This is a genomic window from Nocardioides ungokensis (assembly GCF_013466985.1).
GTDB classification, from domain to species: domain Bacteria; phylum Actinomycetota; class Actinomycetes; order Propionibacteriales; family Nocardioidaceae; genus Nocardioides; species Nocardioides ungokensis.
This window is the reverse complement of record NZ_CP059164.1, coordinates 3340567-3394971: the sequence shown is the minus strand read 5'-3', so window position 1 is coordinate 3394971 and position 54405 is coordinate 3340567. Positions and strand designations below refer to the sequence as shown.

The 54405-nt window shown below is 71.8% G+C and carries 56 protein-coding genes, 2 tRNA genes and 4 pseudogenes (2 of these 62 cut by a window edge); 39 read left to right on the top strand and 23 right to left on the bottom strand.

What is annotated here, in order from left to right; translation table 11 throughout:
• The 4 genes in view from H0S67_RS16715 to H0S67_RS16700 are tightly spaced (each overlapping or abutting the next) and all read right to left on the bottom strand, a layout consistent with a single transcriptional unit that may run on beyond the window.
• A protein-coding gene (locus H0S67_RS16715) for a glycosyltransferase family 2 protein (protein WP_180933948.1) crosses the window boundary here: on the bottom strand, nt 1-604 show its 5' portion. 119 nt of this gene lie to the left of the window's left edge; only the first 604 of its 723 coding nucleotides appear in the window; the start codon lies at nt 602-604; its stop codon lies beyond the left edge, outside the window.
• Nucleotides 601-1560, bottom strand: coding sequence for an SAM-dependent methyltransferase (locus H0S67_RS16710; RefSeq protein WP_180933947.1), 960 nt, complete (start codon nt 1558-1560; stop codon nt 601-603). The genes H0S67_RS16715 and H0S67_RS16710 overlap by 4 nt, the downstream gene beginning before the upstream one ends.
• Nucleotides 1557-1946 carry a PIG-L family deacetylase gene (locus H0S67_RS16705; RefSeq protein ID WP_180933946.1) on the bottom strand — a complete coding sequence of 130 codons (390 nt, stop codon included), beginning with the start codon at nt 1944-1946 and terminating at the stop codon, nt 1557-1559. The genes H0S67_RS16710 and H0S67_RS16705 overlap by 4 nt, the downstream gene beginning before the upstream one ends.
• Nucleotides 1943-3004: an acyl-CoA dehydrogenase family protein gene (locus H0S67_RS16700; RefSeq protein WP_246354821.1), complete on the bottom strand. Its 1062-nt coding sequence runs from the start codon at nt 3002-3004 to the stop codon at nt 1943-1945. Before H0S67_RS16700 ends, H0S67_RS16705 begins: the two co-directional genes overlap by 4 nt.
• A gap of 107 nt (nt 3005-3111) precedes the next feature.
• Between H0S67_RS16700 and H0S67_RS16695 the strand changes: the two genes are divergently transcribed.
• Nucleotides 3112-3771 (top strand): response regulator transcription factor, encoded by a 660-nt coding sequence (locus H0S67_RS16695; protein ID WP_180933945.1) that lies wholly within the window; start codon nt 3112-3114, stop codon nt 3769-3771.
• Between the two features lie 347 nt (nt 3772-4118).
• Nucleotides 4119-4613, top strand: a complete 495-nt coding sequence (locus H0S67_RS16690) for a DUF4234 domain-containing protein (protein ID WP_180933944.1) — start codon at nt 4119-4121, stop codon at nt 4611-4613.
• Between the two features lie 12 nt (nt 4614-4625).
• On the opposite strand, the gene H0S67_RS16685 is transcribed toward H0S67_RS16690, so the two are convergent.
• A complete protein-coding gene (locus H0S67_RS16685) occupies nt 4626-5015 on the bottom strand; it encodes a hypothetical protein (protein WP_180933943.1) in 390 nt (129 codons plus the stop codon).
• A gap of 366 nt (nt 5016-5381) precedes the next feature.
• Between H0S67_RS16685 and H0S67_RS16680 the strand changes: the two genes are divergently transcribed.
• From H0S67_RS16680 to H0S67_RS16675, 3 genes and pseudogenes are all read left to right on the top strand, one after another.
• A complete protein-coding gene (locus tag H0S67_RS16680) occupies nt 5382-6338 on the top strand; it encodes an ATP-binding cassette domain-containing protein (protein WP_180933942.1) in 957 nt (318 codons plus the stop codon).
• A pseudogene (locus H0S67_RS28355) lies at nt 6335-6826 on the top strand (ABC transporter permease); the annotation flags it as partial. The gene H0S67_RS16680 and the pseudogene H0S67_RS28355, both read left to right, overlap by 4 nt.
• 175 nt (nt 6827-7001) lie before the next feature.
• The gene (locus tag H0S67_RS16675) at nt 7002-7172 is read left to right on the top strand and encodes a hypothetical protein (protein WP_180937066.1); all 171 of its coding nucleotides are present in this window, start codon (nt 7002-7004) and stop codon (nt 7170-7172) included.
• Nucleotides 7173-7268: 96 nt separating this feature from the next.
• Here the strand turns inward: H0S67_RS16675 and H0S67_RS27530 are convergent, their stop codons facing one another.
• Together H0S67_RS27530 and H0S67_RS27525 are read right to left on the bottom strand one after the other, a co-directional pair.
• Nucleotides 7269-8306: a SulP family inorganic anion transporter gene (locus H0S67_RS27530; protein WP_343050149.1), complete on the bottom strand. Its 1038-nt coding sequence runs from the start codon at nt 8304-8306 to the stop codon at nt 7269-7271.
• On the bottom strand, nt 8303-9019 hold the full coding sequence (locus H0S67_RS27525; RefSeq protein ID WP_343050148.1) for a SulP family inorganic anion transporter: 717 nt from the start codon (nt 9017-9019) through the stop codon (nt 8303-8305). The genes H0S67_RS27530 and H0S67_RS27525 overlap by 4 nt, the downstream gene beginning before the upstream one ends.
• A gap of 153 nt (nt 9020-9172) precedes the next feature.
• On the opposite strand from H0S67_RS27525, the gene H0S67_RS16665 reads away from it, so the two are divergent.
• The 5 genes from H0S67_RS16665 to H0S67_RS16645 are packed head-to-tail and all read left to right on the top strand — an operon-like array spanning nt 9173 to nt 17241.
• Complete coding sequence (locus tag H0S67_RS16665) at nt 9173-10564, top strand: MFS transporter (RefSeq protein ID WP_180933941.1); 1392 nt, start codon at nt 9173-9175, stop codon at nt 10562-10564.
• 55 nt (nt 10565-10619) lie between these two features.
• The gene (locus H0S67_RS16660; RefSeq protein ID WP_180933940.1) at nt 10620-12407 is read left to right on the top strand and encodes a SpoIIE family protein phosphatase; all 1788 of its coding nucleotides are present in this window, start codon (nt 10620-10622) and stop codon (nt 12405-12407) included.
• A gap of 12 nt (nt 12408-12419) precedes the next feature.
• Nucleotides 12420-14558 carry a SpoIIE family protein phosphatase gene (locus H0S67_RS16655; RefSeq protein ID WP_281368877.1) on the top strand — a complete coding sequence of 713 codons (2139 nt, stop codon included), beginning with the start codon at nt 12420-12422 and terminating at the stop codon, nt 14556-14558.
• A gap of 11 nt (nt 14559-14569) precedes the next feature.
• Nucleotides 14570-16504 carry a PAS domain S-box protein gene (locus tag H0S67_RS16650; RefSeq protein ID WP_246354820.1) on the top strand — a complete coding sequence of 645 codons (1935 nt, stop codon included), beginning with the start codon at nt 14570-14572 and terminating at the stop codon, nt 16502-16504.
• The gene (locus tag H0S67_RS16645; RefSeq protein WP_246354819.1) at nt 16501-17241 is read left to right on the top strand and encodes a response regulator; all 741 of its coding nucleotides are present in this window, start codon (nt 16501-16503) and stop codon (nt 17239-17241) included. The genes H0S67_RS16650 and H0S67_RS16645 overlap by 4 nt, the downstream gene beginning before the upstream one ends.
• Nucleotides 17242-17280: 39 nt before the next feature.
• On the opposite strand, the gene H0S67_RS16640 is transcribed toward H0S67_RS16645, so the two are convergent.
• Nucleotides 17281-18498, bottom strand: coding sequence for a glycoside hydrolase family 3 protein (locus H0S67_RS16640; protein WP_180933938.1), 1218 nt, complete (start codon nt 18496-18498; stop codon nt 17281-17283).
• Between the two features lie 126 nt (nt 18499-18624).
• Nucleotides 18625-20073: an aminopeptidase P family protein gene (locus tag H0S67_RS16635; RefSeq protein WP_180933937.1), complete on the bottom strand. Its 1449-nt coding sequence runs from the start codon at nt 20071-20073 to the stop codon at nt 18625-18627.
• Nucleotides 20074-20122: 49 nt separating this feature from the next.
• Between H0S67_RS16635 and H0S67_RS16630 the strand changes: the two genes are divergently transcribed.
• The 5 genes from H0S67_RS16630 to ettA all read left to right on the top strand — a co-directional run bounded on the left by H0S67_RS16630 (nt 20123) and on the right by ettA (nt 27088).
• Nucleotides 20123-21244, top strand: coding sequence for a PrsW family intramembrane metalloprotease (locus H0S67_RS16630; protein ID WP_180933936.1), 1122 nt, complete (start codon nt 20123-20125; stop codon nt 21242-21244).
• Nucleotides 21241-23079: a dynamin family protein gene (locus H0S67_RS16625; protein WP_246354817.1), complete on the top strand. Its 1839-nt coding sequence runs from the start codon at nt 21241-21243 to the stop codon at nt 23077-23079. The genes H0S67_RS16630 and H0S67_RS16625 overlap by 4 nt, the downstream gene beginning before the upstream one ends.
• Complete coding sequence (locus H0S67_RS16620) at nt 23076-24740, top strand: GTPase (protein ID WP_180933935.1); 1665 nt, start codon at nt 23076-23078, stop codon at nt 24738-24740. The genes H0S67_RS16625 and H0S67_RS16620 overlap by 4 nt, the downstream gene beginning before the upstream one ends.
• Before the next feature lie 134 nt (nt 24741-24874).
• A complete protein-coding gene (locus H0S67_RS16615) occupies nt 24875-25321 on the top strand; it encodes a single-stranded DNA-binding protein (RefSeq protein WP_180933934.1) in 447 nt (148 codons plus the stop codon).
• Between the two features lie 84 nt (nt 25322-25405).
• Nucleotides 25406-27088, top strand: a complete 1683-nt coding sequence (gene ettA, locus H0S67_RS16610) for an energy-dependent translational throttle protein EttA (RefSeq protein ID WP_180933933.1) — start codon at nt 25406-25408, stop codon at nt 27086-27088.
• 178 nt (nt 27089-27266) lie between these two features.
• On the opposite strand, the gene H0S67_RS16605 is transcribed toward ettA, so the two are convergent.
• The 3 genes and pseudogenes from H0S67_RS16605 to H0S67_RS16595 form a co-directional block, all read right to left on the bottom strand.
• Nucleotides 27267-27755, bottom strand: coding sequence for a MarR family winged helix-turn-helix transcriptional regulator (locus tag H0S67_RS16605; protein ID WP_180933932.1), 489 nt, complete (start codon nt 27753-27755; stop codon nt 27267-27269).
• 51 nt (nt 27756-27806) lie between these two features.
• Nucleotides 27807-29025: pseudogene (locus tag H0S67_RS16600) on the bottom strand (acetyl-CoA C-acetyltransferase).
• A 76-nt stretch (nt 29026-29101) separates the two neighbouring features.
• Nucleotides 29102-29722 carry a TetR/AcrR family transcriptional regulator gene (locus H0S67_RS16595; RefSeq protein ID WP_180933931.1) on the bottom strand — a complete coding sequence of 207 codons (621 nt, stop codon included), beginning with the start codon at nt 29720-29722 and terminating at the stop codon, nt 29102-29104.
• 143 nt (nt 29723-29865) lie between these two features.
• On the opposite strand from H0S67_RS16595, the gene H0S67_RS16590 reads away from it, so the two are divergent.
• Together H0S67_RS16590 and H0S67_RS16585 are read left to right on the top strand one after the other, a co-directional pair.
• On the top strand, nt 29866-30048 hold the full coding sequence (locus tag H0S67_RS16590; RefSeq protein WP_180933930.1) for a hypothetical protein: 183 nt from the start codon (nt 29866-29868) through the stop codon (nt 30046-30048).
• A 68-nt stretch (nt 30049-30116) separates the two neighbouring features.
• Nucleotides 30117-30962 (top strand): acyl-CoA thioesterase, encoded by an 846-nt coding sequence (locus H0S67_RS16585; RefSeq protein ID WP_219635310.1) that lies wholly within the window; start codon nt 30117-30119, stop codon nt 30960-30962.
• Here the strand turns inward: H0S67_RS16585 and H0S67_RS16580 are convergent.
• The 4 genes from H0S67_RS16580 to H0S67_RS16565 form a co-directional block, all read right to left on the bottom strand.
• Nucleotides 30929-31525, bottom strand: coding sequence for an RNA polymerase sigma factor (locus H0S67_RS16580; RefSeq protein ID WP_180933928.1), 597 nt, complete (start codon nt 31523-31525; stop codon nt 30929-30931). The two genes, H0S67_RS16585 and H0S67_RS16580, sit on opposite strands and share 34 nt — an antisense overlap.
• A complete protein-coding gene (locus H0S67_RS16575) occupies nt 31522-32205 on the bottom strand; it encodes a hypothetical protein (RefSeq protein ID WP_180933927.1) in 684 nt (227 codons plus the stop codon). Before H0S67_RS16575 ends, H0S67_RS16580 begins: the two co-directional genes overlap by 4 nt.
• Nucleotides 32206-32302: 97 nt before the next feature.
• Nucleotides 32303-32887, bottom strand: coding sequence for a hypothetical protein (locus tag H0S67_RS16570; protein ID WP_180933926.1), 585 nt, complete (start codon nt 32885-32887; stop codon nt 32303-32305).
• A gap of 130 nt (nt 32888-33017) precedes the next feature.
• Nucleotides 33018-33392, bottom strand: coding sequence for a globin (locus tag H0S67_RS16565; protein ID WP_180933925.1), 375 nt, complete (start codon nt 33390-33392; stop codon nt 33018-33020).
• An 89-nt stretch (nt 33393-33481) separates the two neighbouring features.
• Between H0S67_RS16565 and H0S67_RS16560 the strand changes: the two genes are divergently transcribed.
• Nucleotides 33482-33907 carry an OsmC family peroxiredoxin gene (locus H0S67_RS16560; RefSeq protein ID WP_180933924.1) on the top strand — a complete coding sequence of 142 codons (426 nt, stop codon included), beginning with the start codon at nt 33482-33484 and terminating at the stop codon, nt 33905-33907.
• Between the two features lie 73 nt (nt 33908-33980).
• On the opposite strand, the gene H0S67_RS16555 is transcribed toward H0S67_RS16560, so the two are convergent.
• Nucleotides 33981-34967 carry a mechanosensitive ion channel family protein gene (locus H0S67_RS16555; protein ID WP_180933923.1) on the bottom strand — a complete coding sequence of 329 codons (987 nt, stop codon included), beginning with the start codon at nt 34965-34967 and terminating at the stop codon, nt 33981-33983.
• 172 nt (nt 34968-35139) lie between these two features.
• Here H0S67_RS16555 and H0S67_RS16550 point away from each other — a divergent pair, with 172 nt between their 5' ends.
• Together H0S67_RS16550 and H0S67_RS16545 are read left to right on the top strand one after the other, a co-directional pair.
• A complete protein-coding gene (locus tag H0S67_RS16550; protein ID WP_180933922.1) occupies nt 35140-35493 on the top strand; it encodes a hypothetical protein in 354 nt (117 codons plus the stop codon).
• Entirely contained in the window at nt 35471-35863 is a 393-nt protein-coding gene (locus H0S67_RS16545) for a DUF5130 family protein (protein WP_246354816.1), read from the top strand. The genes H0S67_RS16550 and H0S67_RS16545 overlap by 23 nt, the downstream gene beginning before the upstream one ends.
• Before the next feature lie 152 nt (nt 35864-36015).
• Here H0S67_RS16545 and H0S67_RS27520 read toward each other — a convergent pair whose 3' ends face one another.
• The 4 genes and pseudogenes from H0S67_RS27520 to H0S67_RS27505 all read right to left on the bottom strand — a co-directional run bounded on the left by H0S67_RS27520 (nt 36016) and on the right by H0S67_RS27505 (nt 38575).
• Nucleotides 36016-37035: an ERAP1-like C-terminal domain-containing protein gene (locus H0S67_RS27520; protein WP_343050509.1), complete on the bottom strand. Its 1020-nt coding sequence runs from the start codon at nt 37033-37035 to the stop codon at nt 36016-36018.
• 267 nt (nt 37036-37302) lie between these two features.
• Nucleotides 37303-37640, bottom strand: a pseudogene (locus H0S67_RS27515) (M1 family aminopeptidase); the annotation flags it as partial.
• A gap of 2 nt (nt 37641-37642) precedes the next feature.
• Complete coding sequence (locus H0S67_RS27510) at nt 37643-38194, bottom strand: M1 family aminopeptidase (protein WP_343050146.1); 552 nt, start codon at nt 38192-38194, stop codon at nt 37643-37645.
• A 60-nt stretch (nt 38195-38254) separates the two neighbouring features.
• The gene (locus H0S67_RS27505) at nt 38255-38575 is read right to left on the bottom strand and encodes a hypothetical protein (protein WP_343050145.1); all 321 of its coding nucleotides are present in this window, start codon (nt 38573-38575) and stop codon (nt 38255-38257) included.
• A 102-nt stretch (nt 38576-38677) separates the two neighbouring features.
• Between H0S67_RS27505 and chrA the strand changes: the two genes are divergently transcribed.
• From chrA to H0S67_RS16525, 3 genes are all read left to right on the top strand, one after another.
• The gene (chrA, locus tag H0S67_RS16535) at nt 38678-40033 is read left to right on the top strand and encodes a chromate efflux transporter (protein ID WP_219635309.1); all 1356 of its coding nucleotides are present in this window, start codon (nt 38678-38680) and stop codon (nt 40031-40033) included.
• A gap of 95 nt (nt 40034-40128) precedes the next feature.
• Nucleotides 40129-40728: a mycothiol-dependent nitroreductase Rv2466c family protein gene (locus H0S67_RS16530; protein ID WP_180933920.1), complete on the top strand. Its 600-nt coding sequence runs from the start codon at nt 40129-40131 to the stop codon at nt 40726-40728.
• Between the two features lie 207 nt (nt 40729-40935).
• The gene (locus H0S67_RS16525; protein ID WP_180933919.1) at nt 40936-42480 is read left to right on the top strand and encodes a CHAP domain-containing protein; all 1545 of its coding nucleotides are present in this window, start codon (nt 40936-40938) and stop codon (nt 42478-42480) included.
• Between the two features lie 17 nt (nt 42481-42497).
• Here the strand turns inward: H0S67_RS16525 and H0S67_RS16520 are convergent, their stop codons facing one another.
• A complete protein-coding gene (locus tag H0S67_RS16520) occupies nt 42498-43169 on the bottom strand; it encodes a GOLPH3/VPS74 family protein (protein WP_180933918.1) in 672 nt (223 codons plus the stop codon).
• Between the two features lie 77 nt (nt 43170-43246).
• Between H0S67_RS16520 and metG the strand changes: the two genes are divergently transcribed.
• The gene (gene metG, locus H0S67_RS16515; RefSeq protein ID WP_180933917.1) at nt 43247-45073 is read left to right on the top strand and encodes a methionine--tRNA ligase; all 1827 of its coding nucleotides are present in this window, start codon (nt 43247-43249) and stop codon (nt 45071-45073) included.
• Between the two features lie 162 nt (nt 45074-45235).
• On the opposite strand, the pseudogene H0S67_RS28350 reads toward metG, so the two are convergent.
• Nucleotides 45236-45343, bottom strand: a pseudogene (locus tag H0S67_RS28350) (hypothetical protein); the annotation flags it as partial.
• 91 nt (nt 45344-45434) lie between these two features.
• Between H0S67_RS28350 and H0S67_RS16505 the strand changes: the two are divergent.
• The 15 genes from H0S67_RS16505 to clpX all read left to right on the top strand — a co-directional run.
• Complete coding sequence (locus tag H0S67_RS16505; protein WP_180933916.1) at nt 45435-46004, top strand: LURP-one-related family protein; 570 nt, start codon at nt 45435-45437, stop codon at nt 46002-46004.
• A gap of 7 nt (nt 46005-46011) precedes the next feature.
• Complete coding sequence (locus tag H0S67_RS16500) at nt 46012-46893, top strand: alpha/beta hydrolase (protein WP_180933915.1); 882 nt, start codon at nt 46012-46014, stop codon at nt 46891-46893.
• Between the two features lie 13 nt (nt 46894-46906).
• Nucleotides 46907-47422: a ribose-5-phosphate isomerase gene (locus tag H0S67_RS16495; protein ID WP_180933914.1), complete on the top strand. Its 516-nt coding sequence runs from the start codon at nt 46907-46909 to the stop codon at nt 47420-47422.
• On the top strand, nt 47415-48257 hold the full coding sequence (locus H0S67_RS16490) for an Fpg/Nei family DNA glycosylase (protein WP_180933913.1): 843 nt from the start codon (nt 47415-47417) through the stop codon (nt 48255-48257). Before H0S67_RS16495 ends, H0S67_RS16490 begins: the two co-directional genes overlap by 8 nt.
• A 27-nt stretch (nt 48258-48284) precedes the next feature.
• Nucleotides 48285-49253 carry a SpoIIE family protein phosphatase gene (locus H0S67_RS26855; RefSeq protein ID WP_281368875.1) on the top strand — a complete coding sequence of 323 codons (969 nt, stop codon included), beginning with the start codon at nt 48285-48287 and terminating at the stop codon, nt 49251-49253.
• Nucleotides 49231-49395, top strand: a complete 165-nt coding sequence (locus tag H0S67_RS26850) for a hypothetical protein (protein ID WP_343050142.1) — start codon at nt 49231-49233, stop codon at nt 49393-49395. The genes H0S67_RS26855 and H0S67_RS26850 overlap by 23 nt, the downstream gene beginning before the upstream one ends.
• Nucleotides 49396-49504: 109 nt before the next feature.
• Nucleotides 49505-49578 (top strand) — tRNA-Gly (locus H0S67_RS16480).
• A gap of 23 nt (nt 49579-49601) precedes the next feature.
• Nucleotides 49602-49674, top strand: a tRNA-Pro gene (locus H0S67_RS16475).
• Between the two features lie 34 nt (nt 49675-49708).
• Nucleotides 49709-50326 (top strand): trigger factor, encoded by a 618-nt coding sequence (gene tig, locus H0S67_RS28345; RefSeq protein WP_425489827.1) that lies wholly within the window; start codon nt 49709-49711, stop codon nt 50324-50326.
• Entirely contained in the window at nt 50236-51006 is a 771-nt protein-coding gene (locus tag H0S67_RS28340; RefSeq protein ID WP_425489826.1) for a trigger factor, read from the top strand. The genes tig and H0S67_RS28340 overlap by 91 nt, the downstream gene beginning before the upstream one ends.
• Entirely contained in the window at nt 50958-51107 is a 150-nt protein-coding gene (locus H0S67_RS28335) for a hypothetical protein (RefSeq protein WP_425489825.1), read from the top strand. Before H0S67_RS28340 ends, H0S67_RS28335 begins: the two co-directional genes overlap by 49 nt.
• Nucleotides 51108-51283: 176 nt before the next feature.
• Nucleotides 51284-52468 (top strand): esterase/lipase family protein, encoded by a 1185-nt coding sequence (locus H0S67_RS16465; RefSeq protein WP_180933912.1) that lies wholly within the window; start codon nt 51284-51286, stop codon nt 52466-52468.
• A 151-nt stretch (nt 52469-52619) separates the two neighbouring features.
• Nucleotides 52620-53225, top strand: a complete 606-nt coding sequence (locus tag H0S67_RS16460; RefSeq protein ID WP_180936975.1) for an ATP-dependent Clp protease proteolytic subunit — start codon at nt 52620-52622, stop codon at nt 53223-53225.
• A gap of 5 nt (nt 53226-53230) precedes the next feature.
• The gene (locus H0S67_RS16455) at nt 53231-53842 is read left to right on the top strand and encodes an ATP-dependent Clp protease proteolytic subunit (protein WP_180933911.1); all 612 of its coding nucleotides are present in this window, start codon (nt 53231-53233) and stop codon (nt 53840-53842) included.
• A gap of 156 nt (nt 53843-53998) precedes the next feature.
• Nucleotides 53999-54405 carry the beginning of an ATP-dependent Clp protease ATP-binding subunit ClpX gene (gene clpX / locus H0S67_RS16450; RefSeq protein ID WP_180933910.1) on the top strand. It continues 877 nt past the right edge of the window, so only the first 407 of its 1284 coding nucleotides appear in the window; its start codon is at nt 53999-54001; the stop codon falls past the right edge of the window.

Here is a 54405-nt window from a genome sequence, read left to right as displayed (position 1 = left end):
GGCCGCTGCGGCGTACCGCCTCGACCAGGAGGACGTCCTCGTGCAGCGGGACCGCCGGGAAGCCGCCCACCTGCAGGTAGGCGTCGAGGCTGAGGCCGAGGTTGGCCCCGTGGACGTGCCGGTGCCCCTCCCGCGCCGGGTGGCGGTCGAGCCAGGCACGCCACAACCGTGGGTCCAGCCCCCGGCGCTCGGGGTGGACCGAGCCGACCACCATCGCGTGGCCGGCCTCGGCGAGCCGGAGCTGGGCGAGCAGCCAGTGACCCGGCACGCGGGTGTCCGCGTCGGTGCTGGCCACCCAGACGCGCGACGGGTCGATGCCGGTCGCCAGCTCGAGGACCCGCCGGACCCCGGCGCGCCGGGCGTGGCCGACGTTGCCGGCGCCGACCTCGAGCACGTCTGCGTCCAGGAGCCGGGCCACCGCAGACGAGCCGTCGGTGCACGCGTCCGCGACGACGGTGACCCGGGTCTGCACGTGCGGACGGGCCGCGCGCAGCTCCGCGACCGCCCCGCTGAGCGAGGCGAGGCAGGCGGGCAGCAGGTCCTCCTCGTCGTGGGCGGGGACCACCACGTGCACGAGCTCGTACGCCGGGCGCGGTGCCGTCATGCGGTGGGGTCGGGCCAGGCCGTCGGGGGGCAGAGCACCGAGATCTCGACGTCGCGATCCTGGTAGTGCGCCATCTCCGGCGGCAGCGAGCTCTCCCGGAACCGTGCGTGCACGTCCGGCCCGTCGAGGACCCAGCCCTTGACCGGGTGCCGCCAGTGGCAGAGCAGGACGGTCCCGGCGGGCTCGAGGCTCCGGCTGATCCGCTCGATCAGGCCGTCCAGGCTCCCGGGGCTGAGGAAGTAGCCGATCTCGGAGACCACGACGAGGTCGAAACGTCCCTCGGGCCACTCCCGGGGGACGTCGCGCTCCTCGACCCGGACCCCCGGGGTGTCACCCAGCCGCGCCCGGGCCCGGGCCACGGCCGTCGGGCTCCGGTCGACCGCGACCAGCTCCTCGCAGCGGTCGGCGAGCTGCTCGGCCAGCGCGCCGCGCGAGCAGCCGATCTCGAGCCCGCGCGAGAACCGCGGGCGGGGCAGGGCGGCCAGCGTCAGCTGCCGCTTGCGCTCCTCGTACCAGCGGACGTCCACGCCCCAGGGGTCGAGCTCGCGCCGGTGCAGCTCGTCGAGGGCGTCGTCCTCGGGGGCCGCCTCGGTGACGAAGTGCTCGACCGGGGCGTTGAAGTGCGCCAGCATGCGCCCGGACAGCATCACGCCGTCCTCCGGCTGGGAGGACAAGGGGCGGACCTGGGTGGCGTGGGCGTGGATCGCGAGCCACTTGCGCTGGGTCACCTGGGGAGAGAGGTCCACGCGCCGCATCTGTGCCCAGGGGGCCTGGTCGGGGCGGTCCCGGTGCCACATCCACACGGGGTACTCCGCCAGGCGGGCTCCGGTGCGCAGCGCGGCGGCCGCGGCGGCCCGGCCGGCGGCCTCGTGGTCGGTGTGGCCGTCGTGACGCCACGGCGCGGCCAGCAGCGTGCCGCGGCCGTCACCGATCAGGTCGACCAGGCTGGCCGTCACTTCGGCCTCGACCCCGGCCACGGCCCCGTCGGACGCGCCGAGGAAGACCAGCGGCGCCTCGGGCCGAGGATGCCCAGTGCCCGCTCGGCCTCGGCGAGCCGCCTTGTCGCGAGCGCGTGCCGGCTCATGGTGGGGGAGGCGGGGTGAGAGGCCTCGCCGGCGGTCAGCAGCACGACGTACACCGCCAGCCCGGCGGCCGCGGCGGTGGCGATCAGGCCGCCGGCGCCGAGGCTCTCGTCGTCGGGGTGGGCCGCGACCACCACGAGTCGCGTGCACCGGACCTCGCCGTTGAGGAGCCCGAGCTCCGGGACGGCACCCCAGGAGGGATGGTGGCGCCACTGCTCGGCGTCGGTGCCGGCGCCGTCGTGGGTGAAGGCGGCGGTCACCAGGGGGCTCCGTCCGGCGGGCAGGTGGCGAGCAGCTGCTGCCCGAGGGCGACGCTGTCCCGCTCGGCGTGGTGCTGGCGCACGTAGAGGCGCAGGTCGGCGACGCGGGCGGCGTGCTCCGGCTCCAGCGCCAGGGGGCCCGGGCCGAGCGCGTGGTCGGCAGCTCCGAGCACGCGCTCGACGCTGTCGGCGACCACGTTGCGCACCCGCAGCGCCAGCAGGGCGCCGGCGTCGCCCGCAGCCTCACCGCCGTCGATCCGCTGCGCCGCGTCGAGCAGGGTCAGCCGGGCGACGGTGAGTGCGGAGTCGACCACCCCGAGGTGGAGGTGCGCGACCTGGTCCGGGGTCCGCTCGCGGGCCTGCCGGACCAGGCGACGCGCGACGCCCACCGCGCCGCCGTACCAGACCGCGGCCACGCCCATGCCACCCCACGCGAAGCCGTCTCGCCGCAGGTACCAGCCCGGGTCGCCGACGGCGGTGGCAGGTACGCCCGCCAGGCGCAATGGGCCGGAGCCGATGTCGCGCAGCCCACGCGCGTGCCAGGCGTTGTCCAGCGCCTGGACGCCGGGGTGGCGCAGGTCCACGGCGAACAGGCCACGGCGGGTGTCGTCGACCCATGCCGTGACGAGTGCGTGCGAGACCACCCCGCCCAGCGAGCACCACGGCTTGGTCCCCTCGAGCACCCAGGAGTCGTGGTCCGGGGTCGCAGCAACCCGGACGCCGGGTCCCTCGGCGGCGTACACGCCCCAGCTGCTCCCCGCCGGCGGCGGCGCGGCGCCCGACTCCGCGAGGATCGCGAGTGCGTCGAGGTGCGGCTCGGCCGCGCGCGCGACGGAGAGGTCGGCGGCCGCCACCGACGCCAACCACTCCCACAACAGGGGCGTCGAGCCGTGGCCGGGCAGTGGCAGCCGGTCTCCCCACTTGCCGGCCAGCTCGATCGCTGCTCCGGGGAGGTCGGTGGCCGCCTCGCGGGCGGCCTCCGCGGCCAGGGCCAGGGTGGCCGGGACGAGGCGCTCGTCGGGGCGCAGCACCACCGGCCGGGTCTCGTGGTGGGGCACTGGCGTCCTTCGGGTCGGGAGCGCCGCCCGTTCGCGGGTGGCATGACACCGTAGGCAATCCGGACAATGGATCGCTTCCTCCGCCCGGGTGAAATAGAGTTTTCGACATGGCCCACGACCAGAGCTCTCCGATCCGGCTCGCGATCGTCAACGACTACGAGATCGTCGTCGCCGGCGTGGCCGCGATGCTGGCACCCCACCTCGACGCCGTCACCGTGGTGGAGCTCGACTCGGGGCTGCCGGTGATGAGCGAGGTCGACGTGATCCTCTACGACACCTTCGGGCAGGTGCAGGGCGACGGAGTCGACCTCGAGGACCTGGTGCGCGACAGCGGCGCCAAGGTCGTGATCTTCAGCTGGAACATCCAGCCCGAGCTCGTGGAGCGGGCCATCGAGCACGGCGCTGCGGGCTACATCTCCAAGGGGCTGGGCGCCGAGGAGATCGTCGAGGCCCTCACGAAGGTGCAGGCGGGGAGCGTCGTCGTACCCCCCGAGCAGGCCAGCTCCGAGCGGACCACCGGCATGTGGCCGGGCCGCGAGTGGGGCCTGAGCGAGCGCGAGGCGGAGGTCCTGGCCCTGATCACCCAGGGGCTGAGCAACCAGGAGATCGCCGAGCGCAGCTACCTGTCGATCAACTCGGTGAAGACCTACATCCGCACGGCCTACCGCAAGATCGGCGTGACCCGGCGCTCGCAGGCCGTCGTGTGGGGCATGAAGCACGGCTTCGAGCCCGACCGTGTCCGGGTGGTCGAGGCAGCCACCGACTGAGCGTCTCCACTCGGCACGGTCTGGGCGCCCCCCAGGACTCGAACCTGCGACCTAGAGATTAGAAGGCTCTTGCTCTATCCAGCTGAGCTACAGGGGCGGAGGGTCGGACCTGCAATCGGAGAGAACCTCGGGATGACCCCGGTGTAGTTCACCCGGCCGCTGTCCGACCCGCGGGCGATTATGCCTCACCGTCATGGGTCGCGCGGCTGAGCGTGCGGACGGGCGCACTCCCAGCCGCACCACGTGCAGAGGGGGTCCCGCCGATCGGGGAAATTCCGCCCGTGGGCCCCCGACCGCGCCCGACGCTGTGCCAGCGTCGAGACGGAGTCCAGAGACGAGGAACGACCATGTCCGACGTCAACGAGCCGCAGCCTGACGGGCACGAGGCGAGCCCCCTCGAGTCCACGCCCACCCCGGAGAGCGGTGGGTCGCCGCCATCGGCGTACGCCGCCGCAGGCGCCCCCGCGGTGGCAGCCCCGGTGGGCGAGGTGCGCGCGACCGGCACCTGCATCCTGCTCACGGTCGTCACGCTCGGCTTCTACACCTGGTACTGGTACTACAAGACCCACGAGGAGATGAAGCAGCACACCGGCACCGGGATCGGTGGGCCGGTGGCGCTCATCCTCGCGATCCTGGTCGGTGTCGTGATGCCGTTCTTCAGCTCGCACGAGGTCGGCGGGCTCTACGAGCGCCGTGGCGAGGCCCGGCCCGTGAGTGCCGTGACGGGACTGTGGGCGCTGCTGCTGGGCTGGTTCTTCTTCGTCGGCCTGATCGTCTGGTTCGTGAAGACGAACGGCGCGCTCAACGACTACTGGCGGTCGGTCGGCGCCGAGGAGCGCTGAGGCTGACCCAGGTCAGGGGTTGCGGACCGCCCGGATGGTCGGGCTGGTGTCGCCCTTGCAGCCGTCGATGTGGCGGACCTTGGCGTAGAACCTGCCCTCGGTGCCCGTGTTCCCGGTCGACCACGCGAAGACGTTGCCGGAGCGGGACGCGGTGTCACTGGCGAACCTCACGTCGTCACCACCGCCGCGGGTCCCCTTCTGCTTGAACACCACGACGAGCCGGTTGTTCGCGCACTTCCTCGGCTTCGGGCTCGAGACGGTGCCGGACAGGTCGGTGCCGTCGGCGTGGATCGTGACGGTCGTCGGGGCGTCGCCCGCCGCCCCCGCCGGCCCGACGGCGGTCGTCACCGCCGCTGCCAGTCCGACGGCGAGTGTCGGGATGATCAGGAGCTTGCCGGTCATGGCCCACCTCCGATGGGTTTCGTGGGACCCCCGTTTCCCGGGAGGGTAAGCAGATCCCGGCCGCCGAAATAAGGTCCGTCCGGCCGTTGCGCCCGGTCTTGACGCGGCGGTGCGTCCCCTCTCCGACGAGGTCAACGGATGAGTCCGGACCGCGGACCATTCCAGCTAGAGCGCCCACGCGTCTGGATCCAGGGTCCTGCCCATGCCTCAGAGCGATCGGTCGCCTCCAGATGCGGCCTCGGGCGGTCGTTGCGACCACCGCGTCGTGGCCGGGCAGGCCTCAGGTGCGGCGGGGCAGTATGGAGAGAACGCTGTCTGCGTTCCACTCCCCGCTCGTTGGTCCACCAGCCTCCCTGGAGAACACCCGTGATCGAAGTGCACGGCCTGACCAAGCGTTATGGCCACACCCTTGCCGTCGACGACCTCACCTTCGCGGTGACTCCGGGCGTCGTCACCGGCTTCCTGGGGCCCAACGGGGCCGGCAAGTCCACCACGATGCGGATGGTGCTCGGCCTGGATCGGCCCAGTGCCGGCACCGTCCGGTTGAACGGCAAGCAGCCGGCTTCTCACCCTGCCCCGCTCCACGAGGTCGGAGCGCTGCTCGAGGCCCGGTCGGTGCACCCCGGACGCTCGGCGCGCAATCATCTGCGAGCCTTGGCGCTCACCAGCGGCATCGGGCGCTCGCGGGTCGACCAGGTCCTCGAGCTGGTCGGCCTCACCCATGTCGCCGACGAGCGGGCCGGAGCATTCTCCCTCGGGATGGGGCAACGTCTCGGCATGGCCGCTGCCCTGCTGGGTGACCCGGCCACACTCGTGCTCGACGAGCCGGTCAATGGCCTCGACCTGGACGGCATCCGTTGGATTCGAGCACTGCTCAAGGGGCTCGCGGCGGAGGGTCGCACCGTCTTCCTTTCCTCCCACCTGATGAGCGAGATGGCCGTGACGGCAGACCACGTAGTCGTCGTGGGCAAGGGCCGGCTGCTGCGGGACCAGCCGATGGCCGCCTTCATCGACGACGCTTTCACCGAGACCGTGCGAGTGCGTACCTCCGACGTCGGGCGGTTGGCGAGACTGGTCGAGGAGTCCGGTGGGGAGACCACCCTGGACGACGAGGTGCTCACCGTCGCCGGTCTGTCCAGCGACGAGATCGGCACACTGGCGGCTCAAGCGCATCTCATCGTCTACGAGCTGTCCCCCAACGCCGCCTCCCTGGAGGACGCCTACCTCGCGCTCACCCGCGACGCCGTCGATTTCCGGGCCGACGACCACGAAGGTGAGTCCATTCGTGACGGCGGGCTCCAGAGCGACGAGCGTGCGGTATGAGCGGCACCATCCGTGCCGCGGACGCCGCTGCCCGTGCCGAAGGGGCGACAGCACCGATTGGCCGCGTCGACGGGCCGGTCACCCTGCCCCGGGTCGTCAGGTCGGAGTGGCTCAAGTTCCGCACTCTGCGCTCGACCGTGCTGATCCTCCTCGCCGCGATGCTGGCGATGGTGGTGTTCGGGGCGATCATCGGTCACAACACCCGCAACCCGGCCGGGCTCGACCCGGAGGACGTCGTCGCATCCGGTCCCCTGCAGGGCTACTACCTCGGACAGCTCCTCATCGGCTCGCTCGGCGTTCTCGTGGTCAGCGGTGAGTACTCGTCCGGCATGATTCGGGCCACCCTCGCGGCCGTGCCACGCAGGCTGCCGGTGCTCCTGGCCAAGCTGGTCGTCTTCAGCGTGGTCGTCGGGGTGGCGATGGTGGCTGCGTCGATCGCCGGGTTCCTGGTGGCCCAGGCGTTCCTGTCCGGCTACCGGCCCACGTACTCGTTGTCCGACCCCGACGTGCTGAGAGTGGTCGTCGGCACTGGCGTCTACCTCACCCTGATCGGCCTTCTCGGCGGCGCCATCGGCTGGATTTTCCGCAGCACGCCGGGGCTCTGGTCGCGTTGTTCGCGATCATCCTCGTCCTGCCGGTGCTGCTCCTGCTGTTCCACGGCGCGTGGGCGCGGCACGCAAGTGCCTGGCTGCCGACCGGGCGGGCGCCAGCTTCTCCACGAGCCTGAGGGCCCCGGATGCGCTCAGCCCGTGGCCGGGTCTCGCGGTGATGGCGACCTGGGTCATCGTGGCCTACGTGTTCGCTGGCGTGCTCCTGCACCGCCGAGACGCCTGATCCCACCGGACACACGCCTGCGACCGGCCCCCAGCTCGCCCGGTCCGAGGTCTGTCCGGCCACCGCGCCGAGGAGCATCATTCCGGATGCGGCCCGTCAACGCGGCTCCTCGCCGTCCAGGTGCGGATCCGGTCGCGGGTCGGCGTGCTCGGCGTCGAGGTCCGCGATGGCCGCCAGCGCCGCGTCCATCGAGGGGTAGAAGTGGTCGCGGTCCAGAGTCTCGAACAGCCCGTAGCGCAGCAGCAGGTCCGCCAGCCGGTCGCGGAGCTCGACGAAGGCCAGGTGCACGCCCTGCGCGTTGAGCTGGTGGTCGAGCTGCTCGAGCTTCTCGGCGGCCGTCACGTCGACGTCGGTGACGGCCTCGCACTGGACCACGATCCAGCGGGGCTTCTTCTCCAGCGCGAGATCCCGCAGGTTCTCGCGAAACATGCCCGAGTTGGCGAAGAAGAGCGGCGCCTCCCAGCGGTAGACCACGATGCCCGGGATCTCCTCGAGGTCGTTCCCGTCAGCCCGGTGCCACAGGCCGGTCTCGTCGCGGCCCAGGACGACCCCGTGCGGCCACCAGCTGCGCCGGAAGAACAGCAGGATCGACAGGGCGACCGCGACCAGGATTCCCGGCAGCACCCCGAAGAAGACGACGCCGGCGGTGGCCACGAGTGACAGGAGGAACGCCGTACGCCGGATCCGCCAGAGCCGGCGCACCTCCGGCACATTCATCAGGGACAGCGCGGCGGCGATCACGACGGCGGCCAGGGCAGTCTGCGGCAGGTCGGCCAGCAGCGAGTTCAGGAAGAGCAGCATGACGGCGACCGCGCCGGCGCCCACCAGCCCGGTCACCTGGCTCTTGGCGCCGGACTGCTCGGCGACGGCGGTGCGGGAGCCGCTGGTCGAGACGGCGAACCCCTGGAACAGGCCGGCGGCGACGTTGGCGCTCCCGAGGCCGATCATCTCCTGGTTCGGCCTGACCTCGTCGCCCCGGCGGGCCGCGAAGCTGGTCGAGGTCGCGATGGTGTCCGTCAGCGACACCAACGTGATGCCCAGCGCCGCCACGAGCAGCGGTCCCACGTCGCTGAAGCTGGTCCACGGCAGCTTCGGTGCGGGCAGGCCCTGAGGCAGTGACCCGACCGTCTTCACCCCTCGGCGGAGAGGTCCAGCAGGGCCGAGAGCACGGTGGCGCCGACGATCGCGACGAGGATCGCGGGCACCTTCGAGGTGATCCGGGGCAGCACGAGCAGGAGCAGCAGCACCGCCGCGCCCACCGCGAGCGTCGTCGCGTCCGTCTTGTCGATGTCGGCGGCGAACGCGTGCAGCTCGTCGACGAACCCGTCCGCGTCGGTGGAGAACCCGAAGAGCTTCGGCAGCTGCCCGACGATGATGGTGATACCGAGCCCGTTCATGTACCCGACCTGCACCTCGACGGAGAGCAGGTCGGCCACGAAGCCGAGCCGGGCCACGCCGAGGCCGATCTCGACCACACCGACCAGCAGGGCCAGCATGCCGGCGAGCACGATGGCGGAGCCCGGGTCCCCGGAGCTCGCGACCAGCGGCACGATGGCGGCGAAGATGAGCGGGGAGACCGACGAGTCCGGCCCCAGCACCAGGATGCGGGACGGTCCCAGCAGTGCGTAGGCGACCAGGCAGGCGATGGTGGTGTACAGACCGGTGACCGTCGGGAGGCCCGCCAGCTCGGCGTACGCCATGCCCTGGGGCACGAGGATCGCCGCGAGCACCAGGCCCGCCACCAGGTCGGGCCGCGCCCAGGCGCGGTTGTAGTCGCGCACGACCCCGATCCCCGGCATCCACTTCCGCAGTCCGGAGGGCTGGTCCGTCACCTCAGCTCCCGCCATCGCACCGGCACCTCCTCACAGCAGATCGTCGCGTTGCGCGGCCGTGTGTGCATCGTCCGTCCGGCATGAGACCGCGGACATGACGTTCGCCCCTACGAGCGACCGACCCGACGCGACACCGTGGGGGACCTGCTCGCCCGGAAGGAGACCCGCATGGCGCAGCCTGCCTCGCCGGCCCGCGGCGCGACGGCCGCAGGAGCGGTCCTCGTCCCGCTCGCCCTGGCGCAGTTCATCTGCAGCTTCGCCGGCTCCAACATGAACGTGATGATCAACGACATGAGCAAGGACCTGGACACCACGGTCCAGGGGATCCAGATCGCCATCACGATCTTCCTGCTCGTCATGGCGGCGCTGATGATCCCCGGGGGCAAGCTCACCGACAAGTACGGCCGCAAGCCCTGCTTCATGGTCGGGCTGGTGGTGTACGCCGTGGGCGCGCTCATCAGCGCGGCGGCACCGGGCCTCGGCGTCCTGATCCTCGGCAACTCGATCCTGGAGGGCGTCGGGACGGCGCTGCTCATCCCGCCCGTCTACATCCTCGCCACCCTCCTGTTCTCCGGGGTCACGTCGCGGGCCCATGCCTTCGGGGTCATCAGCGCGATGGGTGGAGTCGGTGCGGCCGCAGGCCCGCTGATCGGCGGGCTGATCACGACAGCGATCAGCTGGCGGGCGGCCTTCGTCTTCCAGGCGCTCGTGATCGGCGCGATCGTGCTGCTGGCGCGCCGGATCGACGACCCGCTGCCTCCTGACCACACCCGGCACTTCGACACCGGGGGAGCGGTGCTGTCCTCGGTCGGGCTCGTGCTGCTCGTCTCGGGCATCCTGGCCGCGGACAACAACCTCCTGCTGATGCTCGGCCTGATCGTGGCCGGGGCCGGGGTCCTGGCCTGGTTCTTCCGACGCATGCGCGCAGAGGAGCGGGCGGGGGCCGAGCCACTTCTCTCACCCTCGCTGTTCCGCAACCACACCTCCAACGTCGGCCTGGTCACCCAGAACGCCCAGTGGCTGATGCTCATGGGCACGTCGTTCGTGGTCTCGGCCTACCTGCAGGTGGTCCGCGGCTACAACGCGATCCAGACCGGGGTCATCTTCAGTGCCGCGACCGTGGGCCTGCTGGCCTCCTCGTTGGCCGCGGAGCGGCTCGCGAAGCGGTACGCCCAGCGGACCCTCATCCTGGCGGGCTTCGTGATGGCCATGGCCGGGGTCGTCGTCCTGCTCTGGATGGTGAAGGGCCAGCCCGGTGCCTGGGCGTTCGCGCCCGGCCTCTTCCTCATCGGGCTCGGGGTGGGCGCCATGCTCACCCCGTCCGTGAACGTCGTGCAGTCGGCGTTCCCCGACGACCAGCAGGGCGAGATCTCCGGGCTGTCACGCAGCGTGTCCAACCTCGGCTCCTCGCTCGGGACCGCCATCGCGGGCACCATCCTGGTCGCCGGCGTCACCTCGTCACCGGGCCGCTCCTACGCCCTGGCGCTGATCGCGGTGGCGGTCGTCGGTCTGGTCGGCCTGCTGGCGGCCTTCTCCCTCCCCAGGGGCAACCCGGGGTGAGCGCCGGGTCGCACGGCCATTGCGTTCGCGGGTCGCGGCGGTGAGCATCGGTGGGGTGAGCGACGCGAGCGAGGGACGCGCCCCGGCCGACCGTCGCGTCGACCGGCTCGACCCGGTCCTCGCCGAACGGTGGTTCCAGGGGCTCTACGACACCCCGCTCCTCTTCTCCGGGATCCTCGACCGGGAGGGGCGCGTCCTGGCGGCGAACACCCTGTCCGTCGAGGGCTGCGGTCTGGATCGGTCGGAGGTCCTCGGCCGACCGTTCTGGGAGTGCGGCTGGTGGAGCCCGGATCCCGCCATTGCCGCGCAGATCCGGGACTGGTGCGTCGAGACGGTCCGGACCGGGGAGCCGCTGCGCACCCGCAGCCGCTTCTTCCTGGGCAACGGTGACCAGCACTGGGTGGACCTCGCGCTCTTCCCGGCCCGGTCCGGGGGCGAGATCACGCACATCGTCGCCACCGGCAACGACATCACCGAGGCGATGCTGGCCCAGGAGCGCGAGCTTGCGCTGGTACGCGACGCCGAGCGCCTCACGGCGCACCGGCTCGACCAGCTCTCCGTGATCGCGCTCAGGCTCGCGGACGCCGAGGCGATGGGCGAGCTCGAGCGAGTGGTGACGGGGCCCGGCCGGCGCGTGCTGGGGGCCGCCGGCGCCGTGCTCGCGGTGCGCGACGACGAGATCGGCGTCGTGCGGCTGGCCGTGGCGGACCGGGCCACCACCCCGGATGCCTCTGTCGGCTACGCGGAGCTGCCGATGACCAGCGAGCTGCCCGCGGCGTACGTCGCGCGCACCGGGGAGCCGCTGCTCTTCCGGTCCCGCGCCGAGGGACTGTCCTGGTCGGAGGCCACGCGGGTCCTGTACGACGTCACGGACCGGGCCGCCTGGGCAACCCTCCCGTTGCGGGTGGGAGATCGGCTGGTCGGCGCGCTGGGGCTGTCGTGGTCCAGCGACCGCGACTTCGGGGAGGACGAGCTCGGGCTGCTGCGCGGCTTCGCGGCCCAGTGTGCCGAGGCGGTCGACCGGGTCCGACGTCACGAGGCCAGCCGCGCCGCCGCGAGCTCCGCGCGGCTGATGTCCACGATGCTGCAGCGCTCGTCGCTCACCCAACCGGCGACGCCCGACACCCTCGAGATCGCGGTCCGCTACCAGCCCGCGGAGGAGGCGGCGCACATCGGCGGCGACTGGTACGACGCGTTCGTCGACTCGTCCGGGGCCACGCTCCTGAGCGTCGGCGACGTCAACGGCCACGACCAGACCGCCGCCGCGACCATGGGCCAGGTGCGCAACCTCCTGCGCGGGCTCTCCTTCGACGCCGACGACGGCCCGGCCCGCCTCCTGACCCGCCTCGACTCGGCGCTGCGGGGCCTCCAGCTCGACACGCTCGCGACCGCCGTGGTCGTCCGGGTCGAGCAGGTCCCGTCCACCGGAGGGGGCAGCGGCTGCCGGCTCGTGTGGAGCAGCGCCGGCCACCTGCCCCCGCTCCTGCTCAGGCGCGACGGGAGCGTCACCCGGCTCGAGAGCGAGGCCGACCTCCTGCTCGGCGTGGCCCCGGAGATGTCGAGGTCCGAGCACGCGGTCGACCTCGAGCCGGGGTCCACCCTGCTGCTCTACACCGACGGCCTCGTCGAGCGCCGCGACGAGGGTCTCGATGCCGGGATCGACGGCCTCGCCACCGAGCTCTCGGACCTGGGCCACCTCGGTCTGGAGCAGCTGTGCGACGCCCTGATCGAGTCCGCCGCGGTCGGCGGCGCGGGCGACGACGACATCGCGCTCCTGGTGCTGCGCTGCCGGGCCCAGGAGGATCGCAATCCGGGTGTCCCGGTGAACCGGCGCCCGCGGTGACATGATGGGGGCGTGCCGATCCCCGGAGTCCCCCCGTGGATCGTTGACCTGGATCACCTCAACGGCTTGGACGAGGCGGCCTTGGCCACCGATACCGCCGGACGCATCATCTTCGCCAACGTCGTCGCGCGCCGGCTCTACCGGTTCCTGGGCGACGACCTCTCCCAGCTGCACCTCGCCGACGCCTTCCTGCCGCCGGGTCAGGTCGATCCCTTCCGCGAGATCGAGCGACAGGCCCTGAGCGGGGTCCACTGGAACGGCCGCCTCGACGTGATCCGGGTCGACGGCACCGTCCGGGCCGCCGACGTCAGCTGCTCGCCGTTGCGTCGCGACGGCGAGGTGGTCGGGACGATCTGCGTCATCGACGACACGGTCGGCGAGGCGAGCCACGGCCGCGAGGTACGCCGCCTCGGCGACCGTCTCACGCGGCTGGCCCGCGTCGGAGCCGAGCTCGGCATCGCCGAGGACGTGGAGACGGTCACCAAGGTCGTCATCACCCAGGCGGCGGACGCGGTCGGTGCGACCGTGGCCTCGCTCTCGCTCGTCACGGGCGACGGCATGCTCGCGCTCGCGGGGCTGCGCGGCGGCCCGGACGACGCCGAGCGGCGGTGGGCCACCTACTCCGTCGACGACCACAACCCGGCCAGCGACGTGGCCAGGTCCGGCGAGGTGCTCGTCCTGACCGGCAAGGACGCCATCCGGTCCCGCTACCCCGACCTCGAGACCGCCACCGAGGGTGAGCGCTCGATCGTCTGCCTGCCGCTGCGCGTCGTGGGCAGCGTCGTGGGCGTCATCACCCTGTCCTTCCCCGGGCGCCGTGAGCTCGACGCCGTCGAGCTGGAGTTCTTCGGCATCATCGCCGACAGCTGTGCCCAGGCCCTGGAGCGCATCCGGGCCCGGGAGGAGGCCGTCGAGCAGGCGTCGCGCGTGCGCTTCCTCGCCGACGCGACCACCGAGCTGGCCAAGAGCCTGGACTACGGGGACACGCTGGCCAAGGTCGCCCGGCTCTCGGTCCCCGTCTTCGCCGACTGGTGTGCCATCGACCTCGTCGAGGACGGTCGGCTGCACCGGCTCGCGGTCGAGCACATCGACCCTGCGAAGGTCCAGATGGCCCTCGAGATCGAACGACGTTACCCGGCGGACCGCGAGGCCGAGGGCGGCACCTGGCAGGTCATGCGGACCGGCGAGAGCATCCTGGTCCCCGAGGTCACCGACGAGATGCTGGTCGCCGGCGCGAAGGACGAGGAGCACCTGCGGCTCTCCCGCCAGCTCCAGATCCGCAGCGGCCTCGTCGTACCTCTCGTGGCCCGCGGCCGCGTCCTCGGCGTCATGACCTGGGTCGCGGCCGAGTCCGAACGCCGCTACACCTCGTCCGACCTCGCCTTCGCCGAGGAGGTCGGTCGGCGGGGCGCCATCGCGATCGACAACTCGCAGCTGCACAGCCAGACCAAGGAGGCGGCAGTGCGGCTCCAGCGCGCCGTGCTCCCCGAACTGGCTGCCGAGGTCCCCGGCTGGGAGGTGGCCAGCCACTACAGCCCCGCCGGCCGCACCGAGGTCGGCGGTGACTTCTACGACGTCATCACGCTCCCGGACGGGCGGTTGGCGTGGTTCGTCGGTGACGTGATGGGGCGTGGGGTCGCCGCGGCCGCGTCGATGGCCCAGATGCGGGCCGCCATCCGCGCCTACATCGCCGTGGACGCCGCCCCGCACGTCGTGCTGGGCAAGCTCGACCTCCTCTTCCGCACCTACGCGCTGCACCAGCTGGTGACCCTCGTCTACGGAGTGGTCGACCCCCAGAGCGACGAGATGGTCGTCGTCAACGCAGGCCATCCGCCGCCCGTGGTGCTCCGACGCGACGGTGCCGTCGAGCAGCTGCCCTCCGCGGACGGACCCCCGCTGGGCACCGGCGACGTGCAGCGCGAGCCGACAACGGTCGGGCTCCTGCCCGGGGACACCGTCGTCGCGTTCACCGACGGGCTCATCGAACGCCGCGGTGAGGACATCGACCGCGGCCAGCTGCGCGTGCTGGAGGCGGTCGCCGGCCTGGCCGGCGGCCCGCTGCCCGAGGCGCTCGAGACCCTGGTCGAGACGGTGCGGGACCACACCCGTGACGACGACGTCGCCGTCGTGGTGGCCCGCCGGGACAGGTGAGGGGAGGTGTCGTGACCGCCGAGCCGCCCACCATCGTGGTCGTCGACGACGCCGCCGAGGTCCGCATGCTGATGAAGACGCGCCTGCGCGTCTCCGGCATGTTCCACGTCGTGGGTGAGGGTGCCGACGGCGCCGAGGCCGTCGAGCTCGCCCGTGAGCACCGGCCCGCGCTGATGCTCCTCGACGTCTCGATGCCGGGCGTCGACGGGCTGGAGGCGCTCCCCGGGGTGCGCCAGGCCTCGCCCGACACCCGGGTCGTGCTCTTCAGCGGCTTCGAGGAAGCCGGCCTCGCGGAGCAGGCACGCGCCCTGGGCGCCTCCGCGTTCATCGAGAAGTCCACACCGGTCGACCTCCTCGTCGAGCGACTGCTCCACGTCGTCGGCCGGACGCCGACCAAGGCGATCGGCAACGGCTCGGCGGCCGGCGACCAGCGGGTGCTCGACGAGCACCTCGAACGCTTCCGCGAGGTGTTCGAGGAGGCGGCCATCGGAATGGCGACGATGACGCTCGCGGGCCGTCTCGTGCGCGTCAACCGGGCCCTGACCACGCTGATGCAGCTGCCCTCGGCCGACCTCGTGGGCCGGTCCTACGGTGACTTCGTGGACGGGCGGCAGTCGGCGCTCACCCAGATCCTCGACGAGGTCCGGCACCAGTCCCGCGACGTCGTCCAGCTCGAGCACGGCGTTCCCCACGCCGCCGACGGACGCTGGGTGCGGGCCACGCTCGCCCCCGTGCGCGACTCCCGCGGCCGCCCGCTCTACCTCTTCCTCCAGGTCCAGGACGTCACCGCGGAGCGCGCAGCGCTCGAGGAGCTGCGTCGCAGTGAGGAGCGCTTCCGGCTGCTCGTCGAGGCCGTCGAGGACTACGCGATCTTCATGCTGGACCCGACCGGTCACGTGGTCAGCTGGAACGCCGGGGCGCAGCGCAGCAAGCTCTACGCAGCCGACGAGATCATCGGGCAGCACTTCCGGGTCTTCTACCCGCCGGAGCTCCAGGAGCAACGGCACCCCGAGCACGAGCTCGAGATCGCGCTGCGCGAGGGGCACTACGAGGAGGAGGGGTGGCGCGTCCGCAAGGACGGAGGCCGCTTCTGGGCGAGTGTCCTGATCACGGCGGTGCACAACGCCGCGGGCGAGCACGTCGGCTTCGCGAAGGTCACCCGCGACACCAGCGAGCGTCGGCGGCTCGAGCAGGAGCGTGAGGAAGCGGTGCGGGCGCTCGCCACGGCGAACGCCGAGCTGGAGTCCCTCAACCGGCGCCTCGAGCAGTCCGCGCAGGACCAGTCGCAGTTCCTGGCGGTGACGGCGCACGAGCTGCGTACGCCGATCGGCGTGCTGGGCGGCTCGGCCGAGACCCTGTCGCGGCACTGGGGCGACCTGACCGACGAGGAGCGCAGCGAGCTCTTCGACGCGATGGCGTCGAGCACCATCCGACTCCGGCGGCTGCTCGCCGACCTGCTCACGGCGTCCCGGCTGCAGGCCAGCGGGCTCTCGATGCAGACCGAGCCGGTGCGCATCGACGACGTGGTCGCCGACGCGGTGACGGCAGCGCGTTCGACCTACCCGGACGCCGAGCTCAACGTCGGGGGCGACACCGGTGTCGTCGTGGCAGGTGACCGGGACCGCCTCGCCCAGGCCCTCGACAACCTGCTCACCAACGCTCTGCTGCACGGCGTCCCGCCGGTCACCGTGGACGTCGCTGCCACCGACAGCCGCGTCGAGATCAGGGTCAGCGACCGGGGCGAGGGGGTCACGCCGGCGATGCAGGCGCGGCTCTTCGACCGTTTCGCGACCGGCAGCAGCGGCGGTACGGGGCTCGGGCTGTTCATCGTCCGTGAGCTCGCCCGGGCACACGGGGGCGAGGCCTCCTACGATCCCGGGCCGCCGGACGGGTCCGGGCGAGCGTTCGTCATCAGCCTGCCGCGCCGGGGCCGGGAGGGGCCGTGACCATCCGGGTGCTCCTCGTGGACGACGTGGTCGACGTGCGGCGCATGCTGCGCACCACGCTGAGGCTGCGGGGTGGCTTCGACGTGGTGGGCGAGGCCGGTGACGGGGCCGAGGCCGTGCGCCTGGCCGAGTCGGAGCACCCCGACGTCGTGATCCTCGACCTCGGCCTGCCGGACATCGCCGGCAGGGAGGTGCTGACCCGCATCCGGGAGCGCTCGCCGGCCGCCAAGGTGGTGGTGTTCTCCGGCGCGGACACCACGGACCAGGACTGGATCTCCGAGCACGTCGAGGGGTTCGTGCTCAAGGACACCGAGCTCGACTACCTCGTCGACCTGCTCCAGACCGTGAGCCGGCCGCAGCACGCCGAGAGCGTGATGGACCTGCCGCACGCGCTGGCGAGCCCGGCCGCGGCCCGGAAGTTCGTCCGGGCGACGGTGATCGACTGGAACCTGACCGCCCTGCTCGACGACGCCCTGCTGGTGGTCAGCGAGCTGGCCGCCAACGCGGTGACGCACGCCAACTCGTCCCTGCGGATCAGGCTCTCCCTCAAGGAGTCTGCGCTGCGCATCGACGTCATCGACCACGGGGCCGGGACCCCGGAGCCCCAGCCGTCCAGCAACACCGCCGAGCACGGCCGCGGTCTCCACCTCGTCTCGGCGCTCACGTCCGCCTGGGGCCTGGAGGCGATTCCCGGTGGCGGCAAGGTCGTGTGGGCCGAGCTCAGCCGTCCTCGCTGACCCCGATCCTCGGACCGGTCACGCCGGGCTGCCCGGCGGTCAGCGACCGAGCAGGTGCCGGTCTGCCTTGAGCTCGAGCACGCGGAGCGCCGCCGCGTCGACCCGGTCGCGGAACGAGTGGTTCGTGCGGGCCGCCCGCAGGACCGCGCCGTACATCGCGGGTACCGTGGCGGGCTCGACCGTGAGCACCAGGTCGCCCCCGGCCCGGACGAACCTCAGCGCGCGGTCGGCGTACGACCACGGCGAGACCTGGCGGGCCCTGCCGAGATCGTCGGAGACCACCACGCCGCGGAAGCCGAGGTCGCCCCGGAGCAGCTCGCCGATCACGAAGGGCGAGAAGGCGGCCGGATTGTGCGGGTCCAGCCGCGAGTAGTACGCCGTCGACACCATCACGGCGGGCACGCCGGACCGGACGGCCTGGCGGAACGGCGCGAAGTACGGGTCGTGACGCCGCGTGACCCGGTCGGTGACCCCCGTCCGGGAGTCGGTGTTGGCGTGCACGCGGCCGAGGCCCGGGAAGTGCTTCACGGTGGGCACGACGCCGTGCGAGGACATGCCGCGGGAGAACGCGACGCCGTGGCGGCCCACCACCGTGGTGGAGTAGCCGAACTCGCGGTCGAAGGCACCGACGGGCGGGTTGTGGGCCGCCGCCGCCGGGCCGGGCACCGTGTCGACGACCGGCGCGAGATCCATGTTCACGCCGGCGGCGCGCAGCTGTCGCGCCCACCCGCCGGCGGCCCGCTCCAGCCGTTGCGGGGTCCAATGACCCTGGGTGAGAGCCGACGGCATGGTCGAGAGCCCGCGCCCCTGCAGCACCTGGACCTGTCCGCCCTCCTGGTCGGTGGAGACCAGCAGCCGGACGCCGTCCGTCGCGCGCGGGGTGGCCCGGGCCTGCATCGCCGCCGCCACCCGCGCAGGCGCCCTGACACCGCGGTAGCTGCGCCCGGTCAGCATCACGTTGCCGACGTGGAAGCGGCCGATCTGCCCGAGCGTGGCCGGGCTCGCGCTCGCGGCCGGGGTGCCGACCATGAAGAGCTGCCCCACGCGCTGCGGCAGGCTCATCCGCCCGAGGACCTGCTGGGCGGGGTCGAGGCGGTGGAAACGGTGGCCGGGCCGGTGCGGCGGCTCGTCGGACGTGCTCGCCAGGAGCGTCACGTCGTCGTCGGTCACCGGCGCCGTCGACGGGGCGACGAGCGACCCGACGATCGCGAGGGCGGCGCCTGCCGCGACGGACAGGCGGACCGACAGCCAGTGCACCGAGCAAACTCCCTGGAACGACGACGAGCACGGCCGGCGCGTACGACGGCCTCGGACCAGCCTGTCATGCCGCTGACCCCGTCCCGGGCAGCACCCCTCGGGTGCCGCCCGGGACGGTCGTCGGGCTCAGCCCAGGTGGCTGCCCATCCACGCCTCGACGTCGGCCGAGGTGCGGGGGAGCGAGTCGGAGAGGTTCCGGAAGCCGTCGCCGGTCACGAGGATGTCGTCCTCGATCCGGATCCCGATCCCGCGCAGCTCCTCGGGGACGAGCAGGTCGTCCTCCTGGAAGTACAGGCCCGGCTCGACCGTGAGCACCATGCCCTCGGCCAGGTCGCCCTTCGGGTACACGTCGGCGGCGGCGTTGCCGCAGTCGTGGACGTCCAGTCCGAGCATGTGGCTGGTGCCGTGCAGCGTCCAGCGGGCGTAGACCTTGCTGTCCGGGTCCAGCGCCTCCTCCGCGGAGACCGGGAGCAGGCCCATCCCCTCGAGGCCGTGCGCCAGGACGCTCATCGCGGCGTCGTGCGCGGCGAGGAACGGGACCCCGGGCCGCACCGCCTGGATGCCGGCCTCCTGGGCGGTGTGCACGAGGTCGTAGAGCTCGCGCTGGAGGTCGGTGAAGCGACCGTCGACCGGCAGCGTGCGGGTGACGTCGGCGGTGTAGAGGTTGCGGCCCTCCACGCCCATGTCGAGCAGGACCAGGTCGCCGGGCGTGATCGGGCCGGAGTTCTCGATCCAGTGCAGCGTGGTGGCGTGCTTGCCGCCGCCGACGATCGAGTCGTAGCCGATGTCGTTGCCCATCGCACGGGCCCGGCGGAAGAAGGTGCCCTCGATCCAGCGCTCGCCGTACTTCAGCGCCTCGGCCCACTCGCGCACCGAGTCCTGGAAGCCGAGCGCGGTGATGTCGCAGGCCTCCTGGAGCTCGCCGACCTCCCAGTCGTCCTTGATCAGCCGCATCTCGGAGACGACGCGCGCGAAGTCCTCGTCGTGGGTCGCGTCCGGGGCCACGAGGCCGTCGACCAGCGCCGAGACGCCCCGGTGCACGCGGGTCTTGCCGGACCCGGCCAGGGCGGCGGGAAGCTCGTCCACGTGCCGCACGGGCAGGCCGAGCGACGTGGAGATCTCGTGGGCCGACGGGCGGCGGCCGACCCACAGCTCGCCGTACTGCCGGTCCCGGAAGAACTCGTCGGTGTCGCGGGAGGAGCGCGGACGCGCGTAGAGCGTCGCCTCGCCGTCCTCGATCACCAGGACGGCGTCGCTGGTCTGGTTGCCGGAGAAGTAGGTGTGCGCCGTGTCGGCGCGGAACCGGTAGTCCGTGTCGTTGGAGCGGACCTTGTAGGTGCCCGCCGGGAGCACCAGCCGCTCGCCCGGGAACGCCTCGGCCAGCCGGGCCCGCCGGCGCGCGGCGTGGTCGGCGATCGGGTGACGCGGAAGGTCCAGCTCGCGGTCACCCCACCCGGTGCGCATGAACTGCGCCCACGCGTCGGGGACCTTGGGGTCGTGGGACTCGGTCTTCGGTGCGGTTGCCGGGGTCGTCGCGGCTGCTTCCGGCTGGGTCTGGTCGCTCACGCCCGTCATGGTACGCCGGACGCGGGCCCCGGACGCGAGTCCGGATAGGCTGCCGCCCATGCCAGGCCCCCGTCGAGACAGCCTCGCCTTCACGGTCGTGGTGACCGTGCTGGTGTGCCTCGGCGCGGCGCTGATGCTGCTCGTGATCGCGCTCTCGGGCGGGCCCGGCTCGCTGCTGCTGGCGACCGTCCTGGCCGCGCTGCCGGTGGGTCCGCTCGTGGCGTGCTACCTGTGGCTGGACCGCTACGAGCCCGAGCCCAAGCGCCTGCTCGCGCTCGGCCTGCTGTGGGGTGGCTTCGTCGCCACCGCGGCCGCGCTGCTGATCCAGGGCATCGGCGGCTTCGTGGTCGGCTTCAACGACCGGCAGAGCCTCGAGCTCGTGGCGCCCATCAGCGAGGAGGCCTGCAAGGGCCTGTTCCTCCTCCTGCTGCTGTGGTGGCGACGTGCCGAGCTGGACGGGATCCTCGACGGCATCGTGTACGCCGGGATGGTCGGCGTCGGCTTCGCCTTCACCGAGAACATCCTCTACCTCGCGGCGGCCTACAACGGCACCGACGGGATGGGGCCGGGAGGCTCGGAGGCGCTGACCGGGACGTTCGTGCTGCGCTGCCTCTTCAGCCCCTTCGCGCACCCGCTCTTCACCACCTTCACCGGCATCGGCGTCGGCATCGCCGTGGGTGCCCGCAGCCGCGGCGTCCGCTTCCTCGCCCCGCTGCTGGGCTACGTCTGCGCGGTGGTCGCCCACGCCACCTGGAACAGCTCGACGGTCTACGGCGTGCAGGGCTTCGTCGGCGTCTACCTGCTGATGATGACGCCTGCGCTCGTGGCGATCGTGTGCCTCGCGATCTGGGCACGTCGCTCCGAGCGGCGGATGCTCGCCTCCGCCCTCAGCGACGCTGCCCAACGAGGCCTGATCCCGGCGACCGACATCGGTTGGGTCGTGGACCTCGGCGCCCGCCGCCGCAGCCGCGCCTACGCCCGCGAGATCGGGGGTCGCGACGGCGAGCGCGCGATGCGCGACTACCAGCAGGCGGCGATCGAGCTCGGCTACCTCCACCACCGCTTCCTGCGCGGGACCCCGCCCCCCGACTTCGCCGCACGCGGCCAGGAGTACGTCGCCCGCATCGGCGCCGTCCGCCCCTCGATCAGCTTCCCCGGACAGGTGGTACCCACCCGATGACCCCGCAGCCGACCCCCGAGTCGCTCTCCGAGCCGACCTCGTCCCAGCCGTCGTCCGCCAACACCCAGATGGTCACGACGCTGGTGCGCCTGCGTGGGGCGTTGCAGGCTGCCCGGCTCCCGCTGGAGATCCCGGGCGTGGCGGAGCAGCGCGCCGCCCGGCAGGAGATGGTCGACCAGCTCGAGGACTACGTGCTGCCGAGGCTGATGACCATCGACGCACCGCTGCTGGCCGTGGTCGGCGGCTCGACGGGTGCCGGCAAGTCGACGCTGGTCAACTCGCTCGTCGGTCGGCGGGTCACCGAGCCCGGCGTGCTGCGGCCCACCACCCGCTCGCCGGTCCTGGTGCACCACCCCGACGACGCCACCTGGTTCGGGCAGGACCGGCTGCTGCCCGATCTCGAGCGCGTCACCCGGGCCACGAACGACCCGGAGGCGCTGCAGCTGGTCGCCTCCGAGTCGGTGCCCCCGGGGCTGGCGATCCTCGACGCCCCCGACATCGACTCGGTCGAGGAGCGCAACCGCACCCTCGCCGCGCACCTGCTCGCGGCCGCCGACCTGTGGCTCTTCGTCACCTCCGCCGCGAGGTACGCCGACCAGGTGCCGTGGGACTTCCTGCGCCAGGCCGCCGAGCGCTCGACAGCCGTCGCCATCGTGCTCGACCGGACCCCGCAGGACGCGGTCCAGACGGTCGCCACCCACCTGGCCCGGATGCTCGCCAGCCGCGGGCTCAAGGACTCCCCGCTGTTCACCGTCAACGAGGCCCCGGTCTCCGAGGACGGCCTGCTCGACGCCGGCGCGGTCGCGGACATCCGGGGCTGGCTGGAGTCGCTGGCCGAGAACTCCGACGCCCGGGCGGCCGTGGTCAAGCAGACGCTGGACGGCGCGATCCGCACCCTGGGCCGCCGCAGCCACGGCGTCGCCGACGCCACGGCCGAGCAGGTCGCAACGGTGCGCCGGCTGCGTGAGGACGCGGACGCGGCTTACGACCAGGCCGTGGAGGCGGTGACGAAGGCCTCGGCCGACGGCACCCTGCTGCGCGGCGAGGTGCTCGCCCGCTGGCAGGAGTTCGTGGGCACCGGCGAGCTGCTGAAGTCGCTGGAGAACCGCGTGGGGTGGCTTCGCGACCGGATGGTGAACGCGGTCAAGGGCAAGCCCCAGCAGGCCGACCGGGTCACCGTCGCGGTCGAGTCGGGTCTCGAGACGCTGATCCTGGAGCACGCCGAGGCGGCCGCCGAGAGGGCCGCCGGGTCGTGGCACTCCCTGGAGTCCGGCAAGGCGCTGCTCGCCGATGCCGGTGAGGACCTCGGCCGCGCCTCCCGCGACCTGCGACGCCGGGCCGAGCGCTCGGTGCGCGACTGGCAGGCCGACGTCCTGGAGATGGTGCGGACCGAGGGCGCCGAGAAGCGCAGCACCGCACGGTTCCTCGCCTACGGCGTCAACGGGCTGTCGGTCGCGCTGATGGTCGTGGTCTTCGCACACACCGCCGGCCTCACGGGGGCCGAGGCGGGGATCGCGGGCGGCTCCGCAGTGCTCGGCCAGAAGCTCCTGGAGGCCGTCTTCGGCGACCAGGCGGTGCGCAGCCTGGCCGAGCGGTCCCGGCGCAGCCTCGAGGAGCGGTGCGCGGCCTGCTCGACGCCGAGCGGGCCCGTTACACCGACCTCCTCGACAGCCTGGGCATCGCCCCGACGCGCCCGACCAGCTGCGGTCCGCGGCACGGCGCGTCGACGACCTGCGGTTCGCCCAGTCCCAACGGGAGGCCGGTCCCGCATCGTGAGCCCGCGACCCCCTAGGGTTGCCCCAGCACCGCCGATCCGCCGTCGAGGGAGAAGATGACGTCCTTGCTGGAGGGGGCCAAGAAGCTCGTCACCCGCGGCTCCGACATCGGCGCCCGGATCGAGGGCCTCGACGCCGCCACCGACGCCGCTCGTGGACGCCTCGACGACGGGCTGGTCGACGACGCCCGCGCCGTGGTCGACCGGGCCTCGGGACGACTCCGCCTGTCCGCCGACCACACGGTGGTCGCGATCGCGGGCGCGACCGGCTCCGGCAAGTCCTCGACGTTCAACGCGCTGACCGGACTCGAGCTGTCGGCGGTCGGGGTCCGACGTCCCACGACCTCGTGGGCGTCGGCCTGCGTGTGGGGACGCGACGGCGCCGACGAGCTGCTCGAGTGGCTCGGCATCCCGTCGCGGCACCAGACCACCCGCGACTCGATGCTCGACAGCGGTCGCCGCGGCAAGCAGGAGCACGAGCTCGACGGCGTCGTCCTCCTCGACCTGCCCGACCACGACTCCACGGAGGTCTCCCACCACCTCGAGGTCGACCGGCTCGTCCAGCTGGCCGACCTGCTGGTGTGGGTCCTCGACCCCCAGAAGTACGCCGACGCCGCGATCCACGACCGCTACCTCGCGCCCCTGGCCAGCCACCAGGGGGTCATGGTGGTCGTCCTCAACCACATCGACACCGTGCCCGAGGCGCGCCGCCAGTCGATGGTCGACGACGTACGCCGGCTGCTGGACCAGGACGGTCTGCCGGACGTGCCCGTGATCGCCGTCAGCGCCCGCCACGGGCAGGGCATCCCCGAGCTGCGGTCCGAGATCGCCCGTCGCGTCTCGGCCAAGAAGATGACCCGGGCCCGGCTCGAGGCCGACGTCCGAGCCGCCGCCTCCCGCCTGGACGAGGCCAACGGCCAGGGGAAGACCCGCGCCCTCCCCGACGAGCGCGTCGTCGCGCTGGACGAGGCGCTGGCGGAGGCAGCCGGCGTCCCGACCGTGGTCGAGGCGGTCGAGCGCTCGACCCGGCTCCGTGCGGGCCGCGCGACCGGTTGGCCGGTGACCGCGTGGTTCTCCCGGCTCAAGCCCGACCCGCTCAAGCGGCTGCACCTCGACCTCGGCACCGAGGGCCGCCAGCTCACCGGCCGCGCACGGACCTCGGTCCCGGCCGCCACCCAGGTCCAGCGCGCCCGGGTCGACACCGAGGTCCGTGCCCTGGCCGACGAGGTCTCCACCGGGCTGGCGCGGCCCTGGGTCGACGCCGTACGCCGGGCCTCGGTCGCCCGCCTGCCCGAGCTGGGCGACCGGCTCGACCGCGCGCTGGCCGACACCGACCTCGGGGCCGCCCGGACTCCTGTGTGGGCCGGTGTCGTGCGCGCGCTCCAGTGGCTGCTGCTGGCCGCCGCACTCGTGGGTGGCCTGTGGCTGCTCGCGCTCGCCGGCGCCGGGTTCCTCCAGCTCCCGGAGCCCTCGACCCCGAACGCCGGCGGGGTCCCGGTCCCGACGCTGCTGCTCGTGGGCGGGGTGCTCCTCGGGGTGCTGCTCGCGGTCGTCTGTCGCTTCCTGGTGGGCGCGACCGCGCGACGGCGGGCCCGGGTGGCCGACCAGCGCCTGCGCGAGGCGGTCCGGTCCGTGGCGCAGGAGCTCGTGGTCGACCCCGTCGAGGCGGAGCTGCTCGCCTACACCGCCGTGCGGACCGGGTTGGCCAAGGCGCTGAAGTAGCCACCATCCGTCCACAGGCAGGCGCTCCTGCCCGCTGTTCCACAGCCCCACCGGCGACGTCGTCCGGCTGTCCGTGCTCTCGCGGAGTCTCGTCCCGATCACACCGATCGGCCCTCGAGACGAAGGAGACAGCGATGAACGAGACGATGGTGACCCTCCAGGGGTGGCTCGGCAGCGACGTGACCGTGCGCCAGGCGGGGGACGCGACCGTGGCGAGCTTCCGCGTGGCCTGCACGCCGCGCCGCTACCAGAAGAAGACCGACGAGTGGGTGGACGCCGAGACCCAGTGGTACTCCGTCAAGGCCTGGCGCGGGCTCGGGGCCAACTGCGAGCGGTCGCTGCGCCGGGGCGACCCGGTCGTGGTGCACGGCCGGCTCAACGCGCAGACCTGGACCAACAGCGCCAACATCGAGGTGACCTCCTTCGAGGTGGAGGCGATCCTCGTCGGCCACGACCTGGCCCGGGGGGTCTCGCAGTTCACGCGGACGCCCGGTGCCGGCCAGCGCGCGACCGGGGTCGGCAGTGACGCAGCCGGCCCGGAGGGCGGGCTCGAGGAGGCCGCGCAGGAGGCGGCCGCATAGGGGTGGGCGGGGGGCGACGGCGCCGGTCGGGCGCCGCCACCCCACATCGGCCACGAGGCGCCGGGCCACGTAGGCTCATCGACCATGGCGGAATATGTCTTCACCCTGCGTAACGTGCGCAAGGCCCACGGCGACAAGGTCGTTCTCGACAACGTGACCCTGTCCTTCCTGCACGGCGCGAAGATCGGCGTCGTGGGCCCCAACGGCACCGGCAAGTCCTCGCTGCTCAAGATCATGGCGGGCCTCGACCACGCCAACAACGGCGACGCGATCCTCGACCCCGAGGCCACCGTCGGGATGCTCCAGCAGGAGCCCCCGCTGTCGGAGGGCCGGACGGTGCTCGAGAACGTCGAGGAGGCCGTCGGCGAGATCAAGGGCAAGCTCGACCGGTTCAACCAGATCTCCGAGGAGCTGGCCGACCCGGACGCCGACTACGACAAGCTCCTGGCCGAGATGGGCGACCTGCAGACCGATCTCGACCACGCCAACGCCTGGGACCTCGACAGCCGCCTCGACCAGGCCATGGACGCGCTGCGCTGCCCGCCGCCGGACGTGCTCGTCGACAACCTCTCCGGTGGAGAGCGTCGTCGCGTGGCGCTGTGCAAGCTGCTGCTCCAGCAGCCGGACCTGCTGCTCCTCGACGAGCCCACCAACCACCTCGACGCCGAGTCCGTGCAGTGGCTCGAGGGACACCTCGCGTCCTACCCGGGTGCCGTCCTCGCCGTCACCCACGACCGGTACTTCCTCGACAACGTGGCTTCGTGGATCCTCGAGCTCGACCGGGGCCAGGCCCACCCCTACGAGGGCAACTACTCGACCTACCTCGAGACCAAGAAGGACCGCCTCAAGATCGAGGGCCAGAAGGACGCGAAGCGGGCGAAGATGCTCGAGCGCGAGCTCGAGTGGGTGCGATCCAACCCCAAGGCCCGGCAGGCGAAGAGCAAGTCCCGTCTGGCTCGCTACGAGGAGATGGCGGCCGAGGCCGACCGGATGCGCAAGATCGACACCTCCGAGATCAACATCCCCGCGGGTCCGCGCCTGGGCGACATCGTGCTCGAGGCCCACGGTCTGGCCAAGGGCTTCGGCGACCGCACCCTCATGCACGACCTGACGTTCACGCTGCCCCGCGCCGGCATCGTCGGCGTGATCGGCCCCAACGGCGTCGGCAAGACCACGCTGTTCCGGATGATCACCGGCCAGGAGCAGCCGGACGGCGGCGAGCTCAAGGTCGGCACGACGGTCAAGATCTCCTACGTCGACCAGAGCCGCGGCGGCATCGACCCCAACAAGAACGTCTGGGAGGTCGTCTCCGACGGCCTGGACTTCATCAAGGTCGCCAACTTCGAGATGAACTCGCGCGCCTACGTCGCGTCGTTCGGCTTCAAGGGGCCCGACCAGCAGAAGAAGGCGGGCGTGCTCTCCGGTGGTGAGCGCAACCGGCTGAACCTCGCGCTCACGCTCAAGATGGGCGGCAACATGCTGCTGCTCGACGAGCCCACCAACGACCTGGACGTCGAGACGCTGTCGTCGCTGGAGGACGCGCTGCTGGAGTTCCCGGGCTGCGCCGTCGTCACCTCGCACGACCGGTGGTTCCTGGACCGTGTCGCCACCCACATCCTCGCGTGGGAGGGCGACGAGGAGGACGACGCCAAGTGGTTCTGGTTCGAGGGCAACTTCGCGTCGTACGAGGAGAACAAGATCGAGCGGCTCGGTGTCGAGGCGGCGCGTCCGCACCGCGTCACTCACCGCCGCCTGACGCGGGACTGATGAGCTGACCGGGTGGCTGAGCCTCGAGACCACCACGCCTGAACGCAGGGCGGCGACCCCCGTGGTCGCCGCCCTCGTTCGTCTCACCGGGTCTCGACACGCTCCGTCGCGACCTCGTGCCTCGGTCGCGGTCGCTGCTCGACCACCACCATCGAGCGGATCGGCTCCGCCGCTCCGATCAGCGAATCTCGATCTCCGGCCTGGCGGCGACCAGGTGGTCGGCGACGGCGTTCATCACGCGGCCGACCGCTGCGAAGTCCTCGGCCGAGGCCAGGTCGACCAGGTGGTCCCGCACACCGTTGACGTGGACGGGCGCCACCCGCACCAGCAGGTCCCAGCCCGCGTCGGTCATCCGCGCCAGGATCCCGCGCCCGTCGTCGGGTGAGGTGCAGCGCTCCACCAGTCCGGCGCGCTCCATCCGGGCGACGGTGTGGGTGACCCGGCTGCGGCTGTGGGAGAGGGCGTCGGCGAGCTGGGCCATGCGCAGCTGCCGCCCCTCGCGCTCCGAGAGGCGGACGAGGATCTCGTACTCCACCAGGGAGATGTCGAACGAGCGACGCAGGTCGTCGTCGAGCCGGTCGAAGAGCAGGGTGGTGCCCATGACCAGGGCACGCCAGGTGCGCTGCTGGTCGGCATCGAGCCAGCGCGCGGTGGACGTCTCGGTCATGGGCACCACCCTAACGACAGCGGGGCGCTCGTCGGGCCGGGCGTGGCCGACTCAGCCGAGGCGCTCGAGGATCAGCGCCATGCCCTGGCCGCCGCCCACGCACATGGTGATCAGTCCGGTCGTCTTGTCGTGCCAGTTCAGCGAGTTGAGCATCGTGTTCTGGAGCCGGGCGCCGGTCATGCCGAAGGGGTGTCCGACGGCGATCGCGCCGCCGTTGACGTTGAGGCGTTCGATGTCGATGCCGAGGTCCTGGTAGGACGGCACGACCTGCGCCGCGAACGCCTCGTTGATCTCCACCAGGTCGATGTCGCCGATCGACATCCCGGCATGGGCCAGGGCGCGCTTGGTCGCCTCGACCGGGCCGAGGCCCATGATCTCGGGGGAGAGGCCGCTGACGCCGGTCGACACGATCCGCGCCAGCGGGGGTCAGGCCGAGCTCGGCCGCCTTGGTGTCGGACATGATGACGACGGCGGCGGCACCGTCGTTGAGGGCGCAGCAGTTGCCGGCGGTCACGACGCCGTCGGGGCGGAACACTGGCTGGAGCTGGGAGATGGCCTCGTAGGTCACCCCGGCGCGCGGCCCGTCGTCGGCGCTGACCACGGTGCCGTCGGGAGTCGTCACCGGGGTGATCTCGCGCGCCCAGAAGCCGTCGTTGATCGCCTTCTCGGCGAGATTCTGCGACCGGACGCCGAACTCGTCGAGCTCCTCGCGCTTCAGGCCGCGCAGCCGGGCGACGTTCTCGGCGGTCTGGCCCATCGCGATGTAGGCGTCGGGGAGCGTGCCGTCCTCCCGGGGATCGTGCCAGTTCTCGCCGCCCTCGGCGGTCTTCGCGGTCCGTGCCTTGGCGTCGGCGAAGAGGGGGTTCTGGGTGTCGGGCCAGTGGTCGGAGGTGCCCTTGGCGAACCGGGAGACCGTCTCGACGCCCGCGGAGACGAAGATGTCGCCCTCGCCGGCCTTGATCGCGTGGAAGGCCATCCGGGTCGTCTGCACCGAGGAGGCGCAGTAGCGGGTGACGGTGGCACCGGGCACGGCGTCCATGTCGTTGAGGACGTTGACGATGCGGCCCATGTTGTTGCCGGACTCACCGCCGGGGAGGCCGCAGCCGAGGTAGAGGTCGTCGACGGTGTTCGGGTCGAGGCCCGGCACCTTCTCGAGGGCGGTCCTGACGATCAGGGCGGCGAGGTCGTCGGGTCGGAAGTCCTTGAGGGACCCCTTGTTCGCGCGTCCGATGGGGGTGCGGGCGGCGGAAACGATGACTGCCTCGGGCATGGGAACTCCGTTCGGGAAGGGGTCTGCTGCGCTCGTCACCCTAGACGTTGCCCGCGGTCGCCGGACGAGGCCTTCGTCACGTCCCGCTCAGGCGCCGGCCGGTCCCGCGAGGCTGCCCATCAGCAGGCCCAGGGAGCGGGCCAGGAACCCCGCGACGCTCGGCGTCGGGCTTGGCCAGTCCGGCGAGCAGGATGCCGTCGAACGACGCGCACAGCGTCTCGGCCCGCGCATCTCCGTGCGCCCGGTCGGTGGCGTTCATGATCCCCGCGACGACGCCGACCAGCTGGGCGCGGGAGGCGGCGAGGAGGGCCGCCAGCTCGGCGTCACGCGGGCCCTCCAGCGAGAGCTCCAGCTTGGCCCGCAGCAGCTCGCGCTCGTCGAGCCAGCGGGCGAACAACCCCGTCGTCAGCTCGACCGCGCGGTCGCTGTCGCCGGAGCAGCCGCGCAGCTCCTCGGCGAGCGCGGTCACGTCGGCGGCCAGGGTGGCGACGACGTACTCGGTCAGCGCGATCTGGAGGGCGCGCCGGGTCCGGAAGTACGCCGAGCAGCTGCCCTCGGCCAGTCCGGCCCGCCGGTCCACGGCCCGGTGCGTCAGGCCCCGAAGACCTTCGTCCGCGACCACGTGGAGCGCCGCCTGCAGGAGCTCGCGGCGGCGGGGGGTGAGCCCGGTGCCGGGCGAGGCGGTGTCGACGGGCATCGGAGCCTTCCTTCCAGGCGGGTCGAGTCGCAGCGGTCGGGGGACTGTGACTGGGCACACTACCCGCGGGGTTGGGGAACAACGACGACCCGGCGTACCTTCTACATACGTAGAGATTCTACAACCGTAGAAAGGACATCATCATGGCCTCCGTGGATCTGACCCCGATCATCCCCGTCGTCATCGCCTTCTTCGTCCTTGCGGCGATCGCCGGCCTCCTGGCCGTCGCAGCCGTGGTCGACCTCGTCGTGAGCAGCCGCCGCACCCGCCTCGCCTCGCGCCAGTCCGTGCGCACCTACTACCGCGGGCTCTCGCTCAGCCACTGATCCGCCGCGCCGGGCCCCGCGCGGGGTCTGGCAGCATCGAGCCCGTGCGCCACGTCTACGAGTGTCCGATGCGATGGGCCGACATGGACCTCCTGGGTCACGTCAACAACGTCGTCTACGTCGACTACCTCCAGGAGGCCCGGGTCGACATGTTGCGCACCCACGGCCCCGCCGCCGTGACGGGTGAGCTGGCCGAGGGGGTCGTCGTGGTGCGCCACGAGGTCACCTACCTGGCGCCGCTGACCTTCCAGTTCCGGCCGGTGAAGATCGAGTGCTGGGTCACCGAGGTCCGGGTCGCCTCGTTCACGATGGCCTACGAGATCTTCCAGGACGCCCCCGAGGACGAGGGCGGGCGCCGGGTCTACCTGCGGGCGACGACGCTGCTGACGCCGTACGTCTTCGCCACCGAGCGCCCCCGCCGCCTCAACGACGTCGAGCGCGCAACGCTGCAGAACTTCCTCGAGCCCTGGGACAGGGCGCCGCGCGTGCCCCTCGCGCCGACCCGTCGCGACGACGTCGGCCACTACCCGGTGCACGTGCGCTTCTCCGACGTGGACGTCTACGGCCACGTCAACAACGTGAAGTACTTCGAGTACCTGCAGGAGGCCCGCATCCTGCTCACCGCTCGCCTGTGGCGCGACCTGCCCGCAGGGACCCCGCCGGTGAGCATCGTCGTCGCCCAGACCGACGTGGACTACAAGGTGCCGATCCTGTTCCGTCCCGAGCCGTACGACGCCTGGTCCTGGATCTCGCGGGTCGGCACCCGGTCGGCGACGATCGAGTCGGTGATCTGCGACGGCGACACGGTCCTGTCCCAGGCACGCGTCTCGATCGTGTTCTTCGACCGCGAGACGCAGCGCTCGACGCCGCCTCCGGACGTCTACCGCGAGCGGCTGCTGGCGGTGCTCGGCTGACCCTGGCTCGGGCCCCGACCCGATTCCTGCCCCTGTTCCTTCCCCTGGGCCTCGCGCAGGCGCCGCAGTCCGCGGTGCCGGGCGACCCGGACGGCCACCGGGCTGATCCCGAGCGCCCGGGAGGTGCTCTCGACGTCGAGGCCCACCACGTCGATGCAGGCCACCACGTCGCGCTCGCGAGGGGGCAGGCCGCGCAACGCGTGGGCCACCCAGTCGCGCGCGACCAGGGCGGGCTCGGGGCCGTCCGCGTGCTCTCCCTCGGGCAGGTCGGCGCTCGGCTGGGTCACACGCCGCAGGCTGCGGCGCCGCGAGTTGGCGGCCAGGTTCCGTGCGATGCCGAAGATCCAGCCGGCGAACTCCGAGGAGGTGCCGGAGAAGTCGTGGATCTTCTGCGCAGCGGTCAACCACGCCTCGGCGGCGAGGTCCTCGGCGGAGATCGCCGCGTCGGCGCTGGGGCGGGTGCCCAGCCAGACGACGAGCCGCCCCGCGTGCGCCCGGTAGAGCTCCCGCCAGGCGTGCGTGTCACCGGTCTTGGCGCGTGCGACCAGCTCGTCGTCGTTCATCCACCCGCCGGCAGGTCGTCGGAGGGTCCGGGCCGGTCCGGGTCGCCCTGGTCGTCGCTCTGGTCGTCGCCCTGGTGATCGCCCGCGTGGTCGCCCTCGTGCCCGACGTGGTGGGAGCCGGCTCCGTCGTCCTCGGGGCCGGGGTCTGCCGATTCGCCGTCGGTGTCGCTGCCGTTGTCGGGGGTGTCGGGCTGACCGGAGTGGGGTGACGACGCGGGGTGGCTGCCCTCGGTGCTGCCCGGTGACGTGGCCGTGGGGACGCCGGGCTGGTCGCCGGGAACGACGTCGCCGGCGGAGCCGCTCTCGTCGGGCCGGGCGGAGGCACCGGAGCCGGACCGCACCGCGCCGCGGGAGTCCGGGGTGGCGTCCCTGCTGGGCGTGGAGGCGTCGCGCCCGTCGCCCCGGTGCGGGTTGGTTGCCGGCGGAGCCGGGGGAGCAGGGTCGTCCGATCCCGTCACCGCGGCGGCGAGCCACGCGCCGCCACCGAGCACGCCGGCGACGCTGGCGGCAGCGACGGCGATGCGCCACCCGCCTCGGGCAGCGGCTCTTGCGGCGGTGGCCGGACCGGCCGGGGCCGATCGTGCCGCGAGGTCGGCCAGCCGGGCGACGAAGGCGTCGTCGGGCTCGAGCGTCGGGACGTCGACACGCAGATCGGTCGATCCGGCAGTGTGGTCGGTCATGGGCGGTCAGTCATGGCAGGCCTCGCGAGATGGGGCAACGCCCCGGCGGTAGCGCGGGGGGATGCTACCGCCGGGACGTCGTTCGTGGGGCCCTGGGTCAGCCGTCGCTGCCCGAGTCGCCGTCGTCACCCTGGTCATCACCCTCGTCGTCGCCCTGGTCGTCGCCCTGGTCGCCGTGGGTGCCCGCGTGGGTCGTTGCCTGGTCGTCCGGGTGGTCGCCGGCGTGCTCGTCCGGGGTGGCGTGGTCGCCCTGGCCGTCGGCGACCTCGCCCTGGTCGTCGGCGTCCTCGCCCTGGTCGTCCGCCTCCGGGGTCGGCGCCGGCGCGGTGCTGTCGTCGCCCTGGTCGTCAGCTGCCTGGCTGTCGTCGGCCGGCGTGCTGTCGTCGGTGGAGGCCTCGTCGCCCGAGGGGGCCGTCGTCTCGTCGTCACCCGGGTCGGTCGTCTCGGTCGCGTCGTCCGAGGGCTCGTCCGTCGAGGCCTGGTGCCGGGCGCGCGCCTCGGCCGCCCTGGCCTGCCCTGCTGCGGCGTGCTCGTCGACCTCGTGCCCGTTCTTGTTCACGACGGGGGTCGGCGTGCCCTCGTCACCCGAGGTGCCCCCGGTGGCGTACGCCGCGCCCACGGAGGTGAGGGCGGCGATGGCTGCGCCGGCCGCGATGGCCCGAGCTGCGGTGGTCCTGCGCATGTGGATGACTCCTTGTCGTCGCCTGGCGCGGGAAGCTCCCGCGCCGTGGTCATCCGTTACCTGTCGCGATCAGCTGCTGGTGTTACACCGATCCGGAAGTTTCTCGGATTTCTCGCTCCGGCGCCCGGGGTCACTCGAACGTGTTGACCATGAACTGCGCCGCGTGGGTGACGTACTCCCAGAACCGGGTGTCCTGCTCAGGCGTCAGCTCGACGGAGTCCAGGCCGGCCCGGAAGTGTCGCAGCCAGTGGTCCTTGGCGTCCGGCGTCACCGCGAACGGCGCGTGGCGCATCCGCAGGCGCGGGTGTCCCCGGGTGTCGGAGTACGTCGTGGGGCCGCCCCAGTACTGCACCAGGAACAGCAGGAAGCGCTCCTCGGCCGGACCGAGGTCCTCCTCGGGGTAGAGGGGCCGCAGTACCTCGTCCTCCGCGACGCCCTCGTAGAACTTCGCGACGATCCTCCGGAAGGTCTCGAAGCCGCCGATCTCGTCGTAGAAGGTGGTCACGGGCCCATTGTGCCGAGCGGCCACGGCCACCCTCACACCGGCGTGGAAGACTCGACCCCGTTCCGCAGTCGAGTCGAAGTGAGGAAGACATGGCAACCACCCGCAAGGCCACGACGAACTGGGAGGGCAGCCTCTTCGAGGGTGCCGGCAAGGTCACCCTGGAGTCCTCGGGCATCGGGACCTACGACGTCTCGTGGCCCAGCCGCGCGGAGGAGGCCAACGGCAAGACCAGTCCGGAGGAGCTGATCGCGGCCGCCCACTCCTCCTGCTTCTCGATGGCGCTGTCCAACGGCCTGGCCCAGGCCGGCACCGCGCCCACCTCGCTGGAGACGAGCGCCGAGGTCGAGTTCACCCCGGGCACCGGCATCACCGGCATCAAGCTGACCGTGCGCGGCGTCGTCGAGGGCATGAGCAACGACGACTTCGTCAAGGCCGCCGAGGCCGCCAAGGTGGGCTGCCCGGTGAGCCAGGCCCTCGCCGGCACCACGATCACGCTGGACGCCGCGCTGGCCTGATCCACTCCCGACGACGCAGCAGGGCGGTGACCGTGGTGGTCACCGCCCTGCTCCGTCTCGCGACTGTGGCTCGTCAGGCGCCGGTGCGTGCCTCGTCGGCCTCGACCGCGGTCGCCGGTGCGACGCCGGCCTCCTCCGCCTCTGCAGCCTTCTCCTCGCGGTGCCAGATGACCCGCTGGGGGAGCGGGATCTCGATGCCCTCGTGGTCGAAGCGGGCCTTGATCCGCTGACGCAGCTCACGGGCCACGCCCCACTGCTCCATCGGCGCGGTCTTGAGCAGGACCCGCAGGGAGACCGAGTCGGGGTTGAGCATCTCGACACCGGTGACCTCGGGCTCCTCGATGACGATGCCCTTGTAGTCCTCGTCCTCCCACAGGTCGTGGGCCACCTCGCGCAGGACGCGCTGCACCCGGGCGAGGTCCTCGCGGTAGGCGACGCTCACGTCGACGACGGCCCGCGACCAGTTCTGGCTCATGTTTCCCACGCGCAGGATCTCGCCGTTGGGGACGTACCACACGGTGCCGTTGAGGTCGCGCAGGCGTGTGACGCGGAGGCTGACCGCCTCGATGGTCCCGCTGGCCTCGCCGACATCGACGACGTCGCCGACGCCGTACTGGTCCTCGAAGATCATGAAGATGCCGGAGAGGAAGTCCTTGACCAGCGACTGGGCGCCGAAGCCCAGCGCCAGGCCGATGATCCCCGCGCTCGCGATGATCGGGGCGATGTTGACGTTGAGCTCGCTCAGCATCATCGTGCCGAAGATCGCGACCAGGATCCCGGTGACGATGCTCTTGAGCAGGTCGCCCATCGTCTTGGCCCGCTGGACGCGACGGGTGGCCGTGACGGCGTCACGCGCGGAGGTCTGGCCCCCTCGGCCGCCCCGCGAGAACCGGTTGACCGGGAGCATGCCGTGATCGGCCTGCGCCACGAGACGGTCCACGAGCCGGTGGAGGACCCAGCGGATCACCAGTCCCGTCAGCAGCAGGCCGAGGATGGCCAGCGGCTTGCCGATGATGATGTCGGCTGCCCTGGCGACCGTCTCGTTGCCGGTGATGTCCATGGTCGCCTGGCAGATCTGTTCTCCAGACGTGCACGGACCTGACGCGTCTAGCCCAAACATGCGCCCCAGTATGACCACGTCGGAGCGTCGATTCCGAACTCAGAAGGCCGATGTGACCCAGTTGACGTGGAGGTGGGTGAGCGTCCCCGAGGCGAGCCGATATCCTGACGTCGTGACCTCCATGCGCGCGACCATCGTCCGTCGGACCGCCGCCGTTCTCGCTGCTTCCGCGGCCGTCGTGGCGGTGGCGGGCCCCGCCAGCGCCGACGTCCCGGAGGGCTGGGCCCAGCCCTACCACCCCTCCGGGCTGCACAGCCTGCTGATCTTCGTCGGCATCCCGGCACTGCTCTTCCTGCTCATCACCCTCGCGGTCTACCTGCCCTCCATGCTCCGCGGCGAGCGCGGCAGGCCGGGTGGCTCCGGGGTCGAGGACCAGTGGTTCGGTGGGCCGCGCAAGGGCACCGCCGAGCTTCCCGCCCCCGACAACGAGGAGTCGAAGGCCGGTGGCGCAAGTGGCCGCTGGTGACTTCAGCCCGGCCGACCGCTACGCGATCGACGAGGCGATCCGCCGGGCCGAGCAGCTGTGCCGCTACGAGTTCTCGGTCTTCGTGGGCGCGGCCGAGGGAGACGCCCGGTCGTTCGCGACCCAGCTGCACAACTCGCTGGTCGCCCCCTCGCGCAGCATCCTGGTCATGGTCGACGTCGCGCAGCGTGCCCTCGAGATCGTGACGGGCGGCTACGTCCGCCGCACCTTGAGCGACGCCGAGGTCGAGCTCGCGGTCCTCGAGATGCGCACCCGCTTCGCCGAGGGCGACCTCGTGGGCGGCCTCAAGCGCGGCATCGAGATGCTCGCCGAGCACGCCCGCGCCCCGCAGACCCTGCACACGGAGCAGTAGCTCCGAACGAGCCGAGTCGGCGATGGTTGACGCCGGAGCGCAGCGGGGGAGTCAACGAGCGCCGACTCGGCGATCCCCACAGCGGCTGCAACGAGAAGGCCCCCGCCGTGTGGCGGGGGCCTTCTCGTCGTCTCGGGGGGGTCAGGACCTGATCAGCCCTGCGCGTCCTTCGCCTGCGCGGCCAGCGCGCGGGCGACGTCGGCCCGGCCCTCGCGCACGTAGCGCTTCGCTGCCGGGTTCGCCGGCGAGGACTCCAGCCACGCGTCGACCCGGTCGAGCAGCTCCTGGCTGGCCAGCGGCCGCGGGAAGATGAACTCCAGGGCCGTGGAGGCCCGCTGGGTGCCCTTCTCCTCCCACATGGTGTCGGCAGCGGCGAGGTACCGCTCGACGTACGGCGCGAGCACCTCGTCCTGGCCGTTCACCTGGAAGGCCATCACCACGCTGCGCTGGGTCTCGTTCGCGACGTCGTCGCGGACCATCGCGATCTCCCAGGCCTCGGCCTTGGCCTCCGCGGTCGGGCGCAGCGCCCGGGCGGCGGCGGCGTGCTCCTGGCCGGAGATCGTGTTGTCGCGGGTGAGCTCCTCGGCGATCCGGTCGGCGTCGGCGCGGCCGTTGCGGGCGAGCCCGTTGAGCAGTGTCCAGCGCAGGTCGGTGTCGATCGCCAGACCCTCGAAGGCGAGGGTGCCGTCGAGCAGCGCCTCGAGGTCGTTGAGCGCCGCCTCGCTGTGGGCCGCGCCGGCGAAGGCACGTGCGAAGGACAGCTGGTGGTCGCTGCCCGGCTCGGCGTTCTCCAGCAGCTTGCGCAGGCCCTGCTCCCAGGTCTCGCGCAGTGCAGCCTTGTTGCCGGGCGCGCTGAAGGAGTTGACCGCCTGCGCGGCATAGCCGGGGATCCGGCTGACGCCGAACGCGTCGCTCTCGGTGCCGATGCCGGAGAGGACCAGCGCCACGAAGTCGCTGGCGCTCATCTCGGCGTCGCGGGTCATGTCCCACGCCGCGCCCCAGCACAGGGCCCGGGCCAGGGCGTCGTCGAGCGTCGAGATGCCGCCGATCACGGTCGCCAGCGACCGCTCGTCGAGGCGGATCTTGGCGTAGGCGAGGTCGCCCTCGTTGAGCAGCAGCAGGTCGGGCTGCTTCTGCCCGACCAGCGCAGCGACGTCGGTCAGCTCGCCCACGACGTCGGTCTCGAGCGAGGTACGACGCACCAGGCGGACGGCCCCGTCCTCGTTGGGCACGGCGTCGTAGAGGCCGATGCCCAGCCGGTGGCGACGCAGCGTGGGCTGGTCCGCGGCCGCGGTCTGGCGGACGGCGAACGACGTGTAGCGGCCGTCGGCGTCGAGCTCGAACTCGGGGGAGAGGGTGTTCACGCCCGCGGTCTGGAGCCACTCCTGCGCCCACGACTGGAGCTCGCGGCCGGAGGCCTTCTCCAGCGCGGCCAGCAGGTCCTTGAACTCGGAGTTGGAGAACGCGAACTCCTTGAAGTAGCCGCGGATGCCCTCGACGAAGTTGTCGAGCCCGACCCAGGCGACCAGCTGCTTGAGCACCGAGGCGCCCTTGGCGTAGGTGATGCCGTCGAAGTTCACCTCGACGGCGCGCAGGTCGACGTTGTCGGCCGCGATCGGGTGGGTGCTGGGCAGCTGGTCCTGGCGGTAGGCCCAGTTCTTGCGGGCGTTGGTGAACCCGACCCACGACTCGGTGAACTCGGTGGCCTCGACGGCCGCGTGGTAGCAGGCCCACTCGGCGAAGGACTCGTTGAGCCAGAGGTCGTCCACCACTTCATGGTCACGAGGTCGCCGAACCACATGTGCGCCATCTCGTGGAGGATGACCTCGGCGCGGAACTCGTAGAACGAGCGGTCCTGGCGGCTGCGGGGAGGTACTCGTCGCGCAGCGTCACGCAGCCGGCGTTCTCCATCGCGCCCATGTTGTACTCCGGCACGTAGAGCTGGTCGTACTTGCCGAACGGGTAGGGGTAGTCGAAGAGCTCCTCGAAGAACTCGAAGCCCTGACGGGTGAGCTTGACCAGCTCCTCGACGTCCATGTGCTGGACCAGCGACTGGCGGCAGTAGTGGCCGAGCGGGATGTCGCCGTGCTTGCCCCGGTAGGTGTCGAGGACCTCGTGGTACTCGCCGGCGACGAGCGCCGTGATGTAGGTCGACATCGGCCGGGTCTCCGGGAACTCCCACACCGACGTGCCGTCGGCGATCTCGCGCGGATCCGGGGTCGCGGCGTTCGAGACGACCTTCCAGTGGCTCGGGGCGGTCACCCGGAAGGTGAACGGCGCCTTGAGGTCGGGCTGCTCGAAGGTGGTGTAGACGCGGCGGGCGTCGGGCACCTCGAACTGGGAGTAGAGGTAGACCCGGTCGTCGGCAGGGTCCCGAAGCGGTGCAGGCCCTCACCGGTGCGGGAGTAGGTGCAGTCGGCCCTGACCACGAGCTCGTTTCTCGGTGGCGAGCCCGGAGAGCGCGATCCGGCTGTCGGCGTACGCCGTGGCCGGGTCGATCGACGCGCCGTTCAGCGTGATCTCGTGGATGGTGGCGTCGACGAGGTCCGCGAACGTCTCCGCGCCGGGCTCGGCGCAGGTGAACCGGATGGTGGTGGTCGAGCCGAAGGTCTTCTCGTCCGTCGTGAGATCCAGGTCGATGGAGTACGACGTGACGTCCAGGAGGGCGGCGCGGGTGGCGGCCTCATCCCGGGTGAGGTTGGTTCCAGGCATGTTTCGCATCCTCTCACCAGGGCCCGGGCGGTAGGGAAATCGTTATCTGCGCCACACCGGGTTTACTCGACCGGACGGGTGCACTTTGAGGAGGATGGCCCGGTGGAACGCATCGAGGGACATGTCGTGCCGTTGCGTGTGGCGACGAAGGCGTGGTTCCTCATCTCGCTGCAGACCTTCGGTGGCCCGGCCGGGCAGATCGCGGTCATGCAGCGCGTCCTCGTCGACGAGCGACGCTGGGTGGGGGAGCGGCGGTTCCTGCACGCCCTGAGCTTCTGCATGCTGCTGCCGGGGCCGGAGGCCCAGCAGCTGGCCATCTACACGGGCTGGCTGCTCAACGGCTGGATCGGCGGACTGGTCGCGGGCTTCCTCTTCGTGCTGCCCGGGGTGGTGGCGATGCTGGCGCTCTCGTGGGCCTACGTCGCCCACGGCGACTCCGCCGTCGTCACCGGCCTGTTCGTCGGGCTGGCGCCCGCCGTGATCGCGATCGTGGTGCAGGCGGTCGTCCGGATCGCGAGCCGGGCGCTGCGGCACCGGGCCCTGGTCTGGCTGGCGGTCGGAGCCTTCCTGCTGCTGGCCCTGCTCGGCCTGCCGTTCCCCCTCGTGGTGCTGGCGGCAGGACTGGTCGGCTGGGCCCTCGGCCGTTGGCGTCCCGCGGTGATGGCCCGGCCCGCGGTCGAGGCCGAGGACGGCTCGCCGCCGCCCCTGGTTCCCGACGACGCCCTGCACCGGGCGAGCCCGTCCGCGCGCCGCAACCTGACCGTCCTCCTCGTCGGGGTGCTGCTCTGGGTGGCGCCGGTGGTCCTCGCCTTCGTGCTCGCCTCGGGTTCGCGCACGGTCTTCACCGACCAGGGCGTCTTCTTCGGCGGGATGGCGCTGGTGACCTTCGGTGGTGCGTACGCCGTGCTGTCCTACGTCGCCCAGGCGGCGGTCGGCACCTTCGGCTGGCTCTCGGCGGGGGAGATGGTGCGTGGGCTCGCGCTGGCCGAGAGCACGCCCGGCCCGCTGATCATGGTGGTGCAGTTCGTCGCGTTCCTCGGCGCCTACCGGCACCCGGGTGGGCTCGACCCCTGGGTGGCGGCCGTCCTGGCGTCGCTCCTGACCGTGTGGGTCACGTTCGTCCCCTGCTTCCTCTTCATCTTCCTCGGCGCGCCGTACGTCGAGCGGCTCCGCGGCAGCACGGCCCTCGCCGCGGCGCTCACCGGTGTCACCGCCGCGGTCGTGGGGGTCATCGCCAACCTCGCGGTCTACTTCGCGGTGCACACCCTCTTCTCCGCCACCACGACGCTCACCGCCGGTCCGGTCTCCCTGGTCGTGCCCGTGTGGTCGTCGTACGTGTGGACCTCGTTCGTGGTCACCGCGCTGGCGCTCGTCCTGGTCTTCAGGCTCCGCTGGTCGGTGCTGCGCACGCTGGGCGTGTGCGCCCTGGTCGGCCTCGGCCTCTCGCTGGTCGCCTGAGCGAGGGACGGGCTGGCCCGAACGGGCCAGGGAAGGCCGGGGCGCCATGGCCCATCTTGGGGAATCTCCGGGGTCAAGGCGGTGTTGTGCAGGTCATGACGAATGCCGACTTCTGGTTCGACCCGCGCTGCCCGTTCGCCTGGATCACCTCGCGGTGGATCCTCGAGGTGGAGAAGGTGCGTGACATCAACGTCACCTGGCACATCATGAGCCTCGCCTACCTCAACGAGGACAAGGACATCCCGCAGGAGTACCGCGACATGCTCGCCGACGCCTGGGGCCCGGTCCGGGTCTGCATGGCCGCCGAGCAGAGGCACGGCAAGGACGTGCTGCTCCCGCTCTACACCGCGCTCGGCACCCGTCTCCACAACGAGGGCCAGAAGCAGTCGCGCGAGCTGGTCGCGGCGGCGCTCGCCGAGGCGGGCCTGCCGGCGAACCTGGTCGAGGCGATGGACGACCCGTCCTACGACGAGGACATCAGGAAGTCGCACCACCTCGGCATGGACCAGGTGGGCGACGAGGTCGGCACGCCGACCATCGCCATCGAGGGCACGGCCTTCTTCGGCCCGGTCCTCACCTCGATCCCGCGTGGCGAGGAGGCCGGCAAGGTCTGGGACGGTGCCGTCGCGCTGGCGGCCTACCCCTACTTCTTCGAGCTGAAGCGCAGCCGGACGGCGGATCTCGACTTCAGCTGATCGAGGTCGTACGGTGGGCAGGAGACGGCTCATGAGTCGTCTCCTGTCACACCAATCCCGTTGGTAACAGTTCGGTTAAGATCGAAACTGTTCGGCGTGTCGCTTGACGACCGCCCCTAACGTCCACCTGTGCTCTTCAGGCGAGGACTTCCGCGACCCCGGGTGCGACTTCTCGGTGTCGCGCTCGCTCTTGCCACCCTTCCGCTGGTGGCGCCACCGGCGCCTGCCCAGGCCTCCTACATCGCCCTGTGCAGCGGTTACACCGGCTGCCGGGGCGCGGGCTACTCCAACGCGGGGTACTCCAGCAGCTCGAGCCACATGTACTGGCGGATGTACGGCGGCCACAACTGCACCAACTACGCGGCGTACCGGATGGTCAAGGCGGGCATGCCGGACAGCCGTCCGTGGTCGGGCGGCGGGAACGCCGAGAACTGGGGCCACGCGATGGCCTTCATCACCGACACGACCCCCAAGGTGGGCGCCGTGGCGTGGTGGGACGCCAACGTCTACCCGGTCGGCAGCAGCGGACACGTGGCGTACGTCGAGAAGGTGGTCTCCAGCAGCGAGATCTGGATCTCCGACGACAACTGGGGTGGCGACTTCCACTGGCACAAGGTCACGAAGACCGGAGGTGGCTGGCCCAGCGGCTTCATCCACTTCCACGACGTCGCGCTGACCAACAAGAAGCTCCCGACCGTCTCCGGCACGCCGCAGGTGGGCCAGACGCTGACGGCCGCGCCGGGCACCTGGTCCTCCACCCCGGACAGCTACACCTACCAGTGGTTCGCCGACGGCCAGGCGATCAAGGACGCCACTGCCTCCACCCTCGACCTCGGGCCGGGCAGGGTCGGGCAGCAGATCTCCGTCCAGGTGGCCGCGTCCGCCCAGGGCTACGCCTCCGCGATCGCGACGTCCGCCGCCACGACCGACGTCGCGCCGGGCGAGATCACCACCGTCGCCCAGCCGCAGGTCAGCGGCGAGGCGCTCGTGGGGTCGGCGCTCACGGCCACCCGCGGCTCCTACGACCCGGGATCGACGACCAAGACGGTCCAGTGGCTGTCCAACGGCCAGCCGATCGCGGGTGCGACCGCGTGGACCCTGCGGCTCACCCCCGACCAGGCCGGCACGGTGGTGCGGGCAGTGGTGTCGGTGAGCCGGGCCGGCTACGAGCCGACCACGGCCAGCTCGGCCCCCACGCCGTCGGTGCTCGGTGGCACCGTCAAGGTCACCTCGCCCTTCACGGTCGGCGGGGTGCCCAGGCTGGGCCAGCCGCTCGAGGTCGTGCCCGGTGTGGTCGACCCCTCCGACGCGACCGCGAGCTACCAGTGGCTGCGCGACGGTGCGCCCATCCCCGGGGCGACCGGTACGACGTACTCCCCGGTCGCGGCCGACGTGGGTGCCCACCTGTCGGTGCGCACGGACCTGTCCCGCCAGGGCTACAAGCCGGCGACCGCGACGACCGACGCCACCACGGCGGTCCACACCGTCCCGCAGGTCGCGGTGACGGCGGTCGGAAAGCCCGGACGGGCCCAGGTCTCGGTCACGATCACGGCGCCCGGCGCCACCGGGATCCGGGGGACCATCACGGTCCGCGTGGGCACGCAGACCCGCGAGGTGCGGGTGCACGACGGGCTGCGCACCGTCACCGTGCTCAACCTGCGCCCCGGCACCAAGGCCGTCGTGGTGAAGTACCTCGGCAAGGACCTCGTCGACGCAGGCTCCTACCGGGGGACGGTGGACATTCCGCGCTGAGCCCAGCTGAGCCCCGCTCAGCCGGAGGAGGTCGCGGCCGTCGTGGCAGCGACGGCGCCGGCGGTGGCGGCCGTCGCCGCGGCGATGGCGTCGCGCACGGCCTTGGCCGCCCAGGCGCCCTCGGCGATCTGCTTGGCGCGCCGGCGGACCTCACGCGACGACAGGCCCTCGTGGTCGACGACCTTGTGGGCCCGGTCGATGGCGGCGAGCAGCGCGATGAGCGCGGCGGTGCGCTCGTCGGGCTCGGCCCCCTCGACCAGCACCCTGCCCAGGCTGTGCCGCAGGGCCTGCTCGTGGCTGGGGTCGAGGGTCGGCCAGCGCCGCCCCGGGAAGATGCCGAGCACCCTGGTGTCGCGGCGCTGGAGGATGCCGCGCTCGACCAGGCGCTGGCCGAGCACGTCGCGCCGACCCTTGCCCAGGCGGGTGACCAGGTCCTCGGCGGACCTCTCCTTCCGGCCGACGACGTCCAGGGCCTCCTGCAGCAGCGGGTCCTCGACGCGCGTGCCGGTGGCGTGCACCTTCGCCGTCCTCCAGACGCTGGTCTTCTCCGGCACCCCCACGGCCCCGAGGAGGGCGAGCTCGGTGAGCAGCGCGCCGCCCAGCACGGTGTCGGCGTACGACGTGCGCAGCCTGCCCTTCTGCTCGTCGAGCAGGAGCAGGAGCAGGTCCTCCGCCAGCAGCGTCCCCATGTCCCGACGGTAGCCCTCGCCCGGGCCGTGCGGCCTCGGTCGGAAACCCGTGGCGCCGGGTCTCTAGGATTCAGCCCATGACCAAAGTCCTGTCCGCCGTCGCCTGGCCGTACGCAAACGGCCCGCGCCACATCGGCCACGTGGCCGGTTTCGGTGTGCCCTCCGACGTCTTCAGTCGGTACATGCGGATGGCCGGACACGACGTCCTCATGGTCTCCGGCACCGACGAGCACGGCACGCCGATCCTGGTCGCCGCCGACAAGGAGGGGGTCTCGGCGAAGGACCTCGCCGACAAGAACAACGCGGTCATCGTGCAGGACCTCGTCGACCTCGGCCTGTCCTACGACCTGTTCACCCGCACCACCACCGGCAACCACTACCGGGTGGTGCAGGAAATGTTCGAGACGGTGCACCGCAACGGCTACATGGTCGAGAAGACCACGCTGGCCGCGATCAGCCCGTCCACCGGGCGCACCCTGCCCGACCGCTACATCGAGGGCACCTGCCCGATCTGCGGGTACGGCGAGGCCCGGGGCGACCAGTGCGACAACTGCGGCAACCAGCTCGACCCGACCGACCTGAAGAACCCGCGGTCCAAGATCAACGGCGAGGTGCCGGAGTTCGTCGAGACCCAGCACTTCTTCCTCGACCTGCCGGCCCTGGCCAACGCGCTGGGGGACTGGCTCGACGGCCGCGAGGCGAGCGGGACGTGGCGGCCCAACGTCATCAAGTTCTCCAAGAACATCCTGGAGGACATCCGCGAGCGGGCGATGACCCGCGACATCGACTGGGGCATCCCGATCCCGCTCGAGGGCTGGCGCGAGCAGCCGACGAAGCGGCTCTACGTGTGGTTCGACGCCGTCATCGGCTACCTGTCCGCTTCGATCGAGTGGGCCCGCCGCCTTGGCGAGCCTGAGCGTTGGCGGGAGTGGTGGAACCCGGCGGCGGAGGGGGAGGAGCCGCCCCTGTCGTACTACTTCATGGGCAAGGACAACATCACCTTCCACAGCCAGATCTGGCCCGCCGAGCTGCTGGCGTACGACGGCAAGGGTGAGCGCGGCGGCGCGCCCGGCACCTTCGGCCTCCTCGAGCTCCCCACCGAGGTGGTGTCGAGCGAGTTCATGACGATGGAGAGCAGGCAGTTCTCGACCAGCCGTGGTCACGTGATCCTGGTGGGCGACATGCTGTCGCGCTACCAGCCGGACGCCCTGCGCTACTTCATCAGCGCGGCCGGCCCGGAGACCTCGGACTCCGACTTCACCTGGTCGGACTTCGTGCAGCGGACCAACTCCGAGCTGGTCGCCGGCTGGGGCAACCTCGTGAACCGGACCGCGACGATGATCGCGAAGAACTTCGGCGAGGTCCCCGCGGCCGGGCCGCTGGAGCCGGTGGACCAGACCGTGCTCGACACCGTCGGCGCCGGGTTCGAGTCGGTCGGCGACCTCATCCGTCGCCACCGTCAGCGCGCGGCGATCGCCGAGGCGATGCGGATCGTCGGCGAGGTGAACAAGTACCTCACCGCCACCGAGCCGTACAAGATGAAGGACCCCGACCAGCGCGAGCGTCTCGGCACGGTGCTGCACGTCGCCGCCCAGTGCGTCCTGGACTGCAACACGCTGCTGGCGCCGTTCCTGCCGTTCTCCTCCAACCAGGTGTGGTCGGCGTACGGCGGCAAGGGCGAGTTCATGCCGATGCCCCGCATCGAGCACGTCGAGGACCTCGACCCCGACGACGGCGCAGGCCTGGGCGTCTACCCGATCATCACCGGCGAGTACTCCTCCACCCCGTCGTGGGAGCGCCGCCCGGTCGTCGTCGGCACGCCCGTCGCCAAGCCGACCCCGATCTTCACCAAGCTTGACCCGTCGGTGGTCGAGGAGGAGCGGGCCCGTCTGGCCGGGGAGTGAGGTCACGGATGGCCGGCAGCAGGGCCAGCCCGTTGACGACCACCGAGAAGGCCAGCAGTGCGAGCGCCCAGCCGGGATGACCGGCGCCCCACAGGGCGAGGGAGCGAGCCCGAAGACCACCACCTTCGCGACGGGTCGCACCACGGGGCCGCCGTACCTCGCCTTCGGGGAGGCGAGGAGGAACCAGGCGGTCATCGCCGACATCGGCAGCAGCCACACGAGCAGCCAGCGGGGTGAGGCCTGCCAGCCCCACACCCCGAACGCCGCCATCGCGAGCAGCTCGTCGACGAAGACCAGCGAGAGCACGAACCATCCGAAGATCGCCACCCGCACATGATGGCGGTCAGTAGGGTTCCGGGGCATGACCGCCGCCATGTATCTGCCCACGTTCTACGTCCGGCAGAGGTTCGCCATGATGACCAACCGCTACGAGGTCGTCGCGGCCAACCCCGACGGCAGCAGCGGGCAGATGATGGGCCTGGCGGAGCAGAAGAAGATGGCGCTCAAGGAGCGGGTGACGTTCTTCGCCGATGACACCAAGACCCGGCCGGTCTTCGCCTTCAAGGCCCGCAAGGTCATGGACTTCAGCTCGGGCTACGACGTGACCGACGAGGCGGGGCAGCAGATCGGCTTCTTCCGCAAGGACTTCGCCGCCAGCCTGCTGCGGTCCACCTTCCACGTCGAGGGCCCCGGCTACACCGGGACCGGGCAGGAGCGCAGCCAGGCCGTGGCGCTGGTGCGGCGCTTCGCCGACGTCCCCTTCCTGCCGATCCACTTCGACTTCGTCGACGCGGGCGGCCGGCCGCTGATGAGCGTCGAGCGGCAGACCACCGTGCGCGATCGCTACACGGTCCGGGTGCCCGACCCGCGGGTCGACTTCCGGGTCGCCGCGGCGGTCGCGGTGGCCATGGACGCGCTGATGTCGAGGTGACGCCGGGATGCTGACCCCGCAGGCCCGGGCGGCCCTGAAGATGATGGCCGGGGAGGTGTCGGTGGCCGACCCGGCGTTCGACATCGCCGCCAGCCGCGCCGAGGCGCGGGCGGCGGCCGCGCAGGACCCCCGGGAGCCGGTGGCCGTGGTCCGCGACGTCGACGCGGCCGGCGTCCCGTGCCGCATCTACGTGCCCGACGGCGCCGACGGCGTCGTGGTGCACCTGCACGGCGGTGGCTTCGTCCTCAACGACGTCGAGGTCCACGACGCGGCGGCCCGCCGGCTCGCCAACCGCTCCGGGCTGGCCGTGGTGAGCGTCGACTACCGGCGACCGCCCGAGCACCGCTTCCCGGCGGCTCCGGACGACGTCGACACGGTGCTCGGCTGGCTGGACGCCCACGCCGAGGCGGAGGGGCTGCGCGGTCCCACGTTCGTGCACGGCGACAGTGCGGGCGGCAACCTGGCCCTGGGTGCGGCACTGCGCCACCCGGGGCGGTTCGCGGCCGTGGTGCTCATCTACCCGTTCCTCGACCCGGACGGAGGCTACGAGTCCTACCGCACCGAGGCGCACGGGTTCGACCCGGCCGAAGCGCGGTGGTACTGGGACCAGTACGCCGGCAGCCCGGACGACCTCTGCCACCCGGACCTCGCGCCGCTGTGCTCCGACCGGCTGCACACCCTGCCGCCGACCTTGGTGGTCACGGCCGAGCACGACCCGCTGCGCGACGAGGGTGAGCGCCTGGTCGCCGAGCTCTCGGAGCGCGGGGTGGACGTGGTCGGCACCCGCTACCTGGGCCAGGTGCACGGCTTCTGGCGCCACCCCCGGGTGTTCCCGCAGGCGGAGCCGCTGATGAGGCAGGTGGCCGGATTCCTCCGGATGCACCTCTGAGAGGATGCGGCCCATGCGCGTGCACCTCGGCTCCGACCATGCGGGCCTGGACCTCAAGGACCACCTCCTCGGCTGGCTGGCCGACCACGGCTACGAGGTCGTCGACCACGGCCCGTTCGTCTACGACGCCGTCGACGACTACCCGGTGTTCTGCCTGCGGGCCGCCGAGGGCGTCGCCGCGGAGCGGGCCGAGGGCCTCGACAGCCTCGGCGTGGTGATCGGCGGGTCCGGCAACGGCGAGCAGATGGCCGCCAACAAGGTGGTCGGCATCCGTGCCGCGCTGGTCTGGTCGGAGGAGACCGCGGTGCTGGCGCGCGAGCACAACGACGCCAACGTGGTCTCGGTCGGTGGCCGGCTGCACTCCCTCGACGACATGACCCGCTTCGTCGAGGTGTTCCTGACCACGGCGTTCACCGGCGAGGAGCGCCACGTCCGCCGGATCGGCCAGCTCGCGTCGTACGAGACGACGCGCGAGCTCCCGCCGCTGCCCGAGTCGGCCCTCGGCGGTCCCCAGGGACGCGATGCCTGAGGGGCACACCCTCCACCGGCTCGCCGGTGACCTGACGACGGCGTTCGGCGGCCGCGTGGTGCGGGCCGGCAGCCCGCAGGGCCGCTTCGTGGACTCGGCGGCGCTGGTCGACGGCCACGTGCTCGAAGGAGCCGAGGCCTGGGGCAAGCACCTCTTCGTGGCCTTCCCCGGCGACCGCTTCGTGCACGTCCACCTCGGCCTCTACGGCCACTTCGACGTCCACACCGGCGTCACGGAGGTCCCGGCGCCCGTCGGGCAGGTCCGTCTGCGGCTGGTGGCCGCCGACGGCGACGCGTACGCCGACCTGCGGGGCGCCACCACCTGCGAGCTGGTCACCGGCGAGCAGCGCGCCGGCGTCGTGGCCAGGTCGGGGCCCGACCCGATCCGTCCGGACTCGAGCTGGGAGCCCGCCTGGGCGCGGATCCGACGCAGCCGGGCGCCGATCGGGGGCCTGCTCATGGACCAGACCGTGCTCGCCGGGGTCGGCAACGTCTACCGCGCCGAGCTCCTGTTCCGCCACCGGATGCACCCGTTGCGACCCGGCAGCACGCTGCGGGTCGGGCAGTTCCAGGCCATGTGGGACGACCTGGTCGTGCTGATGGCCGAGGGCGTGCGGACCGGGCGCATCGACACCGTCCGACCCGAGCACACGCCCGAGGCGATGGGCCGCCCGCCGCGCGCCGACGACCACGGGGGCGAGGTCTACGTCTACCGCCGGACCGGCCAGCCGTGCCACGTGTGCGGCTCGATCGTGCGCACCGAGGTCCTGCTCGGGAGAAACCTCTTCTGGTGTCCGCGTTGTCAGCCCCGGTTCCGGTCGCGAGCCTTACAGTGAACCGACCCGAGAGCGAGGACCCCGACGATGACAGCCGTGCGTGAGCAGGCCTCGCCGTACCGACCGGCGAGTCCCTCCGCTGCGCGCCGCGCCTACAGCACCGTGCTGCGCCGCGCTGCCCGCCGCGACAACCGCCCCGTCGTCGGCCTCGTCCTCGCCACCGTCGTCCTCACCGGCGCGATCATGCGCTGGCCGGACCAGATGCCGCTCAACGTGCTGGTGCTGCCCCTCGTGCTGGGCAGCCTGGTGCTCGGGCCCCGCCAGCTCCCGTGGTTCGTCGTCGCGGTCATGACCGCGCTGATGTTGGCGCTCTCGGTGCAGCCGGAGTTCACCGTCCGACTGGTGCTCGGCGTCGCCATCCTGTTCCTGCTGAGCTTCATCATCCTGCTCACGAGCTTCCGCAGGTCCCGCCTGGGCGTCGCGGGCGCGCTCGGGGAGTCGATGCTCGTCGACCTGCGCGACCGGATCCTGGGCCAGGGCGGCATCCCCGACCTGCCTGACGGTTGGTACGCCGAGTCCGCGCTCCGGTCGGCGGGCGGCACGCCGTTCGCCGGCGACTTCGTGGTGGCGGCCCGGCCGCGGTCCGCGGACCGCCTCGAGGTCGTCGTGGTCGACGTCTCCGGCAAGGGCGAGCAGGCGGGCACCCGCGCGCTGCTCCTCTCCGGGGCGTGCGGCGGCCTGCTGACCGCTCTGCCGGCCTCGGAGTTCCTCCTCGCGTCCAACGAGTACCTCCTGCGCCAGGAGTGGGAGGAGGGGTTCGCCACCGCCATCCACCTCTCGCTCGACCTCACGACCGGGCACTACGAGGTCCGCTCCGCGGGGCACCCCCGGCCGTGCACCTGGCCGCCGGCACCGGCCGCTGGTCGATGCTGGACGCCGAGGGCCCGGTGCTCGGTCTCGTCGACGACGCGCAGTTCCGGCCGTCGAGGGCGTGCTGCGCCGCGGCGACGCCCTGATCCTCTACACAGACGGGATGGTCGAGACGCCGCGGCGTGACATCGGCCTGGGGATCGACAGGCTGCTCGGCCAGGCCGAGCGGCTGCTGCGGGGGACCTTCGAGGGGGGAGCGGCCCGGTTGGTCGACTCCCTGGGCTCCCGGAACGACGACCGGGCGCTGCTGCTCGTCCACCGGCGCTGAGCCCGGATCCAGCGACGGGCGGCCCGCCTCGGTTGGGGGGCTCGGCCCGCTGTGTGGCACGATGACACCCGCGGAAAACCCACCCTCTGACCGGAGGGTGCTTTCGCGTGCGGATGTAGCTCAATGGTAGAGCCCCAGTCTTCCAAACTGGCTACGCGGGTTCGATTCCCGTCATCCGCTCCAAGGAGCCTCTCGGGGCAACTTGGCGGGGCGTAGCGTAGTGGCTAGCGCGCCTGCTTTGGGAGCAGGAGATCGCAGGTTCGAGTCCTGTCGCCCCGACGCACTACCGGAACCCCAGATGAGGAGACAACCTGTGAAGAGCGCCGTCGAGACCTTGAGCCCGACCAGGGCCAAGCTGACCGTCGAGGTGCCCTTCGAGGAGCTCAAGCCGAGCCTCGACGCGGCGTACAAGAAGATTGCCCAGCAGATCAACATCCCCGGCTTCCGCCGCGGCAAGGTGCCCCCGATGGTCATCGACCGCCAGGTCGGGCGCGGCGCCGTGCTCGACGAGGCGATCAACGACGTCCTCCCCAAGAAGTACGTCGAGGCCCTCGAGGAGAACTCCCTCCAGCCGCTCGCGCAGCCGGAGATCGAGGTGACGAAGTTCGAGGACAACGAGGCCCTGGAGTTCACCGCCGAGGTCGACGTCCGTCCCGAGATCACCGTGCCGGACTACGACGGCATCGAGGCGCAGGTCGACGACGTCGAGGTCACCGACGCCGACGTCGAGGAGCAGGTCCAGGCGCTGCGTGAGCGCTTCGGCACCCTCTCCGACGTCGAGCGCGCGGCCGCCGACGGCGACTTCGTCGTCATCGACTCAAGGCCACCAAGGACGGCGAGGTGCTCGAGGGCGCCGAGGTCGCCGGCATGTCCTACCAGGTCGGCCGCGGTGGCATGCTCGACGGTCTCGACGAGGCCCTCGCCGGCATGAGCGCCGGCGACGAGAAGTCCTTCACCTCCCAGCTCGTCGGGGGCGACCTCGTCGGCGAGGAGGTCGAGGTGACCGTCGCCGTCTCGCAGGTGCAGGAGCAGGAGCTGCCCGAGGTCGACGACGACTTCGCCCAGCTCGCCTCGGAGTTCGACACCGCGGACGAGCTCACCGCCGACGTGCGCGAGCGTCTCGGCCGTGGCAAGCGCCTCGAGCAGGCTGCCGCCGCGCGCGACGCCGTCCTCGAGGCCCTGCTGGACAAGGTCGAGGTGCCGCTGCCGGAGACCATGGTCACCGACGAGCTCAACGCCCGCCGCCAGAACATCGAGCAGCAGCTCGCCTACGCCGGCATCACGATGGAGAAGTACCTCGAGGACGAGGGACAGACCGTCGAGGAGTTCGAGGCCGAGCTCGACCGCCGCGTGCGTGACGCCGTGGCCGCGCAGTTCATCCTCGACGAGATCGCGAAGAAGGAGGAGCTCGGCGTCGACCAGAACGAGCTCTCCCAGCACCTGGTCCGCCGCGCCAGCAGTCCGGCCAGGACCCGCAGGAGTTCGCGAACCACATGTTCGAGCACAACCACATCCCCGAGCTCGTGCAGGAGATCCTGCGCGGCAAGGCGCTGGCCACGATCGTGGAGACCGCGGTCGTCAAGGACGCCTCGGGCAACACCGTGGAGCTGAAGAACCTGCGCCCCGACGGCACCATCGGTGAGCCGGAGGCCGAGGTCGAGGCTGACGCCGAGGCGGACGCCGAGGCCGGCGAGGCCCCCGCGGAGGCCTGACCCCGATCCACCCACCGACCCGCCGGGACTCCCGGCGGGTCGATGGCATTTCGGGCGTGCTGCGGTGGTCCCCGCTGATCGGCATCCCCGATCGATCATGAACACCTGCCGAACGGCGGGGAGTATCCGCTGCGGATGGGTGCACAAGTGTGCACTCAACGGTCTACCCTCGGGGGATGGACGACCGCCGCACCCGCACCGCCACCGGTCCCGGCCTGCTCGACGCCCTCTCCCTTCTCTCCGAGGTCGCTGACGAGCTCCTGGTGAGGACCGCCCGCGACACCCACTACGCGGTCGCCGACCGGGTCCACGGCCTGGTGCGGCGTTCGACGGGAGGAGGGGCGGCCGCCTCCGAAGTGGTCCACCGCGGCATCGCGGGGGCGGTGTACGGCGGCCTGTCGGTCGGCCTGCGGGCCGCCTCGCGGGGCCTCGACGCGGTGGCCTCGACCGGGGTGGGCCCCCGCCTCGAGGAGCAGCCGCCGGGCCGGTTCCTGAGCTCGGCGGTCAACGGGCTGATCGGCGACCGCCTGGTCCGCGAGCGGCCCCGCCTCGCGATCCCGATGGCCGTGCGAGCCGGAGGGCGCGACGTGGAGGCGACCGCGGAGGGTCTGGCGGCGGCGTTCCCCGCGGCCAGCGGTCGGGTCGTGGTCTTCCTGCACGGCCTGTGCGAGAACGAGTCCCACTGGAGCCGGGGTCGCGCCGAGCGCGGCACGACGTACGGCGAGACGCTCGGGCAGCAGGGCTGGACGCCGGTCTTCCTGCGGGCCAACACCGGGCTGGGCCTGCGCGAGAACGGCGCGGCTCTCTCGGCCCTGATGCAGCACCTGGTCGAGGAGTGGCCGGTCACGGTCGACCGGATCGCCCTGGTCGGCCACTCGATGGGCGGACTGGTCATGCGGGCGGCCGGCGCGGTGGCCGCCGAGGTGGAGCGGCCCTGGACCGGTCTGGTCTCCGACATCGTCACCCTCGGCACGCCCCACCTGGGTGCCCCGATCGCCCGCGGCGTCGGCCACGGCAGCCGGGGCATGGCGCGGCTGCCCGAGACGTCCGCCTTCGGGCGGATCCTGGACTGGCGCTCGGTGGGTGTCCACGACCTGGTGGCGGGCCTGGCCGAGGACGTCCCGCCCCTGCCGCACGCCCGCTACCGGCTGGTCGCGGCCACGCTGACCAACTCCCCGCGACACCCGGTGGGACACGTGGTGGGGGACCTGCTGGTGCGGGTGCCGTCGGCGTACGGCCGGGACCGCTGGGGCAACGAGCTCTTCCCGGGTGCCGACGTGCTGCACGTCGGCCGCACCGACCACTTCGGACTGCTCAACCACCCCGAGGTGGACCGGTCGCTGCGGGACTGGCTGGCCTGACGGACCGCTACCGCCCGGGGGGCCACCGCTCCTGAGAGGATCCTGAAATCCGCTGTCGGCGAACAGGGGTGGTCGGGCCGTGGAACTGTCGGCCGTTGCGGCTAGGGTCGCACTCGTGACCCAGAACCCCAGCCCCAGCCTCGCGCCCCAGATGAACGGGGGGGCGGGCTTCAACGTGCTCGACGACCACATCTACCAGCGCCTGCTGCGAGAGCGGATCATCTTCCTCGGCTCCGAGGTCCGTGACCAGAACGCCAACGCGATCTGCGCGCAGCTGCTGCTGCTGTCGGCCGAGGACCCCGAGGCCGACATCTTCCTGCACATCAACAGCCCTGGTGGCTCGGTCGACGCCGGCATGGCGATCTACGACACCATGAACTACATCCCCAACGACGTCGCCACGGTCGGCATGGGCCTGGCCGCCTCGATGGGCCAGTTCCTGCTCTGCGCCGGCACCAAGGGCAAGCGCTACGCCCTGCCGCACGCGCGCATCATGATGCACCAGCCGTCCTCGGGCATGGGCGGCTCCGCCTCGGACATCAAGATCCAGGCGCAGCAGTCCCTGCACATCAAGAAGGTGCTTCTCGACCTCATCGCCGAGCACACCGGCCAGCCGATCGAGCAGGTCGTGACCGACGCCGACCGTGACCGCTGGTTCACCGCCGACCAGGCCCTCGAGTACGGCCTGGTCGACCAGGTCATCAAGAGCGCCCGCGACGCGGCCGACCACGGCCGCCCGGCCCACGAGAGGGACTGACTGAGATGAACTACTACATCCCGCAGTGGGAAGAGCGCACGTCCTACGGCTTCCGCCGCATCGACCCCTACGCCAAGCTGTTCGAGGACCGCATCATCTACCTCGGCACGCCGATCTCCGACGACGTGGCCAACGCGGTCATCGCCCAGCTGCTGTGCCTGCAGTCGATGAACCCCGACCAGGACATCAGCATCTACATCAACAGCCCGGGTGGCTCGTTCACGGCCCTCACGGCGATCTACGACACGATGAAGTTCATCAAGCCCGACGTGCAGACGGTGTGCATCGGCCAGGCCGCCTCGGCCGCGGCGATCCTGCTCGCGGCCGGCACGCCCGGCAAGCGGCTGGCGCTGCCGAACAGCCGGATCCTGATCCACCAGCCCTACACCGAGGGCACCTTCGGCCAGACCTCGGACATCGAGATCCAGGCCAACGAGATCCTGCGGATGCGCGAGCTGCTGGAGAAGATGATCAGCGACCACAGCGGTCGCAGCATCGAACAGGTGAGCCGCGACATCGAGCGTGACAAGATCCTGACCGCCGAGGGCGCCGTCGAGTACGGCCTGATCGACGCCGTGCTCGAGTCTCTCAAGGGCACGCCCGCCGTGGCCGGCTGACCGGGGCGGTGTCCCGGACGCGATCCTCGTGTCCCGCGCCCTTCGGGGGGCGGCACGGGGTACCGTCCAAGGGTTTGCAGCACAGAAGTTTTCGACTGAACGCGATGTAGGACTGCCGGCGGATCTCTCGCCGGCCGAACCGGAGGATGACCGCCCGTGGCACGTATCGGTGACGGAGGGGACCTGCTGAAGTGTTCCTTCTGCGGGAAGAGCCAGAAGCAGGTCAAGAAGCTGATCGCCGGTCCGGGTGTCTACATCTGTGACGAGTGCATCGACCTCTGCAACGAGATCATCGAGGAGGAGCTCAGCGAGGGTGCCGAGGTCAGCCTCGACGAGCTGCCCAAGCCCAAGGAGATCTTCGAGTTCCTCAACTCCTACGTGATCGGGCAGGAGCACGCCAAGAAGTCCCTCGCGGTGGCGGTCTACAACCACTACAAGCGGGTCCAGGCCGGCCTCCAGCCCGTGGCGGGCAAGCACAGCAAGGAGGAGTCGGTCGAGGTCGCCAAGTCCAACATCCTCGTCATCGGCCCGACCGGCTGCGGCAAGACCTACCTGGCCCAGAC

What these genes read in the sequence shown, in the direction of transcription:
- H0S67_RS16505 (WP_180933916.1), top strand. Translation starts at nt 45,435, where the DNA reads ATGACCGCCGCCATGTATCTGCCCACGTTCTACGTCCGGCAGAGGTTC.
- H0S67_RS16530 (WP_180933920.1), top strand. Translation starts at nt 40,129, where the DNA reads ATGACGAATGCCGACTTCTGGTTCGACCCGCGCTGCCCGTTCGCCTGG.
- H0S67_RS27505 (WP_343050145.1), bottom strand. Translation starts at nt 38,575, where the DNA reads ATGCCTGGAACCAACCTCACCCGGGATGAGGCCGCCACCCGCGCCGCC.
- H0S67_RS16520 (WP_180933918.1), bottom strand. Translation starts at nt 43,169, where the DNA reads ATGGGGACGCTGCTGGCGGAGGACCTGCTCCTGCTCCTGCTCGACGAG.
- H0S67_RS16570 (WP_180933926.1), bottom strand. Translation starts at nt 32,887, where the DNA reads ATGCGCAGGACCACCGCAGCTCGGGCCATCGCGGCCGGCGCAGCCATC.
- H0S67_RS16455 (WP_180933911.1), top strand. Translation starts at nt 53,231, where the DNA reads ATGAACTACTACATCCCGCAGTGGGAAGAGCGCACGTCCTACGGCTTC.
- H0S67_RS16695 (WP_180933945.1), top strand. Translation starts at nt 3,112, where the DNA reads ATGGCCCACGACCAGAGCTCTCCGATCCGGCTCGCGATCGTCAACGAC.
- H0S67_RS16580 (WP_180933928.1), bottom strand. Translation starts at nt 31,525, where the DNA reads ATGAACGACGACGAGCTGGTCGCACGCGCCAAGACCGGTGACACGCAC.
- H0S67_RS16495 (WP_180933914.1), top strand. Translation starts at nt 46,907, where the DNA reads ATGCGCGTGCACCTCGGCTCCGACCATGCGGGCCTGGACCTCAAGGAC.
- H0S67_RS16500 (WP_180933915.1), top strand. Translation starts at nt 46,012, where the DNA reads ATGCTGACCCCGCAGGCCCGGGCGGCCCTGAAGATGATGGCCGGGGAG.
- H0S67_RS16465 (WP_180933912.1), top strand. Translation starts at nt 51,284, where the DNA reads ATGGACGACCGCCGCACCCGCACCGCCACCGGTCCCGGCCTGCTCGAC.
- H0S67_RS26855 (WP_281368875.1), top strand. Translation starts at nt 48,285, where the DNA reads ATGACAGCCGTGCGTGAGCAGGCCTCGCCGTACCGACCGGCGAGTCCC.
- H0S67_RS16490 (WP_180933913.1), top strand. Translation starts at nt 47,415, where the DNA reads ATGCCTGAGGGGCACACCCTCCACCGGCTCGCCGGTGACCTGACGACG.
- H0S67_RS16605 (WP_180933932.1), bottom strand. Translation starts at nt 27,755, where the DNA reads ATGACCGAGACGTCCACCGCGCGCTGGCTCGATGCCGACCAGCAGCGC.
- metG (WP_180933917.1), top strand. Translation starts at nt 43,247, where the DNA reads ATGACCAAAGTCCTGTCCGCCGTCGCCTGGCCGTACGCAAACGGCCCG.
- H0S67_RS16595 (WP_180933931.1), bottom strand. Translation starts at nt 29,722, where the DNA reads ATGCCCGTCGACACCGCCTCGCCCGGCACCGGGCTCACCCCCCGCCGC.
- H0S67_RS16615 (WP_180933934.1), top strand. Translation starts at nt 24,875, where the DNA reads ATGAACGAGACGATGGTGACCCTCCAGGGGTGGCTCGGCAGCGACGTG.
- H0S67_RS16685 (WP_180933943.1), bottom strand. Translation starts at nt 5,015, where the DNA reads ATGACCGGCAAGCTCCTGATCATCCCGACACTCGCCGTCGGACTGGCA.
- H0S67_RS16665 (WP_180933941.1), top strand. Translation starts at nt 9,173, where the DNA reads ATGGCGCAGCCTGCCTCGCCGGCCCGCGGCGCGACGGCCGCAGGAGCG.
- H0S67_RS16560 (WP_180933924.1), top strand. Translation starts at nt 33,482, where the DNA reads ATGGCAACCACCCGCAAGGCCACGACGAACTGGGAGGGCAGCCTCTTC.
- H0S67_RS16585 (WP_219635310.1), top strand. Translation starts at nt 30,117, where the DNA reads ATGCGATGGGCCGACATGGACCTCCTGGGTCACGTCAACAACGTCGTC.
- H0S67_RS16635 (WP_180933937.1), bottom strand. Translation starts at nt 20,073, where the DNA reads ATGACGGGCGTGAGCGACCAGACCCAGCCGGAAGCAGCCGCGACGACC.
- H0S67_RS16620 (WP_180933935.1), top strand. Translation starts at nt 23,076, where the DNA reads ATGACGTCCTTGCTGGAGGGGGCCAAGAAGCTCGTCACCCGCGGCTCC.
- H0S67_RS26850 (WP_343050142.1), top strand. Translation starts at nt 49,231, where the DNA reads ATGGTCGAGACGCCGCGGCGTGACATCGGCCTGGGGATCGACAGGCTG.
- H0S67_RS16690 (WP_180933944.1), top strand. Translation starts at nt 4,119, where the DNA reads ATGTCCGACGTCAACGAGCCGCAGCCTGACGGGCACGAGGCGAGCCCC.
- ettA (WP_180933933.1), top strand. Translation starts at nt 25,406, where the DNA reads ATGGCGGAATATGTCTTCACCCTGCGTAACGTGCGCAAGGCCCACGGC.
- H0S67_RS16460 (WP_180936975.1), top strand. Translation starts at nt 52,620, where the DNA reads ATGAACGGGGGGGCGGGCTTCAACGTGCTCGACGACCACATCTACCAG.
- H0S67_RS16590 (WP_180933930.1), top strand. Translation starts at nt 29,866, where the DNA reads ATGGCCTCCGTGGATCTGACCCCGATCATCCCCGTCGTCATCGCCTTC.
- H0S67_RS16555 (WP_180933923.1), bottom strand. Translation starts at nt 34,967, where the DNA reads ATGGACATCACCGGCAACGAGACGGTCGCCAGGGCAGCCGACATCATC.
- H0S67_RS27525 (WP_343050148.1), bottom strand. Translation starts at nt 9,019, where the DNA reads ATGGCGGGAGCTGAGGTGACGGACCAGCCCTCCGGACTGCGGAAGTGG.
- H0S67_RS16625 (WP_246354817.1), top strand. Translation starts at nt 21,241, where the DNA reads ATGACCCCGCAGCCGACCCCCGAGTCGCTCTCCGAGCCGACCTCGTCC.
- H0S67_RS16575 (WP_180933927.1), bottom strand. Translation starts at nt 32,205, where the DNA reads ATGACCGACCACACTGCCGGATCGACCGATCTGCGTGTCGACGTCCCG.
- H0S67_RS16630 (WP_180933936.1), top strand. Translation starts at nt 20,123, where the DNA reads ATGCCAGGCCCCCGTCGAGACAGCCTCGCCTTCACGGTCGTGGTGACC.